Genomic DNA, 53,032 nt, shown 5'->3' on the forward strand with positions numbered 1-53,032 from the left:
GCTGCTGGCCGCCACCTGCCGGTGCGCCGCCGCCCTGACGGCCACCCAGCATCTGCATGGTGCCGCCAACATTCACCACCACTTCCGTGGTGTATTTTTCCTGACCGGATTGATCGGTCCATTTGCGGGTACGCAGTTGGCCTTCAATGTAAACCTGAGAGCCTTTACGCAGATACTCACCGGCCACTTCAGCCAGTTTGCCAAACAGCACAACGCGGTGCCATTCGGTCTGCTCTTTCATTTCACCGGTCGCTTTATCACGCCAGGATTCGGAAGTAGCCAGCGTAATGTTGGCAACTGCGCCACCACTCGGCATGTAGCGTACTTCCGGGTCCTGGCCCAGATTACCGACGAGAATCACCTTGTTTACGCCTCTGCTGGCCATGTTCGTGTCTCCTGAATACGTTTCTTAATAGTGTAAACGCGCGAGTGTACCATTTCCATGCGACACTTTGATAGTTGCGTAGCATGTTCCAGAGTTCTCTCGCGGACTCGACATTGTTACACAGTGAATCAGAAAATGCATTCCAATACTGTATATTCAAACAGGTCATTTTGTGTCATAATTAGCCGTTTCTGACAGCCGTTTGTCCTTCAAACAAATCAGGCAATCCGTGTTCCAACCGGGAAAGGTGAATGGATAAGATCGAAGTTCGGGGCGCCCGCACCCACAATCTCAAGAATATCAACCTCATAATCCCTCGCGACAAACTCATCGTCGTGACCGGGCTTTCGGGGTCTGGCAAATCCTCACTGGCTTTCGACACTTTGTATGCCGAAGGACAGCGTCGTTACGTTGAATCGCTCTCGGCGTACGCGCGTCAGTTCCTGTCGCTGATGGAAAAACCGGATGTCGACCACATTGAAGGGTTGTCTCCTGCTATCTCCATTGAGCAGAAATCCACGTCGCATAACCCGCGATCCACGGTCGGTACCATTACCGAAATCCATGACTACCTGCGTCTGCTGTATGCGCGCGTGGGCGAGCCGCGCTGCCCGGATCACGACGTTCCGCTGGCGGCCCAGACCGTCAGCCAGATGGTGGATAACGTGCTGTCGCAGCCGGAAGGCAAACGCCTGATGCTGCTGGCGCCAATCATTAAAGAGCGTAAGGGCGAACACACTAAAACGCTGGAAAATCTGGCAAGCCAGGGCTATATCCGCGCCCGTATCGACGGCGAAGTGTGTGACCTGTCCGATCCGCCAAAGCTGGAGCTGCAAAAGAAACACACCATCGAAGTGGTGATTGACCGGTTTAAGGTACGTGAAGATCTGGCGACGCGTCTGGCGGAATCCTTTGAAACGGCGCTGGAACTGTCGGGCGGCACGGCGGTGGTGTCAGACATGGACGATGCAAAAGCGGAAGAGCTGCTCTTCTCCGCCAACTTTGCCTGCCCGATTTGCGGCTACAGCATGCGCGAGCTGGAACCGCGCCTGTTCTCGTTCAACAACCCGGCGGGCGCGTGCCCGACCTGTGACGGCTTGGGCGTTCAGCAGTATTTCGACCCTGACCGCGTGATCCAGAATCCGGAGCTGTCGCTGGCGGGTGGCGCCATTCGCGGCTGGGACAAGCGTAACTTCTATTACTTCCAGATGCTGAAGTCGCTGGCGGAGCACTACAAGTTCGACGTTGAAGCCCCGTGGGCCAGCCTGAGCGCGAACGTACATAAAGTGATCCTGTTCGGTTCCGGCAAAGAGAACATTGAGTTCAAGTACATGAACGATCGCGGTGACACTTCCGTGCGTCGCCACCCGTTCGAAGGGGTGCTGCACAACATGGAGCGCCGCTACAAAGAGACCGAATCCAGCGCGGTGCGTGAGGAGCTGGCGAAGTTCATCAGCAACCGCTCCTGCGCCACCTGCGAGGGCACGCGCCTGCGCCGCGAAGCGCGTCACGTGTTTGTCGAAAACACGGCGCTGCCGACCATCTCAGACATGAGCATCGGCCACGCGATGGACTTCTTCAACAACCTGAAGCTCTCCGGCCAGCGCGCGAAAATCGCTGAAAAAGTGCTGAAAGAGATCGGCGATCGCCTCAAGTTCCTCGTGAACGTTGGCCTGAACTACCTGACGCTTTCCCGCTCGGCTGAAACGCTCTCCGGCGGTGAAGCCCAGCGTATCCGTCTGGCGAGCCAGATTGGCGCAGGCTTAGTCGGCGTGATGTACGTGCTGGATGAGCCGTCTATCGGCCTACACCAGCGCGACAACGAACGCCTGCTCGGCACGCTGGTTCACCTGCGTAACCTCGGCAACACGGTAATCGTGGTCGAGCACGACGAAGATGCGATCCGCGCCGCGGACCACGTGATCGACATCGGCCCGGGCGCTGGCGTGCACGGCGGACAGGTGGTGGCAGAAGGGACGCTGAAAGACATTATGGCGGTGCCCGAGTCGCTGACCGGCCAGTACATGAGCGGCAAGCGCAAAATTGAAGTACCAAAACAGCGCGTGGCGGCGAACCCGGAAAAAGTGCTGAAGCTAACCGGGGCGCGCGGCAACAACCTGAAGGACGTGACCCTGACGCTGCCTGTCGGGCTGTTTACCTGCATCACCGGCGTGTCCGGTTCCGGTAAATCGACGCTGATCAACGATACGCTGTTCCCGATTGCGCAGACGGCGCTGAACGGCGCGACGCTGGCTGAACCTGCACCGTACCGCGACATTCAGGGGCTGGAGCATTTCGACAAGGTTATCGACATCGACCAGAGCCCGATTGGCCGTACGCCGCGTTCCAACCCGGCGACCTATACCGGCGTCTTTACGCCCGTACGTGAACTCTTTGCCGGCGTGCCGGAAGCGCGTTCGCGCGGCTACACGCCAGGACGTTTCAGCTTTAACGTGCGCGGCGGCCGTTGTGAAGCGTGCCAGGGCGACGGCGTAATCAAGGTTGAGATGCACTTCCTGCCGGATATCTACGTGCCGTGCGACCAGTGCAAAGGCAAGCGCTATAACCGTGAAACGCTGGAGATTAAGTACAAAGGCAAGACCATCCACGAAGTGCTGGATATGACCATCGAAGAGGCGCGCGAGTTCTTTGACGCCGTCCCTGCGCTGGCGCGTAAGCTGCAAACCCTGATGGATGTGGGTCTGACCTATATCCGTCTGGGGCAGTCAGCGACAACGCTGTCCGGTGGTGAAGCGCAGCGCGTGAAGCTGGCGCGTGAGCTGTCTAAACGCGGTACCGGTCAGACGCTGTACATTCTGGATGAGCCGACCACCGGCCTGCATTTTGCGGATATCCAGCAGCTGCTGGACGTGCTGCACCAGCTGCGCGATCAGGGCAACACCATCGTGGTGATTGAGCACAACCTGGACGTGATTAAAACCGCGGACTGGATTGTCGATCTCGGCCCGGAAGGCGGCAGCGGCGGCGGTGAAATCCTCGTCTCCGGTACGCCAGAGACCGTTGCAGAGTGCGAAGCCTCGCACACCGCGCGCTTCCTCAAACCGTTGCTGTAATCGTTACACGGAGAGCTGCTGTCGGATCGTTTCCGGCAGCAGTTCTACCGCCTGTTGATACGACGCATCTACCAGGTAGTAAATTTGCGAATCTGGCAGCGAGCCGTCGAGAAACACCGTACTCCAGTGTGCTTTATTCAGATGCTTGCTAGGCCTGACATCATCGTGCTGCTGGCGCAGTAAGTCGGCCAGTTCAGGACTGGTTTTCAGTGATGCCGCTGGCCGCGCATCCACCTCTTTCACCATCGCGAACAACACATCCCCCACTTTGATCTGCGTGGCTTTCCAGTCGCTGTGAACGCTCTGTTCTGCGCCCGGCTTGCTCATGCAGTACTGAAGTATCTCCGAAATTGTCATCTTTATTCCCCTTGTAGCGTTGCGATAATTTTACGCGAACCACCGTGAATGCGATGTTCTCCCAGCCAGATCCCCTGCCACGTTCCCAGCTGTAGCCGTCCGTTGTGGACCGGCAGCATCAGCGAGACGCCCAGCAGGGAGGATTTAATATGCGAAGGCATATCGTCCGCCCCCTCATAGTCATGCTCATAAGGCGCGTTGTCCGGGACGCTCTTCAGAAAATGGTGCTCCATGTCGGACCGGACGGTGGGATCGCAATTTTCATTAAGCGTGAGAGAAGCAGACGTGTGCTGAAGCAGCAGATGCAGCAAACCCGTTTTGACGCGCGACAGGTCGCGGATTTGCCCGATGACTTCGTCCGTCACAAGGTGAAATCCGCGTGGTTTTGCGCTTAAGGTCAGGGTCTGTTGATACCACATGTGCTGCTCCATTATGAAAGGTGAATCTTTCTAAGTGTGCAGCAAGAAAGCGAAAGGTAAAACCCGCGCAGCGAGATTTGCTTAAAAAAGCATTCACCCCGCCGTTAATGCATCAGTATTCAGAGTTAACGATCACCTCTTCACCAAATTTTCCGGCCATCGGCAGCGGTCGGTAGGTGGAGTTCGAGGCGCGTAACACCCTGATGCCTCTGGCTCCCACGTCGTGCGCCGCGGTGATGTCGTTATCTGAATCCCCGTAGAACACTTTGATATTTTTCTTTTCCAGCCACTGGGTTTTGGTGTTTTGCCCTTCCTGGTCCCCGGCAAAAATGACCGGATTCATGCTGGCCGCCGGGATCAGAAAATCATCCTGTAGCGTTTTCGAGACGGTTTCGGTTTTGGTCTGGCTACGTCCGGTCACGAAGTAAATGCTGTCGCCGCGCTTTACGTGCATGGCGATCAGCGCGCGGGCAACCTCTTTCGGGATACTGAACTCATCCCAGCCGTTGTTCATCTTTTCCCAGAATTCCGGGTTTTTCAGATAGGCTTCGCTGTCCGGGGAGTACGTTTTTTTGCCGCGCCAGAAACCGGGGCTGGAGAAGAGAACGGTATCGTCAATATCGAAGCCCACGGCTATCGGCGGGCGACCCGTCAGGCTGTTTTCAATTTGTGCCACTGAAACCCAGTGAATGGGGGCCTGTTCGGCAAGAATGGCGGCGGTGGTGCCGGTGTAAAGCGGCGTGGGTGCAGAAGCCCGCGCAACAACGGTACTATTAAGCGAGAACAATAAGCAGGCGGCGCTGAGCGCCAGTGTGATCTTGCGCATATTTTCCCCTGAATATTCAGTTTGTTATCTTTTTATTTTGAGCGGATGGTCAAAAAACTATCCGACCATAACCCCAGCGGGAGGGGAAGGAAAGGAGTTTTTACTTATGAAGCGGAATAAAAAGAAGACGATCACAAAGTGTGGATGAGTGATGTAGGCCCGGTAAGGCGCAGCCGCCACCGGGCAAGATTTTCTGCGGCCTGATGCCCTCACCCCAGCCCTCTCCCACAGGGAGAGGGAGATAATAAGTAGTGAGTACTTACATCACAGCTGCAAACGCCTGCGCCACGCGCTGGACGTTGCTGGCATTCAGACCCGCCACGCACATACGGCCGCTGGCGATCAGGTAGACACCGAACTCTTCACGCAGGCGATCGACCTGCGCTGCGCTCAGTCCGGTGTAGCTGAACATCCCGCGCTGCTTGAGAAGATAATCAAAGTTATGCCCAGGCACGGCCTCTTTCAGGACGTTAACCAGCTCCTGACGCATCGACAGGATGCGCTTACGCATCGCTTCCACTTCCGCAAGCCAGGTGGCTTTCAGTGTTTCGTCACCGAGAACTGTCGCCACCACCTGCGCACCAAAGTTCGGCGGGCTGGAGTAGATCCGGCGGACCGTCGCTTTCAGCTGGCCGAGTACGCGTCCCGCGGCTTCGGCGTCTTCACACACCACGGACAGACCGCCAACGCGCTCGCCGTACAGGGAGAAGATTTTTGAGAAGGAGTTGCTGACCAGAGCGGGAAGCCCCGCGCTGGCAATCGCGCGAATGGCGTAGGCGTCTTCTTCCATGCCCGCGCCAAAGCCCTGATAGGCGATGTCGAGGAACGGGATCAGGTTACGCGCCTTCAGTATCTCGATCACCGCATCCCACTGGGCATTGGTGAGGTCCGCACCCGTCGGGTTATGGCAGCACGGATGCAGCAATACGATGCTGCGCTCCGGCAGGGTGTTCAGTTTTTCCAGCAGCGCATCAACGCGCACGCCGTTCGTTTCGCTGTCGAACCACGGATAGGTTTCAACCTTAAAGCCCGCGCCCTCGAAGATCGCAACGTGGTTTTCCCACGTCGGGTCGCTGACCCACACGCCGGAATCCGGGAAGTACTTTTTCAGGAAATCTGCGCCTACCTTCAGCGCACCCGAGCCACCCAGCGTCTGGATAGTCGCTACGCGCTTTTGCGCGAGCACCGCGTGGTCCGCACCAAACAGCAGCGGCGCGATAGTGTTGCGGTAGGTGTTTAATCCTTCCATCGGCAGATAAAGCGAAGCACCGTGCGGGGTTGCGTTAAGACGCGCTTCAGCTTCAGCAACGGCTTTCAACTGAGGAATGATGCCGTCTTCGTTGTAGTAAAGACCAATGCTGAGGTTCACTTTGTCGCTGCGAGGATCTTCTTTGAAACGCTCCATCAAGGAGAGGATAGGGTCGCCGGCGTAGGCGTCTACTTTCTGAAACACGCGATGTTCTCCGGATTATTATGAGGCAGGGAATTCAACAATAAACCGGAAGCGGAAGAAGATCGAGGGGATGTTAACAGCAGCGGGATGCACCGCATCCCGCTCATGCTTAGTCGACGTATTTCATCGCGACCCTTGAGGTAAGACGCGTGATAAGTTCGTAAGCACTCACTTTTGTTATTTCAGCAATACGTTCTACCGGCAGGCCTTCGCCCCACATCACCGCATCGTCCCCCGCTTTATCCTGCGCGTCGGGCCCCAGATCAACACAAATCATGTCCATCGCCACGCGGCCGACAATCTTCACTTCACGACCGTTGACCAGCACCGGCGTGCCCGTTGGTGCGGCGCGGGGATAGCCGTCACCGTAGCCCATCGCCACCACGCCAAGACGGGTATCGCGCTCGCTGATCCAGGTGCCGCCGTAACCTACCGGCTCTCCCGCTTTGTGCTCACGCACGGCAATCAGCTTTGAAACCAGCGACATCACCGGCTTAAAGCCAAAGTCCGGCCCCCAGGGTTTGTTCTCCAGTGGCGATACGCCGTAAAGAATGATGCCCGGACGCGCCCAGTCGAAGTGCGACTGCGGCCACAGCAGAATACCGCCGGATGCCGCGATCGAGCGCATCCCCGGTTTGCCTTCGCAGAAGGTGTTGAAGATATCAAGCTGCTGTTCCGTTGCGCCGCATTCAGGCTCATCGGCGCGGGCAAAGTGGCTGACGATGTTCACCGGCTGACGCACATTTTTGCACTGACACAGACGCTGATAAAACGCCTCCGCGCTTTCCGGCCGCACGCCCAGACGGTGCATGCCCGTGTCGAGCTTCATCCAGACGGTGACCGGCTCGCTCAGTTCGGCCGTTTCCAGCGCGGCCAGCTGTTCTTCGTTATGCACCGCCGTGTGCAGGTGCTGATCGGCAATGGTCGGCAGGTCCGAGGCTTCAAAAAAGCCTTCGAGGAGCAGAATCGGTTGCGTAATTCCACCTGCGCGCAGGCGGAGAGCTTCTTCGAGACGGGCGACGCCAAAAGCGTCGGCATCGGGGAGCGTTCGCGCGGTCTCAAGAAGACCGTGTCCGTAAGCGTTCGCTTTCACGACTGCAACGAGCTTACTGGCGGGCGCCAGTTCTCGCAGACGTTGCAGGTTGTGTCGCAGAGCGCGGCGGTTAATAACAACAGTTGCCGCTTGCATTTGAATTCCTTAGAAATTACTCATCATCATATTGAGGACCGGCATAGTTGTCGAAACGCGACCACTGGCCGTTAAAGGTCAGACGTACCGTACCGATGGGGCCGTTACGTTGCTTACCAATAATAATTTCGGCGATCCCTTTCAGGTCGCTGTTCTCGTGATAAACCTCATCACGGTAGATGAACATGATTAAGTCGGCATCCTGCTCGATGGAGCCGGATTCACGCAGGTCGGAGTTGACCGGGCGCTTGTCTGCACGTTGTTCCAGAGAGCGGTTAAGCTGCGACAGCGCCACCACCGGCACGTGCAGCTCTTTGGCTAACGCCTTGAGCGAGCGCGAAATCTCGGCAATCTCCAGCGTACGGTTGTCGGAAAGCGACGGAACGCGCATCAGCTGAAGGTAGTCGATCATGATGAGACCGATGCCACCGTGTTCACGGGCGATACGGCGCGCGCGGGAGCGCACTTCCGTCGGCGTCAGGCCGGAGGAGTCATCAATATAGATGTTCCGTTTTTCCAGCAAAATCCCCATGGTGCCGGAGATCCGCGCCCAGTCCTCATCGTCCAGCTGACCGGTACGGATGCGGGTCTGATCCACGCGCGACAGGGACGCCAGAGAACGCATCATGATCTGTTCAGAGGGCATCTCCAGACTGAAGATAAGCACCGGCTTATCCTGCAACATCGCCGCGTTTTCGACGAGGTTCATTGCAAATGTTGTTTTACCCATCGACGGACGTGCGGCCACGATAATCAAATCCGACGGCTGAAGACCTGCCGTTTTCTTGTTGAGATCGTCATAACCGGTGTTCACCCCCGTCACGCCATCGTGCGGCTGCTGGAAAAGCTGCTCAATACGTGCAACGGTGGCGTCGAGTACATCGGCGATGTTTTTCGGGCCTTCGTCTTTATTCGCACGGCTTTCGGCGATTTTAAAGACGCGGGATTCCGCCAGGTCGAGCAGATCTTCGCTGGTGCGCCCCTGGGGATCGAAACCTGCCTCGGCGATCTCATTTGCCACCGAGATCATCTCGCGGACAACGGCACGTTCACGAACGATATCAGCGTAAGCGCTGATGTTCGCGGCGCTTGGCGTGTTTTTTGACAGTTCTGCCAGATAGGCAAATCCGCCGACGCTGTCGAGCTGTCCCAGACGCTCCAGCGATTCTGCGAGCGTAATCAGGTCGATCGGGCTGCCCGACTCCTGCAAACGCGCCATTTCCGTAAAGATGTGGCGGTGCGGGCGGGTATAGAAGTCTTCCGCGACAACGCGCTCGGCGACGTCGTCCCAGCGTTCGTTATCCAGCATTAAACCGCCCAACACCGACTGTTCCGCTTCAATCGAGTGCGGCGGGACTTTTAACCCGGCGACCTGATAATCACGCTCACGAGGTTCAGTCTGTTTGTTGAAGGGTTTGTTTCCTGCCATAGTGAATGGAGTTACCGAGATAAAGAGTGGGTCGAAAGATTACCACATTCTGGAGGAAGCATGGCAACACGTATTGAATTTCACAAGCATGGTGGCCCTGACGTACTCAAAGCGGTGGAATTTACCCCCGCTGCGCCTGGCGAGAACGAAATCCAGGTGGAAAACAAAGCTATCGGCATTAACTACATCGATACCTATATTCGCGGCGGCCTCTATCCGCCTCCGTCGATGCCGAGCGGGCTGGGCACCGAGGCGGCCGGCATCGTCAGCAAAGTGGGCAGCGCGGTTAAGCACATTAAGGAAGGCGATCGCGTGGTGTACGCGCAATCGGCGCTGGGCGCTTACAGCTCCGTCCACAACGTCCCGGCGGATAAAGCCGCCCTGCTGCCCAACGCCATCTCCTTTGAGCAGGCGGCGGCCTCCTTTCTGAAAGGGTTAACCGTTTACTACCTGCTGCGCAAAACCTATGAAATTAAACCCGACGAGCAGTTCCTGTTTCATGCCGCGGCGGGTGGCGTCGGGCTCATCGCCTGTCAGTGGGCAAAAGCGCTGGGCGCAAAACTGATCGGCACCGTGGGCAATGCCCAAAAAGCCCAGCGCGCGCTGCAGGCGGGCGCCTGGCAGGTGATTAACTACCGTGAAGAGAGCATTGTCGAACGGCTGAAGGAGATCACCAGCGGCAAAAAGGTGCGCGTGGTGTATGACTCGGTAGGGAAAGACACTTGGGAAGCGTCGCTGGACTGCCTGCAGCGTCGTGGGCTGATGGTGAGCTTCGGGAATGCGTCAGGCGCAGTCACCGGCGTGAATCTGGGCATCCTGAACCAGAAAGGCTCGCTGTACGTCACGCGCCCTTCCCTGCAAGGCTACATCACCAACCGGGAAGAACTTGAGGAAGCCAGCAACGAGCTGTTCTCGCTGATTGCCAGCGGCGTCATTAAGGTGGATGTGGCAGAAACGCAGAAATACCCGCTAGCCGACGCGCAGCGCGCGCATGAGGTGCTGGAGAGCCGGGCAACGCAGGGATCGAGCTTGTTGATTCCCTGAGCCCCAAAAAGAAATTGGGCTTCCCGTGGGAAGCCCTTTCTTTTTTTAGTTCGGCTGTATGTAGGGTACAGCGCGATGAATTCTTTAACGGCAGTCATAGTGACAGATTCGATAAGTAAATCCTATTCTGTTCTAAGCCAGGCTGCCGGAAAAGTTACAACTCTGTGACGAACCCCTCAATACCTTAGTAACGGAAGCGGTTATTGCGCTGATAACTGGGCACTTTTGGCGATTTAATCGCCCGTATCACCCATACCACCGCCACGGCCAGCAGTAACCACGGCAGCAGTTTGATCGTCAGGGCAAACAATCCGCCAATAAACATGACGACCGTCGCCACCACGATAGCCGCCAGAATGCCGAGCAGCGAAATGCCCGTTGCTAGCAGCATGACAAAAAAGCCAATCACAAAAAGTAGTTCCAGCATGGTGCTCTCCCACGAGTTCCCGAATGATGCAGCAAACATTACAAGAATCATGCCAGACATAACGTGTTGTTCTTAAAGCAAAACGCCCCGCGAGAATTCGCAGGGCGTGGTGAATTTGACGAACTTTTAGCGAAAGTTATCGCTTGTCCGCCACCAGGCGCAACGCATGTTCCAGCACCTCAATATCGGCCCCGGCTTTATGGGCATTTTCGCTCAGGTAGCGACGCCACTGACGCGCGCCCGGAATGCCCTGGAACAGCCCAAGCATATGGCGAGTGATATGGCCGAGATACGTACCGTTGCTCAGCTCGCGCTCAATGTAAGGATACATCGCACGCACGACGCCAACCGGATCGGTGTCTGCACCTTCGATGCCAAAGATTTCGCGATCGACCGTCGCCAGAATGCCCGGGTTCTGATACGCCTCGCGCCCGACCATCACCCCATCCATATGTTCAAGATGCGCTTTGGCCTCTTCCAGCGACTTGATGCCGCCGTTAATGGACATGGTCAGGTGCGGGAAGTCACGCTTCAGCTGATACACGCGCGGGTAGTCCAGCGGCGGGATCTCACGGTTCTCTTTCGGACTCAGGCCGGAGAGCCAGGCTTTTCGCGCGTGGATGATAAACATCTCGCATTCGCCCTTGCCGGAGACCGTATTGATGAAATCGCACAGGAATTCGTAGCTGTCCTGGTCGTCAATGCCGATGCGGGTTTTGACCGTCACCGGAATGGAAACGACGTCGCGCATCGCCTTGATACAGTCCGCCACCAGCTGCGCGTTCCCCATCAGGCAGGCGCCGAACATGCCGTTTTGCACGCGATCGGACGGGCAGCCAACGTTGAGGTTGATCTCGTCGTAGCCGCGCGCTTCAGCCAGCTTCGCGCACTGCGCCAGGGCGGCCGGATCGCTGCCGCCCAGCTGCAGGGCAACCGGATGCTCTTCTTCGCTATAGGCCAGATAGTCGCCCTTGCCGTGAATGATTGCGCCTGTGGTCACCATTTCGGTGTACAGCAGCGTATGGCGGGAGAGCTGGCGCAGGAAATAGCGGCAGTGTCTGTCCGTCCAGTCGAGCATCGGCGCAATGGAAAAACGGTGTGCAGGGAAAGCGGTCTGTGATTCTGACGACATGGCGAAGTTTTAAGCATCTGGTGGAAAAGGGGCGCTACTATAGCACAAAGAAAAGCCGGAGGCGCAGCGCCTCCGGTGGACTTTAGAACGTCATGCTCAGCTGAGCCCCTGCGCCCCAGGTTTCGTCTTCACCGTACAGGCCCATCAGGTCAACATGCACGGTGCTAAACGGCGCGAAACCGACACCGCCGGTAAAGACATTGCTGTCGTTACCCTTCACGTCGGCACGATAACCCGCACGCACCGCCAGCCAGCTCAGCGGCGTCAACTCGGCACCGACACCCACGTACTGCGACGTATCTTCGCTCTTGAAGCCTTTGGTTTCGGTCAGATCGCCATCGGCGGTCAGCGTCACCAGGTCGTTGTGCCAGGCAGCACCGGCGGTCACTACAGGACTGATTTGATAAGTATCACGCACGCCATCCACTTTCTTCGTGTCGATATCCCGGGAAAAGAGATTTTGTCCGGTTAAACCAACGGTCCAGTTATCGCCGAAGTCAGCAGCAAGACCGGCATCAACGTTAAAACCAGTATCATCATTACGATAGCGACTACTATTGATATCGCCGCTGTCGAAGTTGTAGATGGAAACCGTATAGTTATAGAGCCAGGTTTTTTGCAGCTTTGGCGTGATACCTACGGAGACCGGTACGCCGCTAATGTCAAACTGACGCGCCACCGCCACACCATAGTCCGAAACGATCGCCGCGCGACCAAAACCTTTTGACTTCAAATCATTCGGAGTTACCGCTAACGCGGTGGCTGGAACGGCCTCAATACCGCGCAATGTGTCAATATCGCCCTGATCGATATAGGAACTCACGCGTGCACGCGCATTCGCTTTTGCAACGAATGCTACGGATAACACGTCATTAGGAATACTGACAGCAATCCCGGCACCCGCTTTACCGCTGGCTGTTTTTCCTTTCAGAGAATCCAGTTGATTACCAAGATCGCCAGCGGCGGCTGAGACGTTCCGGGAGGCCGGACTCGTGGGAATGAAGAGATCGACGAAATTGATATTATCCAGCGTGCTGCGATATTTGCTGACGTCGTCGCTGATATCATCAATCTTATCGCGCAGATTGTCCTTATCCGAAATTTGAGCGCCAATGGACGGCAGAATAACCGTGACATCGTCGTCCGGCCTTGCCTTTGCCAGCAGCGCCGGGTTTATCAACACTGCACTGCCATAGTTCCCAGCCGCAACGCCGGTGCCACCCATTGCGTCGCTGCGTGATTCTGTCCAGGTATTGGCTGCTCCCGCCTGATTTGCCATAAACAAGGAGACAGCAATGCTAACCACCGAAAATTTAAAATTTTTTTTCACAGTATGCCCGTTATAGTCTGTTATGAAATAACCCCTGTCTGTTATCACCCAAACAGGAACGAACTATTGCTGTGAATAAGTAGTAAAAGACCCGCTATTTCTTTCCCTAAGTAAAACTCCCTTACGGCCTGTTATATTTTGTGACGGCCCTCAATATTTATAGAAGAGGAAATTATTTTTTCCCAGGTTTTCCATCATGCGGCCCAAAAAACTGCGGGGGATGATCTACCCAGCGATCTTCCCGCGTGGCGGCATACACGGGGTTGAGCGGGTAGTAAATGCGGTTGTGCTTCTTGTTGGCCTCGCCAACGACCAGGAGCCGAACCTCATCGTCCGTGTTGTTGATAAAGGTATGACAGATGCCGGTTCCGGCGGGAAAGCCTACGCTGTCGCCAGGCTCCAGTTTCCACAAGTGGCCGTTAATCCAGGCTTCAGGGTAGCCTTCGAGCACGTAAACAAACTCTTCTTCGTCGCTCTCCGCATGCGGATAGGACGTTCTGCGCCCAGGCGGCAGGCGCTCATGATGGATGCCAATACGCCCGAGCCCAAGCTTGCGAGCCAGCGGAGCACCAATGGAAAACAGCTCATCGCTGTCGGGGTAGGTCGAGTCATCCGCGCCTTCCACGTCGCGCCAGTGTCGAATGCAGTCAGGTCTTTTCATTCTGGTTCTCCCGGTTTTCGATGGGTCAGGTATAGCACAGACTGGCGGATCTCGGTGTTTTTAGCAGAACATGATAAAGTGAAGGTTTTCCGTCCTATAACATCCGGGGTGCTACATGGATAAGTCCACAAAAGAGCTGTTAGCGCAGGCCGAAAAGCTGTGTGCGCAACGCAATGTGCGCCTGACTCCGCAGCGCCTTGAAGTATTACGTCTGATGAGCCTGCAGCAGGGTGCCATCAGCGCCTACGATCTGCTCGATCTGCTGCGTGAAAGCGAGCCGCAGGCAAAACCGCCGACCGTTTATCGGGCGCTGGATTTTCTGCTGGAGCAAGGGTTTGTGCATAAAGTGGAATCAACAAACAGCTATGTGCTGTGCCATCTTTTTGACCAGCCAACTCACACGTCCGCCATGTTTATCTGCGATCGCTGTGGTGTGGTGAAGGAAGAGTGTGCGGAAGGTGTGGAAGATATTATGCATACGCTGGCAGCCAGAATGGGCTTTGCGCTGCGCCATAACGTGATTGAAGCCCACGGCTTATGTTCTGCCTGCGTGGAGGTGGAGTCATGCCGTCATCAGGATGACTGTCAGCACGATCACTCTATCCTGGTGAAGAAAAAGCCGCGTTAAAGCCAAAGAAAAAGGCGGCTCAGGGCCGCCCTTGGGGATAGTACCGGTTACCAGCGGTAGTCGTTACGGGTTTCCCAGTCTTTGACTTCGTTTTCCGCCTGATCTTTTTCGTAACCGTAGCGCTCCTGGATTTTACCTACCAGCTGATCGCGCTTACCTTCAATGACGGTCATATCGTCATCTGTCAGCTTACCCCACTGTTCTTTCGCTTTACCTTTGAATTGCTTCCAGTTGCCGCCGATTTCGTCTTTATTCATAATCGTGTCCTCGTGTTAAGCGTCTATGAGTATCGCCCGCTACGTTCTTTTCTGCTGGACGTGATTATTATTGTAGTTAAGGATTCGGTAGTTGTTTTTATATTCGGAATCTTTAACCGTTACGATATATCGTGCGGGGCTGGAAACCAGGTATTGTTTCGCCAGTGACGATGCCAGATAACGGCCAACGAAAGGCCACGCAGTGAGAGAAACACCGCCAGCGCCAGCCACAGACCATGATTGCCGAGATACGGCAGGGTCAGCAGCGTCAGGCCAAACCCCGCCGCCGCGACGGCCATGCTGTTGCGCATCTCCGCCCCTCGCGTCGCACCAATAAACATGCCGTCCAGCAAATAGCACCACACACCCACCACCGGTAATACTACCTGCCAGAGGATGTAGCGATCGGCCAGCTCACGTAGCGCGGGCAACGAGGTGAGTAGTGCGACAATATGCCCACCAAAACAGGCGTATACCAGAGCAAAGGCCAGCGCCACCAGACCCGCCTGACGACAGGCAGCACGCCAGACTTCACGTAACTGGCCGCTTTCACGCGCGCCATAGGCCTGCCCTGAATGCGCCTCGACGGCGTAAGCAAAACCATCCAGCGCGTAAGCGGTAAAGGTCAGTAACGTCATGAGCACTGCGTTGACGGCAACGATCTCAGGCCCAAGACGCGCACCAAAAATGGTTAAGGCGCCAAAGCAGAGTTGCAGCAGGAGAGAACGGAGCATGATGTCGCGATTAAGCGCCAGCAGCTTACGAATGTTGCCGCGCCAGGCCGATTTCAGCAGATCCAGGGTGATACCGCGCATCGCCAGCACGCGCCAGACCATCCCCAAACCGATCAGCAGCGTACCGTACTCGGCAATTGCCGTGGCCAGCGCCGCGCCCCGGACGTTCATGTGCAGCCCCATCACCAGCCACAGATCGAGCACAATGTTAAGCAGGTTGCCCACCACCAGCAGGATCACCGGCGCGCGGGCGTACTGCACGCCCAGCAGCCAGCCCAGCAGGACCAGGTTTGCCAGTGAAGCGGGCGCGCTGAGCCAGCGAATTTCGAGGAACCGCCGGGCCTGTTCCAGTACGGCATCGCTGCCGCCTACAATATGGAGCGCAAGATCAATCAGCGGCGTACGCAACAGAACGATTAACGCGCCGGCACCGAATGCCAGAATGAGCGGCTGAACCAGCGCACGCGCCAGACGCAGGGGATCTTTTGCACCATACGCCTGAGCAGTCAGGCCTGTCGTACTCATGCGCAGAAAAAGCAGCAGCATAAAGAGGAAGCTGGTCGCCGTTGCGCCGATCGCGACGCCGCCGAGATAAATCGGCGAATCGAGATGCCCGATAACCGCCGTATCCACCAGCCCCAGCAGAGGAACGGTAATATTGGAAAAAATCATCGGTAGCGCAAGACGCCACAACGCATTATCGGCAGAAGTTAGCAATGCCATGGAAATTACCGGAATCAGAAAACAGGCCAGGCTGTAGAGGAACTACAGCCTGTCAGGAAGAGATTACAGCCATTCACCGTTGCGGATAACGCCGACCGCCAGTCCTTCAACAGAGAAGCTCTGCTCGCGGAGATCCACCACAATCGGGGAGAATTCATTGTTTTCAGGCAGAAGCTGCACGGTATTGCCTTGTTTCTTCAGGCGCTTAACCGTCACTTCATCATCAATGCGCGCCACCACGACTTGCCCGTTACGCACGTCCTGCGTTTTGTGTACCGCCAGCAGATCGCCATCCAGAATACCGATATCTTTCATGGACATTCCGCTAACGCGCAGCAGGAAATCGGCGCTCGGCTTGAACATGCCTGGATCAACCTGATAGTGCCCTTCGATGTGCTGCTGCGCCAGCAGAGGTTCACCTGCCGCTACGCGACCCACCAGCGGAATACCGCTCTCTTCTTCCACCAGCAGACGAATACCGCGTGAGGCGCCGGAAACAATCTCAATCACGCCCTTACGCGCCAGCGCTTTAAGGTGCTCTTCGGCAGCATTAGGAGAACGGAAGCCCAGACGCTGCGCAATTTCTGCACGCGTGGGTGGCATACCCGTCTGGCCGATATGATCCCGAATGAGATCAAACACCTCTTGCTGCCTGGTCGTTAACGCTTTCATACCGCCCCCTGGGTGTATATACAGTTATGCTGTGAGTATATACAGTCAAAGGCGATTTTGGAACCAAAAACTGCACAAAAAACCAGGGACTTAATTATTCCTCGAGGCTCATCGGAAATGCGACCAAAGCAGCGTGACCCAGGTGATCGCCGCAGTGATAATCGCCAGCAGTACGGCAGCGGAACCCATGTCTTTCGCCCGGCCAGACAATTCATGGAATTCCGACCCGATTCGGTCAACAACGGCCTCAATAGCGCTATTAAGAATTTCCACTATCATCACCAGAAAGACAGATCCGATGAGCAGTACGCGGGTGATAGCATCAACATCAAGGAAGCAGGCGATGACAACGGCAACGATTGCAGCAACCGCCTCCTGGCGGAAAGCGGCTTCATTAACCCATGCAGCGCGGAAACCTTTCCATGAATAACCGGCAGCTTTAATGATTCGAGTTAACCCAGTGGTATTATTGGCCATTAAAAGAACCTTTTATGATAAATAGCGTCTGTAACTAAAGCCGCAGCGCGTTTTGCTGCAACCTGAAGTATGACGGGTAACAACAGAAATTTTGCGCGCTTTCTGTTATCCTTGCGCCGCAATTGCATTATTAACCAGAGGCTTTACATCGTTTATGTCCGGCTGGCCACGAATTTACTACAAATTACTTAATTTACCATTAAGCGTCCTGGTAAAAAGTAAGTCTATCCCAGCAGAACCTGCGCTGGAATTAGGGCTCGATACGTCGCGCCCTATTATGTACGTTTTGCCTTATAACTCGAAGGCAGACCTGCTGACGCTTCGCGCTCAATGTCTGGCGCACGATTTACCTGACCCACTTGAACCGCTGGAAGTCGACGGTACGCTGCTGCCACGCTACGTGTTCATCCATGGCGGGCCGCGCGTGTTCACCTATTACACGCCGAAAGAAGAGTCCATTAAGCTGTTCCATGATTACCTCGATCTGCACCGCAGCAACCCCGATCTGGACGTGCAGATGGTGCCGGTGTCGGTGATGTTTGGCCGTCGTCCGGGGCGCGAAAAAGGGGAAGAGAACCCGCCGCTGCGTATGCTCAACGGCATTCAGAAGTTTTTCGCCGTCTCCTGGCTGGGACGCGACAGTTTTGTCCGCTTCTCACCTTCCGTTTCACTGCGCCGCATGGCGGATGAACACGGCACTGACAAAATCATTGCGCAAAAGCTGGCGCGCGTTGCGCGTATGCACTTTGCACGTCAGCGTCTGGCGGCCGTTGGACCACGTCTCCCGGCACGTCAGGATCTGTTCAACAAGCTGCTGGCTTCCAAAGCGATTGCCCGTGCCGTAGAAGACGAAGCGCGCAGCAAGAAAATTTCGCACGAGAAAGCGCAGCAGAACGCAATCGCGCTGATGGAAGAGATCGCCGCGAACTTCTCCTACGAGATGATTCGCCTCTCTGACCGTATCCTCGGCTTCACGTGGAACCGCCTCTATCAGGGGATTAACGTCCACAACGCCGAACGCGTGCGTCAGTTAGCGCACGACGGCCACGAGATTGTCTATGTGCCCTGCCACCGCAGCCACATGGACTACTTGTTGCTCTCTTACGTGCTCTATCACCAGGGGTTGGTGCCACCGCATATTGCTGCCGGTATCAACCTGAACTTCTGGCCAGCAGGCCCGATTTTCCGCCGTCTGGGTGCGTTCTTCATTCGTCGTACCTTTAAAGGTAACAAGCTTTACTCCACCGTCTTCAGGGAGTATCTGGGCGAGCTGTTCAGCCGCGGTTATTCTGTGGAGTACTTTGTTGAAGGCGGTCGCTCGCGTACCGGTCGTCTGCTCGATCCAAAGACCGGCACGCTGTCGATGACCATTCAGGCCATGCTGCGTGGCGGTACCCGTCCTATCACGCTGGTGCCGATTTACATCGGTTATGAACACGTGATGGAAGTGGGCACCTACGCGAAAGAGCTGCGCGGTGCGACTAAAGAGAAAGAGAGTCTGCCGCAGATGCTGCGTGGGCTGAGTAAATTGCGCAACCTCGGCCAGGGATACGTGAACTTTGGCGAGCCCCTGCCGCTGATGACATATCTGAACCATCATGTTCCGGAGTGGCGCGAGTCTATCGATCCTATCGAAGCGGTACGTCCGGCCTGGCTGACGCCAACGGTCAACGGCATTGCATCCGAGCTGATGGTACGCATCAACAATGCTGGTGCGGCAAACGCCATGAACCTGTGTTGTACTGCGCTTCTGGCCTCTCGCCAGCGTTCACTGACCCGCGAACAGCTGACCGAGCAGATTGACTGCTACCTGGATATCATGCGCAACGTGCCGTATTCCGTGGATTCGACCGTGCCGTCTGCCACCGCCAGCGAGCTGATCGATCACGCGTTGCAGATGAACAAGTTCGAAGTCGAGAAAGATACGATTGGTGACATCATCATTCTGCCGCGCGAGCAGGCCGTGCTGATGACCTACTACCGTAATAACATCACGCACATGCTGATGCTGCCGTCGCTGATGGCGGCCATTATTACCCAGCACCGCCGTATTTCGCGTCAGGAGCTGCTGCGCCATATTCAGGCCATCTACCCGATGCTGAAAGCGGAGCTGTTCCTGCGCTGGAGTAAGGATGAACTGGCGGCAGAGCTCGATAAAATGACGGCAGAGATGCATCGTCAGGGGCTGATTACCATCAGTGATGATGAACTGCATATCAATCCGTCACGTTCACGTACCTTGCAGCTCCTGGCTTCCGGTGCGCGTGAGACGTTGCAGCGCTACGCCATTACCTTCTGGTTGCTGAGTGCAAATCCGTCCATCAACCGCGGTACGCTGGAAAAAGAGAGCCGGACGCTGGCCCAGCGCCTCTCCGTTCTGCATGGCATTAACGCCCCGGAATTCTTCGACAAAGCGGTATTCAGCTCCCTGGTGCTGACGCTGCGCGACGAAGGGTACATTAGCGATACGGGCGATGCCGAGCCGGAAGAGACGATGAAGGTTTACCAGATGCTGGCAGAGCTGATTACCGCGGATGTGCGTTTAACGATTGAGAGTTCGACGCAGGGCGAATGATGCTAAAGCCGGGTGACGCTAACGCTTACCCGGCCTACATGTTCCGCTAAATCGTAGGCCGGGTAAGGCGAAGCCGCCACCCGGCTTTTTTATGACCAGTAACTCATCGCCAGGCCCAGAAACAGCACCAGCCCGACGTAGTTATTATTCAGAAACGCTTTAAAGCAGGCTTCACGCTCGCGCTTCGCGATCAGCTTCTGCTGATACGCAAACAGCAGCCCCGCCACCAGTACGGACCAGTAAAACTCCCAGTTCAGCCCGTTCAGGCGACCAATCGCCACCATCAGCGCCAGCACCGCCACCTGTAATATGCCGATGATCAGCTTGTCGTGACGACCAAACAGGATCGCCGTCGATTTGATGCCAATCTTGAGATCGTCATCGCGATCGACCATCGCGTATTGGGTATCGTACGCAACGGCCCAGAGAATATTCGCCAGGAACATCAGCCAGCAGCTGAGCGGAACGGACTCGCTGACCGCGGCAAACGCCATGGGAATCGACCAGCCAAATGCCGCACCCAATACCACCTGCGGCAGATGGGTGTATCGCTTCATGAACGGGTAAACCCAGGCCAGCGCCAGAGCCGCAACGGACAGTAGAATGGTCATGGTGTTAAGGGTTAACACCAGCATGAAAGAGAGAAGCACCAGCACCACAAACAGAATGCGCGCCTCTTTCCCGGTCACCTGACCGCTCGGCAGAGGACGATTCGCGGTGCGCTTAACATGTCCATCAAATTTCCGGTCAGCATAGTCGTTGACCACACAACCCGCAGCGCGCATCAGCCAGACGCCCGCCACAAACACCGCCAGGATCCACAGCGGCGGCACACCCGGCGTGGCAACCCACAGCGCCCATAAGGTCGGCCACAGCAGCAGCAGCGCGCCAATGGGTTTATCAGTACGCATCAGGCGGTGATAGGCCAGCAGCTTATTCTGCGTCAGACTCCACTCCATTTTTTCTCCCTCTTAATACAACGGCGATGCAGGCAAAAAGAGTTCCGTCAGTATTAACGGCTTGCCACTCAAACGAAGGCGGGAACGGCGCCCCCACAAATCGGCATCGCAACCAATTTCAATAAAATCACGGGTCAGTTCAGACGAGGTGAACAGATAGCGCCCCAGGGGCGTTTTGCCGAGGCGTTGCAATGCCAGCTCCGGCCCGGAAAGTGTAGACTCAGGAACCACCGTCCGCCCGGCAAGCCACGGCTCGCCATCCGCACAGAGTAAAATTTCACGCAGCCAGTAGCGTTCTTCCTGCGGCAGCAGCGGCAGCTCGCTGGCAATCTCCGCAGGCGAGACAAACCCTTCCTGAATCATCGTCACCGTGACCGTTTTACCCTGTTGCTCAAAACGTTTTGTCATGGAATCTTCCAGCAGCAGCCAGTCCAGCTGTTCCGGGTCAAGCGCAGGGATGTGGTCGAAATAGCGTAGCGCACGCAGCTGCGTGAGCGCGGGGTGTGACATGCCAGACTCTCCGATACATAACGTAAAAGCATTGTATCGCAGATTGGCAAAATGAGGACGGACAAACAGAATTTAACGATCACTATCGCAACAATGGTGCAACTTAGCCAAAAAAAGTGCGCCCGTGAAGGCGCACCAAACGACTAACAAAATCAGCACTGTGGGGAGACGGTTACCCCTTGCCTTTTACACTGCTGATAAAGGTGGAACGGGCAGTGGTTGAACCTAAACGCTCGGCTTCATCAAGCAGTTTCAGCGCTTTATCGACATCGCCGTTTTTAACCGCCTGCTTGATGGCGTTGTTAAAGTACGTTTCAGTATCGTTAAGCACCGGCTCGGCTTTTTTCGCCGGGGCCGGAGCCGCGGCCGGTGTTGCGGCTGGCGCGGCATACACAGGCGCGGCAGTATTACCCACCGTTACCGGCCCCGGGCCAGATGAGCCAAACAGCGGGCCTACGAGTACGCTGGAACTGCTGTTGGTTTTCACCTTAAGCTTTAGCAGGCCGTCGGTGGTATGGCGCGCAATCGGATCGGGAATATCGGGAATGGCGTTACCGACCCCTTTGGCATAGGCTTTTGCCGGATCGAGCAGAGTGGTGGTTTGCTGCAAATCTTTTTCAGTGGTGAAGACCAGTACGTAGAGCTTTTGCTGCCCGAGCGCGGGGGTCAGACGCATTACCCCTTCCAGGCGGTCCGCGCTCATTACACCCGGCTCCTGATAGGTGAAATAGCTGCTGGGAAAATAGGCGGATGGCGTCATGTTCTGATCGAGGATCAGAACGTTCGGCGCAAAAACGCTGGTCTGTTTGTTAACTTCACTGGATAAAGTCAACGTTAGCTCACCGATATTAGCCGGTACGCTATAGGCGGCTACCGGCCCGGTAATGCCAGCCACATTGAGCTGTTGGCCACCCGTCGCAAGCTGTGTGCTCTGCGTTTTGGATTGATCCACCGGCGTCCAGGTTAATTGCTGTAGAGCAGCTGTCGGAATGGCAGGCGCTGCGCTGGTATTCTGCGGGACATAATTGACGTCAGCGAGCGTAACGCCAGGCACACAGGCCAGCAGACCCGCTGACAGGCACAGCGCGACGAGATTTTTCTTCATTTTCATTGTTATCACCTCAGAAAGCGTAAGCACTGCGGTGGCCAGGCAATAGCGCGCAGTACCTCAGGAATTGAGGGGCTTTCGCCCCCCAGGTTACATCGTCAGATCAGGATGCGATTACCACCAGATTTCCATCTGGGCACCGAAGGAGAACTCGTCGTCATCGCCGCGGCTGTTAGAGAACTGGCCGTTGCCGGTGGAGTCAGAGATTGCGTAGCGGGTGACATCACCGTTACCGTTTTTCGCGTAACCCCATTTTTCATCCCACTTCGCGTAAGTAGCGAAGAGACGGATAGCCGGACGAGACCAGATGCTGTCGCCAGCCTGCCACTGTTGCGCCAGGGTAATTTTGTACTGACTGTTGCGATCGCCGGTTTGCTGAGATTTGACGTTGTCGTAGCCCACTTCCAGCAGGGTGCTCATGATCGGCGTCCATTTGTACATCGGGCGCACGCCCACGGTGTACCATTCAGTACCCAAGTTGTTATCCAGATCGACGTTCTGGTACATACCCACATACATCAGGTCCCACTTCTCGGCCAGAGAGATTGCACCGTGATCCAGCACGCGCCACAGGCTGCCGTTGTTGTTGATATTATTGTCGAAGGCATCGCTGAAGGACCCCTGAGGAATACCTTTACCTTGCGTGGTCATCGCATCTGTGCCGTATTGCAGCACAAACTTGTTGTAGCCTTTCAGCATGCTCTGAGTATGCTCAGCGGTGAACATCCAGCCATCTTTAGATGCGCCGTTCGCTAACTGATAGTCATCAGTGGTGTTCGCACGACCGTAATCAACACCCAGTTCCAGCACGCCGTCCGGGTTAGTTTCCAGACCGGCCAGACGCACGTCAAACACGTCGTTTGCGGTATCTTTGGTTTGATCGTAAATATGGTTGCTGCTGAAGGAGGTTGAACCGCCAGCTTCCTGGGAACGGGTCGCAGCCAGAGACAGTTTACCGAAGCCCAGATCAATGTTTTCAATACCAGCACCAGGACCAGAGATATCCCAGTAGTAGAAGTCGATCATGTGTACGTCATGACGCTGATAAAAGCGCTTACCGGCCCAGATGGTGGAGCCTGGCAGCCATTCAATCAGGTTTTTACCCTGCACGTTAGCTTCACGGAACGCCGGATCGGTACCTTCCCAGTCATTCTGCTGTGCCACGGAGTACGCTACGTTGGTGTCGAAATAGAAGCTCTTGTCGCCTTCTTTCCACACTTCCTGGCCCAGTTTCAGTTCAGCGTAGGTTTCACATTCGTTACCGAGACGGTATTTACTTTGTGCGCCTGTTGCCTGGAAACATTGTTGTTCACCGCCACTACCCGTCCAGCCGATACCAGAACGAGCATAACCATGGAAATCCACTGCCAGTGCCTGAGCAGACATTACGCCCGCTGCGACGGCAACTGCCAAAGGAAGTTTGCGCAGAGTAATCATTATTCTATCTCCTGAGATCATTGCTTTTCTTTGTAATTGGAATGCTTAAACGCCTGGCTCTTTGTGCAACCGACGACATGCAGTGCCATCCTCACGGAACAGATGGCAACGCTCTGGCGGCAAACCGATAGCGAATGTGGCACCCTCTTCTACCAACACCACGTCATTCTGGCGGTAGACCAGGTTCTGACGGATGGCGGGGATCTGGATATGAATCTGTGTTTCGTGACCAAGCTGTTCGACGACCTGAACTTCACCTTCCAGCGTCACATCAGCGATGTGGCTCGGCAGTAAATGCTCAGGGCGGATACCGAGGGACATATTGGCCCCCACCTGTACGTTGGCGCTGTCGACCGGCAGCCAGACTTGCTGACGGTTTGGCAGCTCCACCTGTACCTGTTCGATTGCCGTCGCGGTCACTTTTACGGGCAGGAAGTTCATCTTTGGCGAGCCAATAAAGCCCGCAACAAAGCGGTCTGCCGGGTAGTGATACAGCTCCAGCGGTTTGCCCACCTGCGCCACGCGACCGGCATCCAGCACCACGATTTTGTCGGCCAGCGTCATCGCTTCGACCTGATCGTGAGTGACGTAAATCATCGTGCGTCCAAGGCGTTTGTGCAGACGGGAGATTTCGATACGCATCTGGACGCGCAGGGCGGCATCCAGGTTAGAGAGAGGTTCATCGAGCAGGAACACGCGCGGCTCGGCCACCAGCGTACGGCCGATCGCCACACGCTGACGCTGACCACCGGAGAGCGCCTTCGGTTTACGCTCCAGCAGATGTGCCAGCTGAAGCACTTCCGCCACCTGGGTGACGCGCTGGTTAATGGTCTCTTTTTTCGCGCCGGCCAGCTTCAGGCCAAAGGACATGTTCTCGGCAACGGAAAGATGCGGATAAAGCGCATAAGACTGGAACACCATGCCCACGCCGCGTTCAGCTGGCGGGATGTCGTTCATTCGGGTATCACCAATAAATAAATCGCCACTGGTGATGGTTTCAAGACCGGCAATCATACGCAGCAGAGTCGATTTACCACAGCCTGATGGACCCACGAACACCACAAATTCACCTTCGTGGATGTCCAGATTGATGTCTTTTGACACCACTACGTCGCCCCAGGCTTTCGTTACATTACGCAGCTGTACGCTCGCCATGCCCTTCTCCCTTCGTTACAACCTGTCACCGACAGAAACATTCAAGATAAGTTCACTATGCGTGTTCCATTACTTTCGTGAATCCTCCACCCCCCAGCTTTTTTATGGGGGAGGAGGCGGGAGGATGAGAGAGCAGGCTCTGCGACCGCAGCTGAGGGGCCGAGGCGAAAATCGTGAAGCGGCCTGCAAAATTCAGTGGGTTTTTATGTGCGCCAGCACTCATAACTTAAATTTATGTTACAGGGATCACACAAACAGGGGGTGGGGCGTAGGGACTGGGAGGATGGAAAGAGGATGTCAAATAAGGAGACTGAGTCACGTTGAACCACCTTATGTATCCACGAGCACATCACCAATAAAGGATGGCAGATATGAAGATCAAGACTGGCGCACGCGTTTTCGCATTGTCCGCCCTCGCAGCAATGATGATTTCCGCACCGGCTCTCGCCAAAATTGAAGAAGGTAAGCTGGTTATCTGGATTAACGGCGACAAGGGCTATAACGGTCTGGCCGAAGTGGGCAAAAAATTCGAGAAAGACACCGGTATCAAAGTCACCGTAGAGCACCCGGACAAACTGGAAGAGAAGTTCCCGCAGGTTGCGGCAACGGGCGATGGTCCGGACATTATCTTCTGGGCGCATGACCGTTTCGGGGGCTACGCGCAGTCTGGCCTGCTGGCAGAAGTTACGCCAGACAAAGCCTTCCAGGACAAACTGTTCCCGTTCACCTGGGACGCCGTTCGCTATAACGGCAAGCTGATCGCTTACCCAATAGCGGTTGAAGCCCTGTCACTGATTTACAACAAAGACCTGGTGCCAAACCCACCGAAAACCTGGGAAGAGATCCCTGCTCTGGATAAAGAGCTGAAGGCGAAGGGTAAATCCGCTCTGATGTTCAACCTGCAAGAACCGTACTTCACCTGGCCGCTGATTGCTGCCGACGGCGGCTACGCGTTCAAGTTTGAAAACGGCAAATATGACGTGAAAGACGTGGGCGTGGACAGTGCGGGCGCGAAAAAAGGTCTGACCTTCCTGGTTGACCTGATTAAGAACAAACACATGAACGCGGATACTGACTACTCCATCGCGGAAGCGGCGTTCAACAAAGGCGAAACCGCGATGACCATCAACGGTCCGTGGGCCTGGACCAACATCGACAAGAGCAAAATCAACTACGGCGTGACCCTGCTGCCAACCTTCAACGGCAAACCGTCTAAACCGTTCGTGGGCGTGCTGAGCGCAGGCATCAACGCCGCCAGCCCGAACAAAGAGCTGGCGAAAGAGTTCCTCGAAAACTACCTGCTGACCGATCAGGGTCTGGATGAAGTGAACAAGGACAAACCGCTGGGCGCCGTTGCGCTGAAATCCTTCCAGGATCAGCTGGCGAAAGATCCACGTATTGCGGCCACCATGGATAACGCCCAGAAAGGCGAAATCATGCCGAACATCCCTCAGATGGCTGCATTCTGGTACGCCACCCGTACCGCCGTCATCAACGCTGCAAGCGGTCGCCAGACTGTCGATGCCGCGCTGAAAGATGCTCAGGGTCGTATTACTAAGTAAGTCTGAAAAACGGCGGGTGGCGCATGCGCTTACCCGCCCTACGACTACGGCACGATCCGTAGGTCAGGTAAGCGCAGCGCCACCTGACGATAAGTTTCCACCGTTGTAGAGGAAGAACCCCATGGATGTCATTAAAAAGAAACACTGGTGGCAAAGCGACGCACTGAAGTGGTCAGTGATAGGTCTGCTGTGTCTGCTGGTGGGTTACCTTGTTGTTTTAATGTACGTGCAAGGGGAATACCTATTCGCCATCATGACGCTGATTTTAAGCTCGGTTGGCCTGTATATTTTCGCCAACCGTAAAGCGTATGCCTGGCGCTATGTTTACCCGGGCGTTGCCGGGATGGGGCTGTTTGTCCTCTTTCCGCTGATCTGCACCATCGCGATTGCCTTTACCAACTACAGCAGCACCAACCAGCTCGCGCAGGAGCGTGCCACCCAGGTGCTTCTGGACCGTTCTTATCAGGCGGGTAAAACCTTTAACTTCGGCCTGTATCCTGCGGGTGATGAGTGGAAGTTAGCGCTCACTGACGGTGAGAGCGGCAAAACCTATCTTTCCGACGCGTTCAAATTTGGCGGTGAGCAGAAGCTGACCTTAAAAGAGGCTGCGGCCCTGCCGGAAGGTGAACGTGCCAACCTGCGTATCATCACCCAGAATCGCCAGGCACTGACCCAGCTCACCGCCGTACTGCCAGACGAAAGCAAAGTGATCATGAGCTCGCTGCGCCAGTTCTCCGGCACCCAACCGCTCTATACCCTGGCGGATGACGGCACGCTGACCAACAACCAGAGCGGCGTGAAGTACCGCCCGAACAACGATATCGGTTTCTATCAGTCGGTGAATGCCGACGGCAGCTGGGGGGATGACAAACTCAGCCCGGGCTATACCGTCACCATCGGCTGGGACAACTTTACCCGCGTGTTTACCGACGAAGGCATCCAGAAACCGTTCTTCGCCATCTTCGTCTGGACGGTGGTCTTCTCGGTGCTGACCGTGATCCTGACCGTGGCCGTGGGCATGGTGCTGGCCTGCCTCGTGCAGTGGGAGTCCCTGAAGGGCAAAGCGATTTACCGCGTGCTGCTGATTCTGCCGTACGCCGTGCCGTCGTTCATCTCGATTCTGATTTTCAAAGGGCTGTTTAACCAGAGCTTCGGTGAAATCAACATGATGCTGAGCGCGCTGTTCGGCATTAAACCGGCCTGGTTCAGCGACCCGACCACCGCTCGCTCGATGATTATCATCGTGAACACCTGGCTGGGCTATCCGTACATGATGATCCTGTGCATGGGGCTGCTGAAGGCCATCCCGGACGACCTTTACGAAGCCTCGGCGATGGACGGCGCGGGTCCGTTCCAGAACTTCTTCAAAATTACCCTGCCGCTGCTCATTAAGCCGCTGACGCCGCTGATGATCGCCAGCTTCGCCTTTAACTTTAACAACTTCGTGCTGATTCAGCTGTTGACTAACGGTGGCCCGGACCGTCTCGGCACCACCACGCCGGCAGGCTATACCGACCTGCTCGTGAGCTACACCTACCGCATCGCCTTCGAGGGCGGCGGCGGTCAGGACTTCGGCCTGGCGGCGGCGATTGCCACCCTGATCTTCCTGCTGGTGGGCGCCCTGGCGATTGTGAACCTGAAAGCCACACGTATGAAATTTGACTAAGGAGGGCACTGAACATGGCAATGGTACAACCCAAATCTCAGAAACTGCGCCTCCTCGCGACGCACTTAGGCCTGCTGATTTTCATCGCGGCGATCATGTTCCCGCTGCTGATGGTTATCGCCATATCCCTGCGTTCGGGGAACTTCGCCACCGGGAGCCTGATCCCGGACGAAATCTCCTGGGAGCACTGGAAGCTCGCGCTGGGCTTCAGCGTGGAACACGCGGATGGCCGCGTCACGCCGCCGCCGTTCCCGGTGCTGCTGTGGCTGTGGAACTCGGTGAAGGTGGCAACCATCACAGCCATCGGCATCGTGACGCTCTCCACCACCTGTGCTTACGCCTTCGCCCGTATGCGTTTTCCGGGCAAAGCGACCCTGCTGAAAGGGATGCTGATTTTCCAGATGTTCCCGGCCGTACTGTCGCTGGTGGCGTTATATGCCTTGTTTGACCGTCTGGGCCAGTACGTGCCGTTCATCGGCCTGAACACTCACGGCGGCGTGATCTTCGCCTATCTCGGCGGTATCGCCCTGCACGTGTGGACCATTAAAGGCTATTTCGAAACCATCGACGGCTCGCTGGAAGAAGCGGCGGCACTGGATGGCGCGACACCGTGGCAGGCGTTCCGCCTGGTGCTGCTGCCGTTGTCGGTGCCGATTCTGGCGGTGGTGTTTATTCTGTCGTTTATCGCGGCGATCACCGAAGTACCGGTCGCCTCTCTGTTACTGCGCGATGTAAACAGCTACACCCTGGCCGTCGGTATGCAGCAGTATCTCAACCCGCAAAACTACCTGTGGGGCGACTTTGCCGCGGCGGCCGTCCTCTCTGCCATCCCGATTACCGTGGTGTTCCTGCTGGCCCAGCGCTGGCTGGTCAACGGCCTGACGGCGGGCGGTGTGAAAGGTTAAGTTTCATTTGTTATGCCACTGCAACCCTCAACTTTAGACGTATTGTATTGAACCAACTTGTGACTGTTGTTAGGCGCTCTTCGGAGCGCCCTTTTTTTATTCGCGTTTTAGCCGCTTTGAGTTGCACAGCCAGAGGGTGATCACCAGCAGCAGGATCGCCGCCGAGTAGATCAGCACGTCGAGCGGGGATTTATGATCGACGATGATCAGCCGCACAATGGCGGTGATGCCAATGTAGACAAAATAGCGCAGCGGGAAGTGAAAGCCGGACTGAAAGTACTTCACAATCAGGGCGATAAATTCAAAGTAGAGAAAGTAGACCACCAGGCCTTCCACCAGTGCGTATTTGCTGGTTTGCTCAGGAGCAAAGAGCACATCCGCCAGATGCACCGTCTCTTTACCCAGAAAAACGACCAGGATCAGGCCAAGGCTCAGCAGACCGAGGTTCAGTACGGTCTGGAGTATCGTTGAGATAAACTCAACGCGCGGACGAGTCAGGGATGTCATACAGCACCTCATTCTCCAGGGCGAGGTTCCTGTATAACGCAAAAATGTGACGGGGATCTATATTTTTTGTTTATGTTTGGCGCATTCGCCCGGTGGCGCTGCGCTTACCGGGCCTACAAAAACCGTAGGCCGGGCAAACGCAGTGCCGCCCGGCGTGAAGCATCAGCGGAAGTTAATGTTCTTATCGCTGGTCATATCATACAGCTGGAATTTACGTCCAAGCTGCTGACCGCCGTCGCGCGTCAGCGGCGTCCAGCCCACTGCCGCACGGCTGCGGGTTGGGCCTGATGAGAACAGATCCAGCGGAATCGACACGTACACCCCTTTGGTGAAGTCCCCTTCCCCGTACTCGTCTGGCGAAACGTTGGTGATGGTGGCATAGCCGCCCACCACAACGCCGCTGTCAAAGTGTTTGGAGATATCCAGCGTGCCGCCCTTATCACCCGCCAGATACTGGCCGACGCTGGCTTTCACCAGCACGTCCTGCGCGAACGACGGCGTCCAGTAGGCGGTCAGGTGGCCGGTTTTGACGCTGTAGTCGGTGAACTTCATCATGTCCTGCGCGCTGCGCCAGTCACGCTGTTTCACGTAGTTGGCATCAACCCCAAACGCCCAGTTGCTGTCGACAGGACGATAAAGCACTTCTGCCCCGGCGCCGCCGAACATGGTTTCCAGATAGCCACCGTAAACCTGGCCGTAGAAGCCGTTGCCGAAGTACTGGAAGTAGTTGGCCTGGAGGTTATTCACGTAGATATCGTTCTGCACATATTCACGAACGCGGGTACGCACGCGCGGCAGTTTTGAATCGTTCGGCGGGTTGGTGTAGTTAAATTTGTCGTAGTTGTTGGCAATGTTGCCGAACAGACTACCGGTGGTCAACAGGTGGTCGGTCACCCACAGATCTGCCGTCGCCATCGCGCCCAGCTGATACATATAGAAGTTTTCCGGCCCACCCACGGACTGGTTCAGCACCGGATCGATATGGAAATCGAAGCGCGATTTATCGATATACCAGCCCTGCTCGGTGGTTTCCGGCACCACCGGCTCAACGCGTTTTTGCACCAGCTCGGTTTCATGCCCGAGCGGTTCGCCTTCAAGATGACGCTTAAGGCTGGCAACATCGGTTTCGGTGGTGACCTGCGGCAGATTCAGGCGGTTCTCCGTCACGCGGATCGTGCGGATCCCCTCCGGCAGATCGTTCATGACGATCCGGTTGGCGCGCTCGATCCCTTCGCGGGAGTCGCGGTATTTCACCTGCTCGCCGGTAACATACAGCGTATCGCCTTTGGTCTGGATCTTCGGATCCGCCAGGCCCGCGTTATATTTCAGCAGCGTCAGCTGGTTCGCTACCACGGAGTGCTGAATGATCGCATCCTGCGGCTCCGGCTGATATTTTGGCCGCGGGTTGTCATTATAGTGCGGCCGCATGTCGTTAAAGTTAGTGCGCAGGGTAAAGCCAAACATCAGGGTATTACCGCGCTCATAGCTGAGGTTAACGTCGGCCCAGTCGGTGACGCGGTAAATAGCGCCGACGTTAAACTTGCTCTTCTGCTCAATTTTGCCGGCAAAATCTTCGCTGTAGTTATTACCTTCGTACTCCAGCTTCAGGCGCAGCGGCTGCCATGGCGTTTGATACTCTACACCACCAAACAGCGAGGCCGGGCCGTGGAACATCTGGTCGCCGTTGATGGAGCCCGCTTTCTGGTAGCTGTTATCACGGTAGCAGTATTTATCACTGTAGGAGCAGAACGGATTTTTGACGTTGCCGCTGGTACCCAGATAGCCCCATCCCAGACCGAGTGAGAAATCAAACGGTCCCCAGGCTTTGCTGGCCACGATGTATTCCGCGTCAAACAGGCCGGTCCCGCCAATGTCTTTCGCACCAACGGAGACCTGCGGCATCCAGTAGCTCTCTTCCCACAGGCGCAGCTTCACGTCGAAGGCTTTGTCTTTGTAGGTCTGATCGCCGGAGAAAGCGTCTACGCTGCTGTACTGTTTTGTACGCACGTCGGTGTAGCGCAGCGTGGTCTCCAGCCAGGGGAACAGCTGTACGGACGCAGAGTAGTAACGGTACTGATCGTTATCGCGATAGTTAAGGCTGATTTCCCCCTCGCGGGCCATACGCGCGGTTGGGGTTTGCAGTAAGCCCACGCCGCCAAAATCGGACTGCGACGGGCCGATGGGTGCCGGATACGTTTCTGCATGACAGGCGGCACTCACGCACAGTGCAAGCATGCTGTAGAGATAGGTTTTTTTCATTATTCCGGTATCCGCTGTATCAGGGAGCGAAGGATATCGGCATTAAGCCCGTCATACGCTTTCGTCCAGAAATGGTCGGCAAAACCGACAAAAATGATGCTGCCCGGCATAGGTTCGATATGGCGTTTATTCCAGTAAGCCACCGGCGCTTTCTGCGTATGCCCGTCCGGATAGACCACCCAGGCATAGCTTTTATCCGCTCCGCTGAGCAGACTTTGCTCGTCGAGATAGCTCGCCACGTCCCGGCCCGGCGTAAACGGCTTTTTGCCAGGGCTGCTGAGAAGCCCCATCACGGTGACGGTGGAAGGCTGAGCCGGAAGCCACAGGGTATAGTCCCCTTCCAGCGACGGATTGCCGTTTTCCGCGACACGCACTTCGTCGGGATCGAGATTCACCTTCTGGCGCCCCGTCACCTTAACCGCCTGAAGCTGCTGACGCAGGCTAGTAATAGCCGCGGCATCGTCGGCATCTTCCTGTTGTGCCAGCCCGCTCAGTCGGGCGAGCAGCGCCTGATGTTTTTGTTCCGCTACAATCGTCGCCTGACGCTCGCTGATAACCGCCCCGGTCCACCAGCTTTTCGCCAGCCTCGGCTGCCCCACCAGATCGAGCAGATGCCCGGCATTGGTTAAGGTTTTAGGTTTTTCGCTGTCCGGGGTGTAGACCTGTACCGTTCCCGCAGACCACGCCAGCGGCGAGGCCAGGCTGGCGAGAAGCGCAATGTGGATGAACATTTTCATGATTTCGCCGCCTTGATCAGGGTGGTCTTCACCGGGAAGAAACCGGCACCGAGATAATGTAAGGACTGGCGGATTTGCCCCTCTTCGTCCACCCAGAAGCGGTTATGCCAGGTGGCCTGATCGGTTGTCACCTCTTCATCCAGCACGCGCACCTGCGTTTCGTCGCTGCCCACTTTGACACTATCCGTACCGTCCCAGCGGAAGGTGGATCGGGCCGTGGCGTAGCGCACCTGTTTGTGCTCGGTCCAGCCCATCGTGCGCGTCCAGCTTGCGCCATCGACAATCTGATTCGGCTTGATGAGCGGATCTTCAGCCAGGTTGTTCACCTCAAGCAGGTTGTCGCCGCCGAGCAACGTTTTCACGATGCGGGAATGCTGCGTCACGATGGTGGCCTGATCCTGCGTCACCCATTTCTGCTGCCCGTTTTCATCGAAAGCGAGCACCACAAACAGTTGCGGACCATCGTTTAGCTGCATGTACTGGCTGGCATACGGCATGTTCTGAAGTTCGTCATCGGTCAGATGCACGCCCGGCGTGCCGAACATGCTGTCCCACAGTGAGTGGCCCAGCCCTTTGGTGGTAGCTGAGCACGCCTGCAACAGCAGGCAAATCAGGATGATTGCAGGTCGCTTCACGACTCTTCTCCGAAGGGGCGAAATAACCACACCGAAGTGTGGTTATGATTAAAACACCCGTTATTACTGGGTGCTGGTCGTCGTAGTGGTCGTGGTTCCGGTATTGGAGCCATCACCGCCACCGGTTGCCGCCAGCGCGACACCCACGGCTGAACTTACGGCGCTGGTGCTGGCTGCGGTAGAACTCCCCGCAGACGCAGACGTCGCTGCCGACCCTGCTGCTTCCCCGACCTGGACCGGAGCTGCATAGACAGACGTCGCCGCAAGCGCAGATATGGCAAAAATGCCATACAGTACTTTCTTCATAACAATTTCCCTTCAATGAATGAATGGAGATTTGCCCGAAAAGAAATTCAGGCGGATTCGAGTATACACAACTAAAGCAGTGGGTTTACCGTGGGGGTAAATAGGGATGAGGTTTTCAGACTAATGGTTAAAAATGGAAGGAGAAAAGAATCAAGTAAATATATAATCAATATAAATCAATAAGTTATAATATAAGAACATTAAAGCATCACTCCGTATTTTCTTAAAATAAACCTCAGCAATTAACGGGGTTACTGTCTTTTTCGGATTAAACTCAGATTCAGAATTTGAGATAACTAACAGACATCAGGAATTATCCGATAAAAAAATGCCGGCATATCGCCGGCATTGTTCATGACATATTTATTACGCACGCCAGGCTTTATAACGGTTAATCAGACCATTGGTGGAGCTGTCGTGGCTGTCGATCGCTTTATCGTCACCCAGCTCTGGCAGAATGCGGTTTGCCAGCTGTTTGCCCAGCTCTACGCCCCACTGGTCAAAGGTGAAGATGTTCAGAATAGCGCCCTGAGTGAAGATTTTGTGCTCGTAGAGGGCAATCAGCGCCCCCAGGCTGAACGGCGTGATTTCGCGCAGCAGGATGGAGTTAGTTGGACGGTTGCCTTCGAACACTTTAAACGGCACCACGTGCTCCAGCGTTGCCGGATCTTTACCCTGATCACGGTACTCCTGCTCAACCACCTCGCGGGATTTACCGAACGCCAGCGCTTCGGTCTGGGCGAAGAAGTTAGACAGCAGCTTCGGATGGTGGTCGGACAGTGGGTTGTGCGTAATCGCCGGGGCAATGAAATCGCACGGTACCATTTTGGTGCCCTGGTGGATCAGCTGGTAGAACGCGTGCTGACCGTTGGTGCCCGGCTCGCCCCAGATGATTGGGCCAGTCTGGTAATCCACCGCGTTGCCGTTACGGTCAACGTACTTGCCGTTGGATTCCATGTTGCCCTGCTGGAAGTAGGCCGCAAAGCGGTGCATGTACTGGTCGTACGGCAGAATCGCTTCGGTTTCAGCGCCGAAGAAGTTGTTGTACCAGATCCCGATCAGCGCCAGCAGCACCGGCAGGTTTTTCTCAGGCGCGGTGGTGGAGAAGTGTTTGTCCATCGCGTGCGCACCGGAGAGCAGCTCAACGAAGTTGTCGAAGCCGACGGACAGAATGATGGACAGGCCGATTGCAGACCACAGAGAGTAGCGGCCGCCAACCCAGTCCCAGAACTCGAACATGTTCGCCGTATCAATGCCGAACTCGCCTACCGCTTTACCGTTGGTGGACAGCGCCGCAAAGTGTTTCGCCACGTGCTTTTCGTCGCCCGCGGTTTTCAGGAACCAGTCGCGCGCGCTGTGGGCGTTGGTCATGGTTTCCTGAGTGGTGAAGGTTTTAGACGCCACCAGGAACAGCGTGGTTTCCGGGTTCACCTTTTTCAGCACTTCAGCGATGTGGGTCCCATCGACGTTGGACACGAAGTGCATGTTGAGGTGGTTTTTGTACGGGCGCAGCGCCTCGGTCACCATGAACGGGCCGAGGTCAGAGCCGCCGATACCGATGTTTACGACGTCGGTGATCGCTTTGCCGGTGTAGCCTTTCCAGCTACCTGAGATGATCGCTTCGGAGAAGGTTTTCATCTTTTCCAGCACCGCGTTCACTTCCGGCATCACATCTTTGCCGTCAACGATAATTGGAGTATTGCTACGGTTGCGCAGCGCCACGTGCAGCACGGCACGGTCTTCGGTGCGGTTGATCTTCTCACCGGAGAACATGGATTTGATGGCATCTGCCAGTTCAGTCTCTTTCGCCAGATCTTGCAGCTTCGCCAGCGTCTCTTCGGTGATACGGTTCTTGGAGAAATCCACCAGCATCAGGTCATCGAAGGTGGCGGAAAACTTGCTGAAACGATCGGCATCTTTCGCGAACAGATCCGCGATGGTGACGTCTTTCATTTCATCAAAATGTTTCTGTAGTGCCTGCCATGCAGCGGTCTGCGTTGGGTTGATGTTTTTCATAGCAATACTCTTCTGATTTGAGAATTGTGACTGCGGTCGATTGTAGCGCCTGCAAATAAAAATTGTGATGGTTTTTATGCCATTGCCCTGGTCTGCATCAAACGCAGGTGAAAAGACCCGAAAAGTATAGCTGCTGTCGCGCCCTTCCGGCGTGGCGAAATGTTGGTCAAAAAGGGGTAAAAAGGAGCATAAAATATGGGCCTGTTATAAGTCCTGTTTCTGAGGGGTACCCCCCCATGAAAAATCCGCATAATCCCAGCATTGACAGGACCTCCCCCGCATTTTATTTATAGGGCCGTATTTTGCGCCTGCACCTGTTCTCGCTTCATTCTTGTGCCAAGGTCGCTCTATTCATTCCCTGACACGAGGTTGTTATGACGAGTTTTGTGGTCGCCAAGTTTGGCGGCACCAGTGTGGCAGACTACGATGCCATGAACCGCAGCGCCGATGTGGTGCTGGCCGATCCGAATACCCGCCTGGTGGTACTTTCCGCCTCAGCCGGCGTGACGAACCTGCTGGTTTCTCTGTCTGAAGGACTGGAAGCGACCGAGCGTTTCGTGAAGCTGGATGCACTGCGCAAAATTCAGTTCGACATTCTCGAGCGTCTGCAAAACCCGAACGTCATTCGTGAGGAAGTGGAACGCCTGCTGGAAAATATCACCACTCTGGCCGAAGCCGCGTCGCTGGCAACCTCCAGCGCACTGACCGACGAGCTGGTCAGCCACGGCGAACTGATGTCCACCCTGCTGTTCGTTGAGATCATGCGCGAGCGCAATATTCAGGCGCAGTGGTTCGACGTGCGAAAAGTGATGCGCACCAGCGACCGCTTTGGCCGCGCCGAGCCGGACGTGGAAGCGTTGGCTGAGCTGACTAACCAGCAGCTTGCCCCGCGCCTGAATGAAAGCATAGTGATCACCCAGGGCTTTATCGGCAGCGAAGCCAAAGGGCGCACAACCACGCTGGGCCGTGGCGGTAGCGACTACACCGCCGCCCTGCTGGGTGAAGCCCTGCACGCCACCCGCGTGGATATCTGGACGGACGTGCCGGGAATCTACACCACCGACCCGCGCGTGGTCTCTGCGGCAAAACGTATTGACGTGATCGCCTTTGAAGAAGCGGCTGAAATGGCGACTTTCGGCGCGAAAGTGCTGCACCCGGCCACGCTGCTGCCCGCCGTGCGCAGCGACATTCCGGTCTTCGTTGGCTCAAGTAAAGATCCAAAGGCGGGCGGGACGCTGGTCTGCAAGAAAACCGAGAACCCGCCGCTGTTCCGCGCGCTGGCCCTGCGTCGTAAGCAGACGCTGGTTACCCTGCACAGCCATAATATGCTGCATTCCCGCGGCTTCCTGGCAGAAGTGTTTGGCATCCTGGCGCGCCACAATATCTCTGTAGATTTGATTACCACTTCCGAAGTGAGTATTGCGCTGACGCTGGACACCACCGGTTCAACCTCAACGGGTGATACCCTGCTGACGCAGTCGCTGCTGATTGAGCTTTCCGAGTTGTGCCGTGTGGAAGTAGAAGAAGACCTGGCGCTGGTGGCCATCATCGGCAACAAGCTGTCGCGCGCCTGTGGCGTGGGTAAAGAGGTGTTCGGCGTGCTCGACCCGTTCAATATCCGCATGATCTGCTACGGTGCATCCAGCTACAACCTCTGCTTCCTGGTCCCTGCCGATCAGGCCGAGCAGGTCGTGCAGAAACTTCATCAGAATTTGTTTGAATAAAATTCGTTAGCACGTTAAACAATATCGATAAGCCGGGCACAGACCCGGCTTTTTTATAACAAAACAACACGACAATACTGCAAGGAATTCACTATGCTCTCCGCTATCACCCGGCTGTTCCCGTTATGGGCGCTGCTGCTCTCTGTACTCGCGTATTACACTCCTGCCACGTTCACGGGCATTGGTCCGTGGGTCACCACGCTGCTGATGCTGATTATGTTCGGCATGGGCGTGCATCTGAAAATTGACGATTTCAAACGCGTGCTGTCTCGCCCGGCGCCGGTTGCCGCAGGGATTTTCCTGCACTACCTGGTGATGCCGCTCGCGGCCTGGCTGCTGGCGATGGCCTTTAAGATGCCGCCCGACCTTTCCGCCGGGATGGTGCTGGTGGGGAGCGTTGCCAGCGGCACGGCATCTAACGTCATGATCTATCTGGCGAAAGGCGACGTGGCGCTTTCCGTCACCATCTCGTCCGTTTCCACGCTGGTGGGCGTGATTGCCACGCCTCTGTTAACCCGCCTGTATGTCGACGCGCATATCCAGGTGGACGTGATGGGCATGCTGCTCAGCATCCTGCAAATCGTGGTGATCCCGATTGCGCTGGGTCTGGTGATCCACCATCTCTTCCCGCGGGTGGTGAAAGCGGTTGAGCCGTATCTGCCCGCGTTTTCGATGGTCTGCATACTTGCCATTATCAGCGCCGTGGTAGCCGGCTCCGCATCGCATATTGCTTCGGTGGGCTTTGTGGTGATCGTCGCGGTTGTGCTGCATAACACTATTGGTCTGCTGGGCGGTTACTGGGGCGGAAAGCTGTTTGGCTTTGACGAATCCACCTGCCGCACGCTGGCGATCGAAGTGGGGATGCAGAACTCCGGCCTGGCGGCGGCGCTGGGTAAAATTTACTTCTCACCGCTGGCAGCGCTGCCGGGGGCGCTGTTCTCTGTCTGGCACAACCTGTCCGGTTCGCTGTTAGCAGGATACTGGTCCGGTAAGCCGATTGATGACCAACCGAAAAAAGATGCGGTGAAACAGGGTTAATTGTCCCGGCTTGCTTTACACTGAAGCCTCCCCATCAGGAGGCTTCAGCAATGGCTACACCACGTTTGACCCAGAAAGACATGACCGAAGCCGAGCAGCGCGAACTTAAAACGCTTCTCGACCGCGCCCGCATCGCGCATGGCCGCACGCTGACGAACGCCGAAACCAATCAGGTTAAAAAAGAGTACATCGACAAGCTGATGGCGCAACGTGAGGCTGCGGCGAAAAAAGCCCGCAAGCTGAAAAAAGAGCAGGCTTATAAGCCGGATGCAGAGGCGACCTTTTCCTGGTCCGCCAATACATCAACCCGTGGAAGGCGCTAATTAGCGCCCTTTCTTTTTGCGCCCCGGCTGGGTAAAGCGTTTTCCGTTGCCCGGCTTGCCCCGCCCTTTCTCTTCCGCCTGCGGTGCCTTCACCACCGGACGCTTAATCGCCTGCGTTTTCGGTTTGGCTTTAGCTTTCGGCTTCGCCTCGGACGAGGAGTTTTCGATAAGTTTGAACAGCTCGATCAGCTCGTCGTCCGTTAAGTCACGCCACTCGCCCAACGGGATCCCGGACAGGCTGACGTTCATGATGCGCGTGCGTTCCAGCTTCGTCACTTCGTAACCGAAGTACTCGCACATGCGGCGGATCTGGCGGTTCAGGCCCTGCACCAGCGTGATACGAAACGCAAACGGCGCCTCTTTTCTGACTTTACACTTCTTCGTCACGGTACCCAGAATCGGCACGCCTGCGCCCATCCCGCGAATGAACTCGTCCGTCACCGGCTTGTTCACCGTCACGATGTACTCTTTCTCGTGGTCGTTACCGGCACGCAGAATTTTGTTGACCAGATCGCCGTGGTTGGTAAGGAAAATCAACCCCTGAGAGTCCTTATCCAGACGGCCAATCGGGAAGATACGGCTGCTGTGGTTCACGAAATCAACAATGTTGTCCCGCTCGCCATCTTCCGTGGTGCTGACAATCCCAACCGGCTTGTTCAACGCGATAAACACCAGGTCTTCGGCATCACGCGGTTCGATGACCTGACCATTCACTTTCACCACATCGCCAGGTACCACCTGATCACCAATGGTGGCGCGTTTGCCGTTAAGAAACACGTTACCCTGTTCAATGTAACGGTCAGCCTCGCGACGTGAGCAGATCCCGCTCTCGCTAATGTATTTGTTTAATCGGGTTGATTGAGTTGGCAGCATAGTTTCTCCTGTGAAGGGCGAAATATACCTTACCTTGCGCCTGACAAAAAAGTCCTAGTAACCGCTGATCAGAAAATCGAGTGCATCCCGCAATGAAGCACTGCTGTTAGTAAGATCGGCAACGCGTTCACCTAACTCTTTTGAAGAGATGCCTGACAGCATATGCATCATGACAACGCAGGACTTACCCGCGATTTCAACGACAGGGCACACTTTCGCAGGCGGACGAATGCCGCCCAACTGGCTTAATTCAACGGCGGGAGCAACCAGTACATGTTTCATCACATTAGCAACAGGATGCTGCATATTAATAAGCCATGGATATGCTTTTTTCCCATTACCTTCATTCGCATAAGCAAAATATTGCTCCATCAGAATGACCTCTGAAAGTCACTAAAGGAGCCGTTTTCATCAACCCACTGGTTAATGGCCTCTATAGACGCTTTATTTTCTGCTAACCACTCTGCGCGCTGATGCGCACGAAACTGCTCCTGTAGAGCGGCCGTGAGTACAGCAGAGAGATTGAGCTTAAGACGTCGCGCTTCTTCAAGAATTTCTGGTGCTAACGAAACATTGACTGATTTTTTAATGCCATTAATAGTGCGCATGATAACCCCCATTGGAATGCGCATGAATTGGCGAAGTGTAGCGTAATAAACGAGCATTTTCTATTCCCTTAAAAATGTAAGGCCTTAAGAATGAATTGCTCTTTAGAAGGTGTCACGCTCACAAAAGGGTTTTGCGAGGCGCTTTCAGAGATTAATACTCATCCCGCTCGTCGTCTTCATCCGGTTGCTCCATCACGCTGTACGCCACCGCGCAGAACAACGAGTTGAGACGTTTCATATCGCCCAGCAGCCCCAGATGGAGCGAGCTGGTTTCGATACTCTGCACGTTCTGCTGATGCAGACGCTCAACGTGGGCGTGCGAGTAGCGGCGATTAAGGATGCGGAAACGATGCTTGTTGCGGCGCAGGCGGCGCGCGCTCGGCACGTCGCTGGAGAAGAAGACCGACATCGCCAGCTTCAGGTTGCTGACCAGCTGTTCGTGCAGCGCTTCCAGCTCCTTCAGCCCTTCCACAGAAAACGCCCGACGTGCTGCCAAGGATTTGTCCGCGATTTCACTGCCCATACGCTCGACAATATCCGAAGCCTGCTCCAGGTTAAGCGACATCTCAATGATTTCCGCCCAGCGGCGGGATTCCTCTTCCGCCAGCTCGTCCTGGGGGATCCGCGCCAGATAGAGCTTGATGGCGGTATACAGCACGTTGATATCGTCCGCCAGCCTGCGCAGCTCTTTTTCTTCGCGCGGCTCGCCGTGCATCACCTTTTGCAACCCTTCCAGCATGGTTTCCATCGCGTCACCCATGCGCAGCGTTTCGCGGGCGGCATTGGCGATGGCCAGCGCGGGCGTGTCCAGCACAGAGGTGTCCAGATGCTTCGGTTTAAGGCGCGCGTCCAGCTCCGGTTCATCACGAATTAGCCGCTCGCAGAAGCGGGCCATCGGCGCGGCAAACGGCACCATCGCCAGGCAGCGCACCAGGTTGTAGAAGACGTGGAAGTAGATCACCAGCTCCGCTTTCGGCAGAGAGAGATTGTCCATCAGGTTCGCCAGCGGGTGCACAAACGGAAGAATGATCAGGCTACCCACCAGCTTGAAGAGCAAACTCCCCAGCGCCACGCGGCGGGCGGCAGCGTTGGCGGCGCTGTTGTTGAGCATCGCCAGCAGGCCAGAGCCGAGGTTGGCACCGATCACCAGGCACAGCGCCACCGGGAAGGAAATGACCCCTGCGGCGGTTAAGGTCGCCGTCAGCAGGACCGCTGCCAGGCTGGAGTAGCTGACGATGGCGAATACTGCGCCGATCAGCGCATCCAGCATAATATCGCCGGTTAACGAGGCGAAGATGACCTGTACACCGTTGGCCTGGGTGATCGGCGTGACAGCCTGCACAATCAACTCCAGCGCCAGCAGGATCAGCCCGAGGCCAATACCGACGCGGCCAAGCTGCCCGGCACGGCTTTGCTTACGGCCGAGGAAGAAAATGACGCCGATAAAAATCAGCAGCGGCGACAGCCAGGAGAGATCGAACGTCAGGATACGCGCCATCAGCGCGGTACCGACGTCGGCGCCCAGGACAATCACCAGCGCCGGGGCGAGCGCCACCAGATCCTGCGCCACGAACGAGGTGACGAGCATGGTGGTGGCGTTGCTGCTTTGCACCAGCGCCGTGACGCCAATACCCGCACAGAAGGCGAGCGGCTTCTTCTCAACGCTGCCGCTGAGAACGGTACGTAAACGTGCGCCAAACACACGCATCACGCCGGTACGAACGATATGAGTGCCCCATACCAGCAGTGCGACTGCGGAGAGCAGGTGTAACAACGTCAACACGGTAGGCATTCCTCCTTATCGTTATTCGTTTTCCTGAGGTTCAGTATAAGGGTTTAAACGTAAGAAAGAGACAAGGCACCATAGCGGTGCCCTGTTTGTTGTAAGGAAAAGTGACGTTAGTCTGCGTCGTAGCCTAAATTCGGCGCCAGCCAGCGTTCCACCTCTGACACGCTCATGCCTTTACGCAGAGCGTAATCCTCAATCTGATCGCGCTGAAGCTGTGCCACGGCGAAGTACTTGCTGTCCGGATGGCTGAAGTACCAGCCGGAAACGGACGCGCCCGGCCACATGGCAAATGACTCGGTGAGCTTCATGCCCGTATGCGCTTCTACGTCCAGCAGTTTCCAGATAGTGCCCTTCTCGGTATGTTCCGGACACGCCGGATACCCCGGTGCCGGACGAATGCCCTGGTAGTTTTCGCGGATCAGCTCCTCGTTGCTGAGGTTCTCATTCGCCGCGTAGCCCCAGTGCACCTTACGTACGCGCTCGTGCAGATACTCGGCAAAGGCTTCCGCCAGGCGATCGGCAATCGCTTTCACCATGATTTTGTTGTAATCATCGTGCTGCGCGTCGTACGCATCCGCCAGCGCGTCTTCTTCCAGACCGCCGGTTACGGCAAAGGCGCCGATATAGTCGGCTTTACCGGAGAGTTTCGGTGCGACGAAATCCGCCAGGCAGTAGTTGGCAAAGCCCACTTTCTCGGTTTGCTGGCGCAGATGGTGGCTCACGGCCAGCACATGGGTGCGGGTTTCATCGCGGTAGATTTCCACGTCGTCGCCCACGCGGTTCGCCGGGAACAGCCCCACCACGCCGCGCGGGTTGAGGGCTTTCTCTGCGCTCAGCCTGTCGAGCATGTCGTTAGCATCTTTAAACAGGCGCTTCGCCTCTTCGCCCACCACCTCATCTTCAAGAATGCGCGGATATTTGCCCGCCAGCGACCAGGTCATGAAGAATGGCGTCCAGTCGATGTAGTTACGCAGCGTTTCGATGCTGGCCGTCACGTCCTGCACGCCCAGACGGTGTGCGACCGGCGGCGTATAGCTGGACCAGTCGAACGCCAGATCGTTTTCGCGCGCCGCCTGAAGCGAAACCGGCGGCGTGCGCGGTTTCTTACGTCCATGCTGAATGCGGACGGTTTCATACTCTTTGCGGGTGCGGGCGACAAAGTCATCGCGCTGGGTGTCAGACAGCAGCGCGGAGACCACGCCCACGGTGCGCGAGGCGTTTTGGACATACACCGTCGGCCCACTGTAGTTCTGCTCGATTTTCACCGCCGTGTGGGCTTTCGAGGTGGTTGCCCCGCCAATCAGCAGTGGAATGGTGAAGCCCTGGCGCTCCATCTCTTTTGCCACGTTGACCATTTCGTCCAGCGACGGCGTAATCAGCCCGGAAAGACCAATCAGATCCGCATTCACCTCACGCGCGGTCCTGAGGATTTTATCCGCCGGGACCATCACGCCAAGATCGATAATTTCGTAGTTATTACACTGCAACACCACGCCAACGATGTTTTTGCCGATGTCGTGTACGTCGCCCTTCACGGTGGCGATGACCATTTTACCGTTACTGGAGCCCTTCTCTTTGCTGGCTTCGATAAAGGGTTCCAGATACGCCACCGCCTGTTTCATGACGCGGGCGGATTTCACCACCTGCGGCAGGAACATTTTGCCCTCGCCAAACAGATCGCCGACCACGTTCATGCCGTCCATCAGCGGCCCTTCGATCACTTCAATCGGACGGGCGGCCTGCTGACGCGCTTCCTCAGTATCCTCCTCGATAAACTCGGTAATGCCTTTTACCAGCGAGTATTCCAGACGCTTATTCACATCCCAGGAGCGCCATTCGGCCTGTTGAACGTTGGCTGATTCGTCAGATTTACTGCCGCGGTATTTTTCCGCCAGATCCAGCATGCGTTCGGTGGCGTCGTCACGACGATTGAGGATCACGTCTTCTACGGCGTCGCGCAGCTCGGCTGGCAGATCGTCGTAAATTGCCAGCTGGCCGGCGTTGACGATCCCCATGTCCATCCCGTTGCGGATGGCGTAGTAGAGGAACACGGCGTGGATCGCTTCACGCACCGGGTCGTTGCCGCGGAACGAGAACGAGACGTTCGATACGCCGCCGGAGATGAGGGCATGCGGCAGCTCGCGCTTGATGTCCTCGCACGCGCCGATAAAGTCCTGGGCGTAGTTGTTGTGCTCTTCGATGCCGGTCGCCACGGCGAAGATGTTCGGGTCAAAGATGATGTCTTCCGGCGGGAAGCCTACCTCTTCGGTCAGTATTTTGTATGCGCGGCGGCAAATCTCAATTTTACGCGCGCGAGTGTCGGCCTGGCCCACTTCGTCAAAAGCCATCACCACCACCGCAGCACCGTAGCGGCGGACCTGCTTCGCGTGGTGGATGAAGACATCCACGCCTTCTTTCATCGAGATAGAGTTGACGATGCCTTTACCCTGAATGCACTTCAGCCCTTTTTCGATGACCTCCCATTTGGAGGAGTCGATCATGATCGGCACGCGGGCGATGTCCGGCTCACCGGCGATCAGGTTCAGGAAACGCACCATCGCCGCTTCGGCGTCGAGCATCCCCTCATCCATGTTGATATCGATAATCTGCGCGCCGCTTTCCACCTGCTGGCGGGCAACGTCCAGCGCTTCGCTGTACTTCTCCTCTTTGATCAGACGCTTGAACTTCGCGGAGCCGGTGACGTTTGTACGCTCACCCACGTTCACAAACAGGCTGTCTTCGCCGATGGTTAACGGCTCAAGGCCGGAGAGGCGACAGGCAACCGGCAGTTCGGGCAGCTTGCGCGGCGGCAGTCCGGCCACGGCGTTGCTCATGGCGGCGATGTGCTCCGGCGTGGTGCCGCAGCAGCCGCCGACGATGTTGAGAAATCCAGACTCGGCCCACTCGCGGATTTGTGCCGCCATGGTGTCGGCATCCAGATCGTATTCACCGAAGGCGTTCGGCAGACCGGCGTTCGGGTGCGCGGTAACGTAGCATTCCGCAATGCGCGACAGCTCCTGCACGTACTGGCGCAGCTCGTCCGGGCCCAGCGCGCAGTTCAGGCCGAAGGAGAGCGCGTCGGCGTGGCGCAGGGAGTTATAAAACGCTTCGGTGGTCTGGCCGGACAGAGTACGGCCGGAGGCATCGGTGATGGTGCCGGAAATCATTATCGGCAGGTCAACGCCCAGCGCCTCGAACTCCTCTTTCACCGCGTAAACCGCGGCCTTGGCGTTGAGAGTGTCGAATACCGTTTCAATCAGGATCAGATCGGAACCGCCTTCCACCAGCGCTCTGGTCGATTCACGGTAGGCAACAACCAGCTGGTCAAAGGTGATATTACGAAACGCCGGGTCGTTGACGTCCGGTGAAATCGACGCGGTGCGGTTGGTTGGGCCAAGCACCCCGGCAACGTAGCGCGGCTTGTCCGGCGTGCGGGCCGTCCACTCGTCGGCGCAGGCGCGCGCAAGCTTTGCGGCTTCAAAGTTGATCTCCGCCGACAGGGATTCCATCTGGTAATCCGCCATGGCGATGGTTGTCGAGTTAAAGGTGTTGGTTTCAACGATATCCGCACCCGCTTCGAAGTAAGCGTTGTGGATATCTCTGATGACAGATGGTTTGCTTAACACCAGCAGGTCATTGTTCCCTTTCAGGTCACAAGGCCAGTCGGCAAAGCGCTCGCCGCGGAAATCGTCTTCACTCAGACGATAGCCCTGGATCATGGTGCCCATGCCGCCGTCCAGCACCAGAATTCGTTCATTTAACTGCGCACGCAGTTGCTCTACTTTGCTGCTCACACTTGCTCCCGACAACGCTCAACATGGCCAAAAGGCTGCGTTCCATACTGGCATAATCTCGCAGGGTCGAAAAGTCACACAGCGGTAACATGAGACATGTTCACTATCACTCCTCCGATCAGTCAGGAAAGCGGTTGCAAAACCACCAAATAAAACGAAAATGATTTCCACGATACAGAAAAAGGAGTTCGTCATGGTTACGACCGTTCCCGCTAAACGCGGCAGAAAACCTGCTGCAACCACCGCTGCACAACCTGGCGGACAGGTTCAATCCCTGACGCGCGGCCTGAAGCTGCTGGAATGGATAGCCGAATCGCACGGCAGCGTGGCCCTGACGGAGCTGGCGCAGCAGGCTGGCCTGCCGAACTCCACCACGCACCGTCTGCTGACCACCATGCAGCAGCTGGGATTCGTGCGTCAGGTGGGCGAGCTGGGACACTGGGCGGTGGGGGCGCATGCGTTTATTGTCGGCAGCAGCTTCCTGCAAAGCCGCAACCTGCTGGCGATTGTCCACCCGATTCTGCGCAAGCTGATGGAGGAGTCCGGCGAGACGGTAAACCTGGCCGTACTGGATCAGAGCGATCACCAGGCGATTATTATCGACCAGGTGCAGTGTACGCAGCTGATGCGCATGTCCGCACCGATTGGCGGCAAGCTGCCGATGCACGCCTCTGGCGCAGGGAAAGCGTTTCTCTCGCAGCTGAGCGAAGAGCAGGTAACGGGGCTGCTGCACCGTAAAGGGCTGCACGCCTATACCCACGCCACGCTGGTGTCGCCCGTGCATCTGAAAGAAGATCTGGCTCTGACCCGCAAGCGCGGCTATTCGTTTGATGACGAAGAACATGCCCTCGGGCTGCGCTGCCTCGCGTCCTGCATTTTTGACGAGCACCGCGAGCCGTTTGCCGCCATCTCCATCTCCGGGCCGATTTCACGCATGACCGACGACCGCGTCACCGAGCTGGGCGCGATGGTGATTAAGGCCGCGAAAGAGGTGACGCTGGCGTATGGTGGGATTCGTTAAACGTGCATTGCCGCCTGATGCCCTCACTCCGGCCCTCTCCCACAGGGAGAGGGAGAAAAGCGGATGCAAAACCGCTGCTTGCGGCGGTAAGCGTAGACATCTTCCACGTGTCCGTTTTTGATCCGCGTTTGCAGCCCGCGCCAGTAGCTGGCGCGGAACAGATCGGCATGCATCTCTTCAAATAACGGCCCGATGCGCGGGTCGGCACACAGCCAGTGGCGAAACTCCTCCGGAAACACATCGCCCGGCGATACGCTGTACCACGGCTCGCTGGACAGTTCATCTTCCGGGTAGCGCGGCGCCGGGATATCGCGGAAGTTCACCTCGGTCATGTAGCAAATTTCATCGTAATCGTAGAACACCACCCGCCCGTGACGGGTGACGCCGAAGTTTTTAAACAGCATGTCGCCGGGGAAAATATTGGCGGCGGCGAGCTGGCGAATCGCATTGCCGTACTCTTCAATGGCGTCTCGTAAAGCCTGGCCTTCGGACTGCTCCAGCCAGATATTTAACGGCACCATCCGGCGTTCGATATAGAGATGGCTAATCGCAATCTTATCGCCAAGATCGGTAATTTTCGTCGGCGCTTCCTGCATTAGCAGCGACATCAGCGACGGATCGATCTGCTGCTTATCCAGCACAAAGTTTTCAAACTCCTGGGTATCGGCCATTCGCCCGACACGATCGTGCTCTTTAACCAGCTGATAGCAGGCGCGAACGTGCGCGGCGCTCATCTCCTTCTGCGGGGCGAATTTATCCTTAATCACCTTAAACACGCGGTCGAAGCCCGGCAGTGTGAAAACCAGCATCACCATGCCGCGGATCCCCGGCGCTTCGATAAACTGCTCATCAGCCGTGGTGACATAACGCAGGTATTCCCGATAACTTTCCGTTTTGGCATGCTTCTGACAGCCAATCGCCATGTACAGCTCGGCGGTGGTTTTGCCCGGCAGGATCTCGCGCAGCCACTCCACCAGGGCGGCAGGCAGTGGGGCATAGACCATGAAATAGGAACGGGCGAAGCCAAATACGATACTGGCCTCAGCGCTGGTAGTCAGGCAGGTATCGACAAACAGTTGGCCGTCGTCGGTACGGTGAATGGGCAGCAGAAACGGCACGATGGCTGTCGGCGTAACCAGTTTGCCCACCAGCCAGGCGGCCTTATTCCGGTAGAAAAGCTCGTTGGCAACCTGCAAATGGCTGCGGCTGAGCACCTCCTCGCCGAAGGTTTCATTGAGATACGCATGGATATAGCCGATATCCCGGGGTTTATTCTCCCACGGCAGGCGCAGCGGCAAATCCGTTAAGACGCGGTGCAGGAGCTTTTCCCAGCCGCGATCGGGAAAGAAATCTTTCGCCAGCGGACGCGGAATGGTACGGAAGCGGCGCTCCGGCTGGGAGCTGAAGATAAATAACCGCTCAGGAGATAATGAGCGGTGGTCAAATAACCGGCAATAGACGGAGTTGAAAAAGCTCTCCGCAATCTCGAAGCGCGGGTAGTCGGGTAACAGATGGGTGTAATGCTCTTTCACGCGCAGTAAAAAATCCGCATCCGGGCTTTTACCGTCGGTGATACAGCGCAGTTGCTCCACCACCAGACCTACATGGTGATCATAAAGATGGATACGCTGCTTCATGGCCTGCTGAACCGCATGCCAGTCGGCGTGCTCAAAACGCTGTTGCGCGCCGGAGGTGACTTCCAGAAAGCGGCCATATTGGGCATCGAAGCCCTGCAAAATAGTTTGGGCAATCAGTAATTCCAGACCACGCGACATATATTCCCCCTCACCCCAACCCTCTCCCCGAGGGGGGAGAGGGGGAAAAGATTAGAACTGTGCTTCTTCCGTTGAGCCCGTTAATGCCGTGACGGAGGAGGCCCCGCCCTGAATAATCGTGGTCACATTATCGAAGTAGCCGGTTCCCACTTCCTGCTGGTGCGAAACGAAGGTATATCCCTCTTTGCCTGCCGCAAATTCTGGCTGCTGCACCTTCTCAACATAGTGCTTCATGCCTTCGCCCTGCGCGTAGGCATGCGCCAGGTCGAACATGTTGAACCACATGCTGTGGATACCCGCCAGGGTGATGAACTGGTACTTGTAGCCCATATCCGACAGTTGCTGCTGGAAGCTGGCGATGGTGGTATCGTCCAGATTCTTTTGCCAGTTGAAGGACGGCGAACAGTTATAGGCCAGCAGCTTGCCCGGATACTTCGCATGAATCGCATCGGCAAAGCGCTTCGCCAGCGCCAGATCCGGCGTGGAGGTTTCACACCAGACCAGGTCGGCGTAAGGGGCATACGCCAGGCCGCGGCTGATCGCCTGCTCGATACCCGCGTGGGTACGATAGAAACCTTCACTGGTGCGCTCGCCGGTAATAAATTCGCTGTCGTACGGATCGCAGTCAGAGGTGATCAGGTCCGCCGCATCAGCATCGGTACGGGCAATCACCAGCGTCGGCACGCCGAGCACGTCAGCAGCCAGACGCGCGGCAACCAGCTTTTGGATCGCTTCCTGGGTTGGTACCAGCACTTTCCCGCCCATATGCCCGCACTTCTTGACCGACGCCAGTTGATCTTCAAAGTGAACGGCCGCTGCACCGGCCTCAATCATGGATTTCATCAGCTCAAAGGCGTTCAGCACGCCGCCGAAACCGGCTTCCGCATCGGCGACGATCGGCAGGAAATAGTCTATAAAACGCGGATCGTGGGGTTCGATACCCGCGGCCCACTGGATCTGATCCGCACGGCGGAAGGTATTGTTGATCCGATCCACCACTGACGGCACCGAGTTCGCCGGATAAAGAGATTGATCCGGATACATGCTGGAGGCAAGGTTAGCATCCGCCGCGACCTGCCAGCCGGAAAGATAGATAGCTTCAATGCCGGCCTTCGCCTGCTGCAATGCCTGACCGCCAGTCAGTGCGCCGAGGCTGTTGATATAGCCTTTTTTAGCTCCCCCGTGCAGCAGATCCCACATTTTTGCCGCGCCGTTCTGCGCCAGCGTACATTCCGGGTTAACCGAGCCACGTAACTTCACCACTTCCTCTGCGCTGTACGGGCGGCGAATGCCTTCCCAGCGCGGTTGGGTCCACTCTTTTTGTAACTCTTCGATCTGTTGGGTACGGGTTTTCATGTGCAGATGCTCCATATTGTTATGTGGTGAATTACGCCAGGAAGCGGTAGCCCGGCAGGGTCAGGAAGTCGATTAAGTCATCAGAGGTGGTGATTTGCTCCATCAGACGTGCAGCATCGTCAAAACGCCCACTGCTGAAGCGGTGCTCGCCCAGTTCGTCCTGGATGACCCGCATCTCTTCGGCCAGCATCTGACGGAACAGGGCTTTGGTTACCGGTTTGCCGTTGCTGAGCGTTTTTTGATGGTGGATCCACTGCCAGATGGAGGTACGTGAAATTTCCGCCGTGGCGGCATCTTCCATCAGGCCGTAAATCGGCACGCAGCCGTTGCCGGAGATCCATGCCTCGATGTACTGCACGGCGACGCGAATGTTGGCGCGCATCCCCTCTTCCGTGCGTTCGCCCGCACACGGCGCCAGCAACTGTTCTTCTGCGATTGGCGCATCGTCTTCACGGGTGACAAACAGCTGGTTTTTGTTGTCGCCGAGTACGCGGTTAAAGACTTCCATCGCCGTATCGGCCAGACCGGGATGGGCAATCCACGTCCCGTCGTGGCCATTACGGGCTTCCAGCTCTTTATCGGCTTTCACCTTGTTGAGCACATGGTTGTTACGCTCAGCATCTTTGCTCGGGATAAAGGCCGCCATGCCGCCCATCGCAAAGGCGCCGCGTTTGTGACAGGTCTTAATCAGCAGGCGCGAGTAGGCGCTGAGGAACGGTTTATCCATAGTCACAACCTGACGATCCGGCAATACCCGGTCGGCATGGTTTTTCAGCGTTTTGATGTAGCTGAAGATGTAATCCCAGCGGCCGCAGTTCAGGCCCACAATATGGTCACGCAGCGCATGGAGGATCTCATGCATCTGGAATACGGCAGGCAGGGTTTCAATCAGCAGCGTGGCTTTAATGGTGCCGCGCGGCAGGCTGAAGCGGTCTTCTGCGTAGCTGAAAACTTCACTCCACCACGCCGCTTCCTGCCAGGACTGGGTTTTCGGCAGATAGAAATAGGGGCCGCTGCCTTTCGCCAGCAGGTTTTTATGGTTGTGGAAGAAGTACAGCGCAAAGTCGAACAGGCTGCCCGGAATCGCTTCTCCGCGCCAGGTGACGTGCTTTTCTGGCAAATGCAGACCGCGTACGCGACAGATCAGCACCGCCGGATTCGGTTTGAGCTGGTAAATTTTACCGGCTTCGTTGGTATAGCTGATGGTGCCATTGACGGCGTCGCGCAGGTTGATCTGCCCGTCGATAACTTTCTGCCAGTCCGGTGCCAGCGAGTCTTCAAAATCGGCCATAAAGACTTTGACGTTGGCATTCATGGCGTTGATCACCATTTTGCGCTCTACCGGGCCGGTGATCTCCACACGACGATCCTGTAAATCTTCAGGGATTCCGCGGATTTTCCAATCACCATGACGAATGGAAGCAGTTTCCGAAATAAATCCTGGCAACTTGCCGTTATCGATCCCCTGCTGTTGGTGAATGCGCGCCGCCAGCAGTTTATTACGCTGTGGCGTAAAGCGAGTCACCAGTTCAGTCAGAAACTCTACCGCTTCTGCCGTCAAAACTTGCTGTTCTTGCTCACCATTCGGCTGGGTAAAGGTCAGTTCATCGACCGTTGTTGCCTGTTGAGTCATCGTTCTGCTCCTCATCAAAGATCCAAATCACGCCCCCGACGCGAGCGAAAGATCGTTGTGTAGTTTTCGCTCAGCAGAATTAAGACTATCTATAATTTTTCCAAAATCAAAAACAATTTCCATTTTAATTTTAATTGCAACGCAACTTCATGATTACTATAGAGTTAAAGTTTCCTGGTATGTTGAACAGGATTTCGGAAATAAAAAAGGCACCCGAAGGTGCCTGATCTGAATAGCTGAAACGCTTTAGGATCGTTTAATGCAGACGATTACTCCAGCGTCGGATTCATGTGGCGAAGATCGTACGGCGTAATCTGGTAGACGTAATAGTTGAGCCAGTTGGTAAACAGCAAATTTCCATGACTACGCCAGGTTGCCCGAGGCGTGTTTTGTGGATCGTTTTTCGGGAAATAGTTGTACGGGACATCCGGATTCAGACCCGCTTCAACGTCACGAAAATACTCTGCCGCGAGGGTATGCGGATCGTACTCAGGATGGCCGGTAACGAACGCGATGCGTTTGTCTTTACTGGCGAACAGGTAGGCATCGCCGTCTTCCGTTTCGGCCAGGATTTCCAGGTCGGTGTAATCTCGGATCAGCTGTGCCGGAAAATCGGCGTAGCGAGAATGCGGGGCCAGGAAAGTGTCATCGAAACCACGCGTCAGCAGCGCATGCGGGTGAAGGATGTGGTGTTCGTATACGCCAGAAAGTTTGTCGCTGCGGGTTTGCTTGGGAATGCCATAGAGGATATTCAGTGCGGCCTGTACCGCCCAACAGACAAATAAGGTGGACGTGACGTGATCTTTTGCCCACTCCAGCACCTGCCTGATCTGTGGCCAGTAGGCAACGTCATTAAATTCCACCAGACCCAGCGGTGCGCCGGTGACGATCAGCCCATCGAAATTCTCATCGCGAATATCTTCAAAATTACAGTAGAAGTTATTCAGATGCTCAGCAGGCGTGTTGCGTGACTCACGCGCGTCAATGCGCAGCAGCTGGATATCAACCTGAAGCGGAGAGTTGGAGAGCAAACGCAGGAACTGGTTCTCTGTTTCGATCTTCTTTGGCATCAAATTAAGGATCAGCACCTTCAGCGGGCGAATTTCCTGACCAGAAGCACGCGAAGTTGTCATTACGAAGACATTCTCTTCACGCAAGAAAGTGACGGCTGGTAGCTCGTCCTGCACCCGAATCGGCATAACCTTAAATCCTCACAGCATACGTATAAACGTTTAGACATCCAGACAGCTAACGATACCCAGAAACGGGGTTAATGTCGAGCCTGCAAGCCTAAGGTGAGAAAGTTTCAAGGAGGGGATGGTGCGGTTTGATGCCCTCACCCCGGCCCTCTCCCACAGGGAGAGGGAGAAAAACAAAAGCAAAAAACCCCGCACCTTACGGTACGGGGTTCTTCTTGTTTGATGCCTGGCAGTTCCCTACTCTCACATGGGGAGACCCCACACTACCATCGGCGCTACGGCGTTTCACTTCTGAGTTCGGCATGGGGTCAGGTGGGACCACCGCGCTAAAGCCGCCAGGCAAAT

At 56.0% G+C, this 53,032-nt stretch carries 46 protein-coding genes and 1 rRNA gene; 11 read left to right on the top strand and 36 right to left on the bottom strand.

Features of this window, described 5'->3' with window-relative positions:
* A partial coding sequence (gene ssb1 / locus DD606_RS11785) for a single-stranded DNA-binding protein SSB1 (RefSeq protein ID WP_129258682.1) occupies window positions 1-385 on the bottom strand: 385 nt, incomplete at its 3' end.
* A gap of 251 nt (window positions 386-636) precedes the next feature.
* Between ssb1 and uvrA the strand changes: the two genes are divergently transcribed.
* Window positions 637-3,459 carry an excinuclease ABC subunit UvrA gene (gene uvrA, locus DD606_RS11795; RefSeq protein ID WP_003860287.1) on the top strand — a complete coding sequence of 941 codons (2,823 nt, stop codon included), beginning with the start codon at window positions 637-639 and terminating at the stop codon, window positions 3,457-3,459.
* Window positions 3,460-3,462: 3 nt separating this feature from the next.
* On the opposite strand, the gene DD606_RS11800 is transcribed toward uvrA, so the two are convergent.
* From DD606_RS11800 to dnaB, 6 genes are all read right to left on the bottom strand, one after another.
* Window positions 3,463-3,816: an MmcQ/YjbR family DNA-binding protein gene (locus DD606_RS11800; protein WP_003860288.1), complete on the bottom strand. Its 354-nt coding sequence runs from the start codon at window positions 3,814-3,816 to the stop codon at window positions 3,463-3,465.
* Between the two features lie 2 nt (window positions 3,817-3,818).
* Window positions 3,819-4,235 (bottom strand): secondary thiamine-phosphate synthase enzyme YjbQ, encoded by a 417-nt coding sequence (locus DD606_RS11805; protein WP_017382627.1) that lies wholly within the window; start codon window positions 4,233-4,235, stop codon window positions 3,819-3,821.
* 112 nt (window positions 4,236-4,347) lie between these two features.
* Complete coding sequence (gene aphA, locus DD606_RS11810) at window positions 4,348-5,061, bottom strand: acid phosphatase AphA (protein WP_022650226.1); 714 nt, start codon at window positions 5,059-5,061, stop codon at window positions 4,348-4,350.
* A 259-nt stretch (window positions 5,062-5,320) separates the two neighbouring features.
* Window positions 5,321-6,514, bottom strand: a complete 1,194-nt coding sequence (tyrB, locus tag DD606_RS11815; protein WP_022650225.1) for an aromatic amino acid transaminase — start codon at window positions 6,512-6,514, stop codon at window positions 5,321-5,323.
* A gap of 109 nt (window positions 6,515-6,623) precedes the next feature.
* Window positions 6,624-7,703, bottom strand: a complete 1,080-nt coding sequence (alr, locus tag DD606_RS11820) for an alanine racemase (RefSeq protein ID WP_003860296.1) — start codon at window positions 7,701-7,703, stop codon at window positions 6,624-6,626.
* Window positions 7,704-7,719: 16 nt separating this feature from the next.
* Window positions 7,720-9,132: a replicative DNA helicase gene (gene dnaB / locus DD606_RS11825; protein ID WP_003860298.1), complete on the bottom strand. Its 1,413-nt coding sequence runs from the start codon at window positions 9,130-9,132 to the stop codon at window positions 7,720-7,722.
* Window positions 9,133-9,192: 60 nt separating this feature from the next.
* Here dnaB and DD606_RS11830 point away from each other — a divergent pair, with 60 nt between their 5' ends.
* A complete protein-coding gene (locus tag DD606_RS11830; protein ID WP_045894770.1) occupies window positions 9,193-10,176 on the top strand; it encodes a quinone oxidoreductase in 984 nt (327 codons plus the stop codon).
* A gap of 184 nt (window positions 10,177-10,360) precedes the next feature.
* On the opposite strand, the gene pspG is transcribed toward DD606_RS11830, so the two are convergent.
* The 4 genes from pspG to DD606_RS11850 all read right to left on the bottom strand — a co-directional run bounded on the left by pspG (window position 10,361) and on the right by DD606_RS11850 (window position 13,726).
* Complete coding sequence (gene pspG / locus DD606_RS11835; RefSeq protein WP_008503373.1) at window positions 10,361-10,603, bottom strand: envelope stress response protein PspG; 243 nt, start codon at window positions 10,601-10,603, stop codon at window positions 10,361-10,363.
* A 136-nt stretch (window positions 10,604-10,739) separates the two neighbouring features.
* Window positions 10,740-11,735: a tRNA dihydrouridine(20/20a) synthase DusA gene (dusA, locus tag DD606_RS11840; protein ID WP_045371482.1), complete on the bottom strand. Its 996-nt coding sequence runs from the start codon at window positions 11,733-11,735 to the stop codon at window positions 10,740-10,742.
* Window positions 11,736-11,817: 82 nt separating this feature from the next.
* Complete coding sequence (locus DD606_RS11845) at window positions 11,818-13,065, bottom strand: conjugal transfer protein TraF (protein ID WP_059356618.1); 1,248 nt, start codon at window positions 13,063-13,065, stop codon at window positions 11,818-11,820.
* A gap of 172 nt (window positions 13,066-13,237) precedes the next feature.
* Entirely contained in the window at window positions 13,238-13,726 is a 489-nt protein-coding gene (locus DD606_RS11850) for a cupin domain-containing protein (RefSeq protein ID WP_023293524.1), read from the bottom strand.
* Between the two features lie 115 nt (window positions 13,727-13,841).
* On the opposite strand from DD606_RS11850, the gene zur reads away from it, so the two are divergent.
* Window positions 13,842-14,354 (top strand): zinc uptake transcriptional repressor Zur, encoded by a 513-nt coding sequence (zur, locus tag DD606_RS11855; protein WP_003860309.1) that lies wholly within the window; start codon window positions 13,842-13,844, stop codon window positions 14,352-14,354.
* Window positions 14,355-14,401: 47 nt separating this feature from the next.
* Here zur and DD606_RS11860 read toward each other — a convergent pair whose 3' ends face one another.
* The 4 genes from DD606_RS11860 to DD606_RS11875 form a co-directional block, all read right to left on the bottom strand.
* A complete protein-coding gene (locus tag DD606_RS11860; protein WP_003860314.1) occupies window positions 14,402-14,611 on the bottom strand; it encodes a CsbD family protein in 210 nt (69 codons plus the stop codon).
* 119 nt (window positions 14,612-14,730) lie between these two features.
* Window positions 14,731-16,068 (bottom strand): MATE family efflux transporter DinF, encoded by a 1,338-nt coding sequence (dinF, locus tag DD606_RS11865; RefSeq protein WP_049125995.1) that lies wholly within the window; start codon window positions 16,066-16,068, stop codon window positions 14,731-14,733.
* 63 nt (window positions 16,069-16,131) lie between these two features.
* Window positions 16,132-16,740, bottom strand: coding sequence for a transcriptional repressor LexA (lexA, locus tag DD606_RS11870; RefSeq protein ID WP_045894763.1), 609 nt, complete (start codon window positions 16,738-16,740; stop codon window positions 16,132-16,134).
* 108 nt (window positions 16,741-16,848) lie between these two features.
* Window positions 16,849-17,217 (bottom strand): diacylglycerol kinase, encoded by a 369-nt coding sequence (locus DD606_RS11875; RefSeq protein ID WP_003860321.1) that lies wholly within the window; start codon window positions 17,215-17,217, stop codon window positions 16,849-16,851.
* Between the two features lie 154 nt (window positions 17,218-17,371).
* On the opposite strand from DD606_RS11875, the gene plsB reads away from it, so the two are divergent.
* Window positions 17,372-19,792 (top strand): glycerol-3-phosphate 1-O-acyltransferase PlsB, encoded by a 2,421-nt coding sequence (gene plsB, locus DD606_RS11880; protein ID WP_003860322.1) that lies wholly within the window; start codon window positions 17,372-17,374, stop codon window positions 19,790-19,792.
* A gap of 89 nt (window positions 19,793-19,881) precedes the next feature.
* On the opposite strand, the gene ubiA is transcribed toward plsB, so the two are convergent.
* The 5 genes from ubiA to malK form a co-directional block, all read right to left on the bottom strand.
* Window positions 19,882-20,751 carry a 4-hydroxybenzoate octaprenyltransferase gene (ubiA, locus tag DD606_RS11885; RefSeq protein WP_023315219.1) on the bottom strand — a complete coding sequence of 290 codons (870 nt, stop codon included), beginning with the start codon at window positions 20,749-20,751 and terminating at the stop codon, window positions 19,882-19,884.
* A 12-nt stretch (window positions 20,752-20,763) separates the two neighbouring features.
* Window positions 20,764-21,261 (bottom strand): chorismate lyase, encoded by a 498-nt coding sequence (ubiC, locus tag DD606_RS11890; RefSeq protein ID WP_022646736.1) that lies wholly within the window; start codon window positions 21,259-21,261, stop codon window positions 20,764-20,766.
* A 172-nt stretch (window positions 21,262-21,433) separates the two neighbouring features.
* Window positions 21,434-22,372 carry a maltose operon protein MalM gene (gene malM, locus DD606_RS11895; protein WP_045894761.1) on the bottom strand — a complete coding sequence of 313 codons (939 nt, stop codon included), beginning with the start codon at window positions 22,370-22,372 and terminating at the stop codon, window positions 21,434-21,436.
* Between the two features lie 111 nt (window positions 22,373-22,483).
* Window positions 22,484-23,809, bottom strand: a complete 1,326-nt coding sequence (locus DD606_RS11900) for a maltoporin (protein ID WP_045894836.1) — start codon at window positions 23,807-23,809, stop codon at window positions 22,484-22,486.
* A gap of 42 nt (window positions 23,810-23,851) precedes the next feature.
* On the bottom strand, window positions 23,852-24,961 hold the full coding sequence (gene malK / locus DD606_RS11905; protein WP_003860329.1) for a maltose/maltodextrin ABC transporter ATP-binding protein MalK: 1,110 nt from the start codon (window positions 24,959-24,961) through the stop codon (window positions 23,852-23,854).
* Window positions 24,962-25,332: 371 nt separating this feature from the next.
* Between malK and malE the strand changes: the two genes are divergently transcribed.
* The 3 genes from malE (at window position 25,333) to malG (ending at window position 29,094) form a co-directional block, all read left to right on the top strand.
* Window positions 25,333-26,523: a maltose/maltodextrin ABC transporter substrate-binding protein MalE gene (gene malE, locus DD606_RS11910; RefSeq protein WP_003860330.1), complete on the top strand. Its 1,191-nt coding sequence runs from the start codon at window positions 25,333-25,335 to the stop codon at window positions 26,521-26,523.
* Window positions 26,524-26,644: 121 nt separating this feature from the next.
* Window positions 26,645-28,189, top strand: a complete 1,545-nt coding sequence (gene malF, locus DD606_RS11915) for a maltose ABC transporter permease MalF (protein WP_003860331.1) — start codon at window positions 26,645-26,647, stop codon at window positions 28,187-28,189.
* 14 nt (window positions 28,190-28,203) lie between these two features.
* Window positions 28,204-29,094 carry a maltose ABC transporter permease MalG gene (gene malG / locus DD606_RS11920; RefSeq protein WP_003860332.1) on the top strand — a complete coding sequence of 297 codons (891 nt, stop codon included), beginning with the start codon at window positions 28,204-28,206 and terminating at the stop codon, window positions 29,092-29,094.
* A 96-nt stretch (window positions 29,095-29,190) separates the two neighbouring features.
* On the opposite strand, the gene psiE is transcribed toward malG, so the two are convergent.
* The 6 genes from psiE to pgi form a co-directional block, all read right to left on the bottom strand.
* Window positions 29,191-29,601 (bottom strand): phosphate-starvation-inducible protein PsiE, encoded by a 411-nt coding sequence (psiE, locus tag DD606_RS11925; RefSeq protein ID WP_000202963.1) that lies wholly within the window; start codon window positions 29,599-29,601, stop codon window positions 29,191-29,193.
* 162 nt (window positions 29,602-29,763) lie between these two features.
* Window positions 29,764-31,860 (bottom strand): YjbH domain-containing protein, encoded by a 2,097-nt coding sequence (locus DD606_RS11930; protein ID WP_003860333.1) that lies wholly within the window; start codon window positions 31,858-31,860, stop codon window positions 29,764-29,766.
* The gene (locus DD606_RS11935; RefSeq protein WP_023315215.1) at window positions 31,860-32,597 is read right to left on the bottom strand and encodes a capsule biosynthesis GfcC D2 domain-containing protein; all 738 of its coding nucleotides are present in this window, start codon (window positions 32,595-32,597) and stop codon (window positions 31,860-31,862) included. Before DD606_RS11935 ends, DD606_RS11930 begins: the two co-directional genes overlap by 1 nt.
* Window positions 32,594-33,232, bottom strand: coding sequence for a YjbF family lipoprotein (locus DD606_RS11940; RefSeq protein ID WP_129258684.1), 639 nt, complete (start codon window positions 33,230-33,232; stop codon window positions 32,594-32,596). The genes DD606_RS11935 and DD606_RS11940 overlap by 4 nt, the downstream gene beginning before the upstream one ends.
* A 63-nt stretch (window positions 33,233-33,295) precedes the next feature.
* Window positions 33,296-33,538: an exopolysaccharide production protein YjbE gene (yjbE, locus tag DD606_RS11945; RefSeq protein WP_003860341.1), complete on the bottom strand. Its 243-nt coding sequence runs from the start codon at window positions 33,536-33,538 to the stop codon at window positions 33,296-33,298.
* Window positions 33,539-33,904: 366 nt separating this feature from the next.
* The gene (gene pgi, locus DD606_RS11950) at window positions 33,905-35,554 is read right to left on the bottom strand and encodes a glucose-6-phosphate isomerase (RefSeq protein ID WP_003860343.1); all 1,650 of its coding nucleotides are present in this window, start codon (window positions 35,552-35,554) and stop codon (window positions 33,905-33,907) included.
* A 374-nt stretch (window positions 35,555-35,928) separates the two neighbouring features.
* Here pgi and lysC point away from each other — a divergent pair, with 374 nt between their 5' ends.
* The 3 genes from lysC to DD606_RS11965 all read left to right on the top strand — a co-directional run bounded on the left by lysC (window position 35,929) and on the right by DD606_RS11965 (window position 38,639).
* Entirely contained in the window at window positions 35,929-37,278 is a 1,350-nt protein-coding gene (gene lysC, locus DD606_RS11955) for a lysine-sensitive aspartokinase 3 (RefSeq protein WP_050871353.1), read from the top strand.
* 93 nt (window positions 37,279-37,371) lie between these two features.
* The gene (gene panS / locus DD606_RS11960) at window positions 37,372-38,316 is read left to right on the top strand and encodes a ketopantoate/pantoate/pantothenate transporter PanS (RefSeq protein WP_015570166.1); all 945 of its coding nucleotides are present in this window, start codon (window positions 37,372-37,374) and stop codon (window positions 38,314-38,316) included.
* 50 nt (window positions 38,317-38,366) lie between these two features.
* A complete protein-coding gene (locus DD606_RS11965; RefSeq protein ID WP_003860346.1) occupies window positions 38,367-38,639 on the top strand; it encodes a DUF3811 domain-containing protein in 273 nt (90 codons plus the stop codon).
* Here the strand turns inward: DD606_RS11965 and rluF are convergent, their stop codons facing one another.
* The 5 genes from rluF to metH form a co-directional block, all read right to left on the bottom strand.
* Window positions 38,640-39,512 (bottom strand): 23S rRNA pseudouridine(2604) synthase RluF, encoded by an 873-nt coding sequence (gene rluF / locus DD606_RS11970; RefSeq protein ID WP_003860347.1) that lies wholly within the window; start codon window positions 39,510-39,512, stop codon window positions 38,640-38,642.
* 54 nt (window positions 39,513-39,566) lie between these two features.
* Window positions 39,567-39,884: a CcdB family protein gene (locus tag DD606_RS11975; RefSeq protein WP_017382610.1), complete on the bottom strand. Its 318-nt coding sequence runs from the start codon at window positions 39,882-39,884 to the stop codon at window positions 39,567-39,569.
* Entirely contained in the window at window positions 39,884-40,177 is a 294-nt protein-coding gene (locus tag DD606_RS11980) for a type II toxin-antitoxin system CcdA family antitoxin (RefSeq protein WP_045895714.1), read from the bottom strand. Before DD606_RS11980 ends, DD606_RS11975 begins: the two co-directional genes overlap by 1 nt.
* Before the next feature lie 94 nt (window positions 40,178-40,271).
* Window positions 40,272-41,903, bottom strand: a complete 1,632-nt coding sequence (locus DD606_RS11985) for a Na/Pi cotransporter family protein (protein WP_003860350.1) — start codon at window positions 41,901-41,903, stop codon at window positions 40,272-40,274.
* A gap of 116 nt (window positions 41,904-42,019) precedes the next feature.
* Window positions 42,020-45,703 carry a methionine synthase gene (gene metH, locus DD606_RS11990; RefSeq protein WP_129258686.1) on the bottom strand — a complete coding sequence of 1,228 codons (3,684 nt, stop codon included), beginning with the start codon at window positions 45,701-45,703 and terminating at the stop codon, window positions 42,020-42,022.
* Between the two features lie 193 nt (window positions 45,704-45,896).
* Between metH and iclR the strand changes: the two genes are divergently transcribed.
* Window positions 45,897-46,724 carry a glyoxylate bypass operon transcriptional repressor IclR gene (gene iclR, locus DD606_RS11995; RefSeq protein WP_003860353.1) on the top strand — a complete coding sequence of 276 codons (828 nt, stop codon included), beginning with the start codon at window positions 45,897-45,899 and terminating at the stop codon, window positions 46,722-46,724.
* 23 nt (window positions 46,725-46,747) lie between these two features.
* Here iclR and aceK read toward each other — a convergent pair whose 3' ends face one another.
* From aceK to rrf, 5 genes are all read right to left on the bottom strand, one after another.
* Window positions 46,748-48,499, bottom strand: coding sequence for a bifunctional isocitrate dehydrogenase kinase/phosphatase (gene aceK / locus DD606_RS12000; RefSeq protein ID WP_003860354.1), 1,752 nt, complete (start codon window positions 48,497-48,499; stop codon window positions 46,748-46,750).
* Between the two features lie 51 nt (window positions 48,500-48,550).
* The gene (gene aceA / locus DD606_RS12005) at window positions 48,551-49,855 is read right to left on the bottom strand and encodes an isocitrate lyase (RefSeq protein ID WP_003860356.1); all 1,305 of its coding nucleotides are present in this window, start codon (window positions 49,853-49,855) and stop codon (window positions 48,551-48,553) included.
* A 31-nt stretch (window positions 49,856-49,886) separates the two neighbouring features.
* On the bottom strand, window positions 49,887-51,488 hold the full coding sequence (gene aceB / locus DD606_RS12010) for a malate synthase A (RefSeq protein WP_003860359.1): 1,602 nt from the start codon (window positions 51,486-51,488) through the stop codon (window positions 49,887-49,889).
* Window positions 51,489-51,757: 269 nt separating this feature from the next.
* Window positions 51,758-52,687, bottom strand: a complete 930-nt coding sequence (gene metA / locus DD606_RS12015) for a homoserine O-succinyltransferase (protein WP_129258687.1) — start codon at window positions 52,685-52,687, stop codon at window positions 51,758-51,760.
* Between the two features lie 224 nt (window positions 52,688-52,911).
* A 5S ribosomal RNA gene (gene rrf / locus DD606_RS12020) occupies window positions 52,912-53,027 on the bottom strand.
* Window positions 53,028-53,032 lie beyond the last annotated feature (5 nt).

Origin of the sequence: Enterobacter cloacae complex sp. GF14B (assembly GCF_004136805.1) — a bacterium.
Classification (GTDB): domain Bacteria; phylum Pseudomonadota; class Gammaproteobacteria; order Enterobacterales; family Enterobacteriaceae; genus Enterobacter; species Enterobacter hormaechei_C.

Bases quoted from the DNA above. Each gene is read 5' to 3' on its own strand.
- ubiC (WP_022646736.1), bottom strand. From the start codon at position 21,261: ATGTCACACCCCGCGCTCACGCAGCTGCGTGCGCTACGCTATTTCGAC.
- ubiA (WP_023315219.1), bottom strand. From the start codon at position 20,751: ATGGAGTGGAGTCTGACGCAGAATAAGCTGCTGGCCTATCACCGCCTG.
- pgi (WP_003860343.1), bottom strand. From the start codon at position 35,554: ATGAAAAACATCAACCCAACGCAGACCGCTGCATGGCAGGCACTACAG.
- dusA (WP_045371482.1), bottom strand. From the start codon at position 11,735: ATGTCGTCAGAATCACAGACCGCTTTCCCTGCACACCGTTTTTCCATT.
- dnaB (WP_003860298.1), bottom strand. From the start codon at position 9,132: ATGGCAGGAAACAAACCCTTCAACAAACAGACTGAACCTCGTGAGCGT.
- DD606_RS11980 (WP_045895714.1), bottom strand. From the start codon at position 40,177: ATGCTCGTTTATTACGCTACACTTCGCCAATTCATGCGCATTCCAATG.
- panS (WP_015570166.1), top strand. From the start codon at position 37,372: ATGCTCTCCGCTATCACCCGGCTGTTCCCGTTATGGGCGCTGCTGCTC.
- rluF (WP_003860347.1), bottom strand. From the start codon at position 39,512: ATGCTGCCAACTCAATCAACCCGATTAAACAAATACATTAGCGAGAGC.
- malK (WP_003860329.1), bottom strand. From the start codon at position 24,961: ATGGCGAGCGTACAGCTGCGTAATGTAACGAAAGCCTGGGGCGACGTA.
- pspG (WP_008503373.1), bottom strand. From the start codon at position 10,603: ATGCTGGAACTACTTTTTGTGATTGGCTTTTTTGTCATGCTGCTAGCA.
- DD606_RS11860 (WP_003860314.1), bottom strand. From the start codon at position 14,611: ATGAATAAAGACGAAATCGGCGGCAACTGGAAGCAATTCAAAGGTAAA.
- plsB (WP_003860322.1), top strand. From the start codon at position 17,372: ATGTCCGGCTGGCCACGAATTTACTACAAATTACTTAATTTACCATTA.
- lysC (WP_050871353.1), top strand. From the start codon at position 35,929: ATGACGAGTTTTGTGGTCGCCAAGTTTGGCGGCACCAGTGTGGCAGAC.
- zur (WP_003860309.1), top strand. From the start codon at position 13,842: ATGGATAAGTCCACAAAAGAGCTGTTAGCGCAGGCCGAAAAGCTGTGT.
- malM (WP_045894761.1), bottom strand. From the start codon at position 22,372: ATGAAAATGAAGAAAAATCTCGTCGCGCTGTGCCTGTCAGCGGGTCTG.
- malE (WP_003860330.1), top strand. From the start codon at position 25,333: ATGAAGATCAAGACTGGCGCACGCGTTTTCGCATTGTCCGCCCTCGCA.
- DD606_RS11830 (WP_045894770.1), top strand. From the start codon at position 9,193: ATGGCAACACGTATTGAATTTCACAAGCATGGTGGCCCTGACGTACTC.
- DD606_RS11805 (WP_017382627.1), bottom strand. From the start codon at position 4,235: ATGTGGTATCAACAGACCCTGACCTTAAGCGCAAAACCACGCGGATTT.
- lexA (WP_045894763.1), bottom strand. From the start codon at position 16,740: ATGAAAGCGTTAACGACCAGGCAGCAAGAGGTGTTTGATCTCATTCGG.
- DD606_RS11935 (WP_023315215.1), bottom strand. From the start codon at position 32,597: ATGAAAATGTTCATCCACATTGCGCTTCTCGCCAGCCTGGCCTCGCCG.
- uvrA (WP_003860287.1), top strand. From the start codon at position 637: ATGGATAAGATCGAAGTTCGGGGCGCCCGCACCCACAATCTCAAGAAT.
- aphA (WP_022650226.1), bottom strand. From the start codon at position 5,061: ATGCGCAAGATCACACTGGCGCTCAGCGCCGCCTGCTTATTGTTCTCG.
- alr (WP_003860296.1), bottom strand. From the start codon at position 7,703: ATGCAAGCGGCAACTGTTGTTATTAACCGCCGCGCTCTGCGACACAAC.
- DD606_RS11965 (WP_003860346.1), top strand. From the start codon at position 38,367: ATGGCTACACCACGTTTGACCCAGAAAGACATGACCGAAGCCGAGCAG.
- DD606_RS11930 (WP_003860333.1), bottom strand. From the start codon at position 31,860: ATGAAAAAAACCTATCTCTACAGCATGCTTGCACTGTGCGTGAGTGCC.
- dinF (WP_049125995.1), bottom strand. From the start codon at position 16,068: ATGGCATTGCTAACTTCTGCCGATAATGCGTTGTGGCGTCTTGCGCTA.
- malF (WP_003860331.1), top strand. From the start codon at position 26,645: ATGGATGTCATTAAAAAGAAACACTGGTGGCAAAGCGACGCACTGAAG.
- aceA (WP_003860356.1), bottom strand. From the start codon at position 49,855: ATGAAAACCCGTACCCAACAGATCGAAGAGTTACAAAAAGAGTGGACC.
- DD606_RS11975 (WP_017382610.1), bottom strand. From the start codon at position 39,884: ATGGAGCAATATTTTGCTTATGCGAATGAAGGTAATGGGAAAAAAGCA.
- metA (WP_129258687.1), bottom strand. From the start codon at position 52,687: ATGCCGATTCGGGTGCAGGACGAGCTACCAGCCGTCACTTTCTTGCGT.
- aceK (WP_003860354.1), bottom strand. From the start codon at position 48,499: ATGTCGCGTGGTCTGGAATTACTGATTGCCCAAACTATTTTGCAGGGC.
- yjbE (WP_003860341.1), bottom strand. From the start codon at position 33,538: ATGAAGAAAGTACTGTATGGCATTTTTGCCATATCTGCGCTTGCGGCG.
- DD606_RS11875 (WP_003860321.1), bottom strand. From the start codon at position 17,217: ATGGCCAATAATACCACTGGGTTAACTCGAATCATTAAAGCTGCCGGT.
- DD606_RS11800 (WP_003860288.1), bottom strand. From the start codon at position 3,816: ATGACAATTTCGGAGATACTTCAGTACTGCATGAGCAAGCCGGGCGCA.
- DD606_RS11850 (WP_023293524.1), bottom strand. From the start codon at position 13,726: ATGAAAAGACCTGACTGCATTCGACACTGGCGCGACGTGGAAGGCGCG.
- malG (WP_003860332.1), top strand. From the start codon at position 28,204: ATGGCAATGGTACAACCCAAATCTCAGAAACTGCGCCTCCTCGCGACG.
- aceB (WP_003860359.1), bottom strand. From the start codon at position 51,488: ATGACTCAACAGGCAACAACGGTCGATGAACTGACCTTTACCCAGCCG.
- psiE (WP_000202963.1), bottom strand. From the start codon at position 29,601: ATGACATCCCTGACTCGTCCGCGCGTTGAGTTTATCTCAACGATACTC.
- iclR (WP_003860353.1), top strand. From the start codon at position 45,897: ATGGTTACGACCGTTCCCGCTAAACGCGGCAGAAAACCTGCTGCAACC.